The sequence below is a fragment of the Clostridium sp. OM02-18AC genome (genome assembly GCF_003481825.1).
Classification (GTDB): Bacteria; Bacillota; Clostridia; order Lachnospirales; family Lachnospiraceae; genus Brotaphodocola.
Map to the genome: position 1 here is coordinate 56,529 of NZ_QULW01000016.1, position 43,479 is coordinate 100,007.

Annotated in this window: 39 protein-coding genes, 1 tRNA gene and 4 pseudogenes; 33 read left to right on the forward strand and 11 right to left on the reverse strand. The window is 47.7% G+C overall.

Annotation, left to right across the window (positions count from 1 at the left end; all coding sequences use genetic code 11):
• The 4 genes and pseudogenes from DXB18_RS11740 to DXB18_RS11755 all read left to right on the forward strand — a co-directional run.
• Nucleotides 1-463: pseudogene (locus tag DXB18_RS11740) on the forward strand (replication initiator protein A); the annotation flags it as partial.
• A 55-nt stretch (nt 464-518) separates the two neighbouring features.
• Nucleotides 519-1,121: a Type 1 glutamine amidotransferase-like domain-containing protein gene (locus tag DXB18_RS11745; RefSeq protein WP_055271744.1), complete on the forward strand. Its 603-nt coding sequence runs from the start codon at nt 519-521 to the stop codon at nt 1,119-1,121.
• Between the two features lie 54 nt (nt 1,122-1,175).
• Nucleotides 1,176-1,694 (forward strand): ClbS/DfsB family four-helix bundle protein, encoded by a 519-nt coding sequence (locus tag DXB18_RS11750; protein WP_118707985.1) that lies wholly within the window; start codon nt 1,176-1,178, stop codon nt 1,692-1,694.
• A 51-nt stretch (nt 1,695-1,745) separates the two neighbouring features.
• Nucleotides 1,746-2,459, forward strand: a pseudogene (locus DXB18_RS11755) (IS256 family transposase); the annotation flags it as partial.
• 456 nt (nt 2,460-2,915) lie between these two features.
• On the opposite strand, the gene DXB18_RS11760 reads toward DXB18_RS11755, so the two are convergent.
• Together DXB18_RS11760 and DXB18_RS11765 are read right to left on the reverse strand one after the other, a co-directional pair.
• Nucleotides 2,916-3,176, reverse strand: coding sequence for a hypothetical protein (locus DXB18_RS11760; protein ID WP_118707987.1), 261 nt, complete (start codon nt 3,174-3,176; stop codon nt 2,916-2,918).
• Nucleotides 3,177-3,423: 247 nt separating this feature from the next.
• A complete protein-coding gene (locus DXB18_RS11765; RefSeq protein WP_118707989.1) occupies nt 3,424-4,779 on the reverse strand; it encodes an MATE family efflux transporter in 1,356 nt (451 codons plus the stop codon).
• A gap of 258 nt (nt 4,780-5,037) precedes the next feature.
• Between DXB18_RS11765 and DXB18_RS11770 the strand changes: the two genes are divergently transcribed.
• Nucleotides 5,038-5,412 (forward strand): zinc ribbon domain-containing protein, encoded by a 375-nt coding sequence (locus DXB18_RS11770; protein ID WP_118543106.1) that lies wholly within the window; start codon nt 5,038-5,040, stop codon nt 5,410-5,412.
• Between the two features lie 128 nt (nt 5,413-5,540).
• Here DXB18_RS11770 and DXB18_RS11775 read toward each other — a convergent pair.
• A pseudogene (locus DXB18_RS11775) lies at nt 5,541-5,874 on the reverse strand (C-terminal helicase domain-containing protein); the annotation flags it as partial.
• Between the two features lie 27 nt (nt 5,875-5,901).
• On the opposite strand from DXB18_RS11775, the gene DXB18_RS11780 reads away from it, so the two are divergent.
• The 3 genes from DXB18_RS11780 to DXB18_RS11790 all read left to right on the forward strand — a co-directional run bounded on the left by DXB18_RS11780 (nt 5,902) and on the right by DXB18_RS11790 (nt 7,529).
• A complete protein-coding gene (locus tag DXB18_RS11780) occupies nt 5,902-6,132 on the forward strand; it encodes a hypothetical protein (protein WP_147354187.1) in 231 nt (76 codons plus the stop codon).
• Between the two features lie 13 nt (nt 6,133-6,145).
• The gene (locus DXB18_RS11785) at nt 6,146-6,619 is read left to right on the forward strand and encodes a MaoC/PaaZ C-terminal domain-containing protein (protein WP_118707991.1); all 474 of its coding nucleotides are present in this window, start codon (nt 6,146-6,148) and stop codon (nt 6,617-6,619) included.
• A 76-nt stretch (nt 6,620-6,695) separates the two neighbouring features.
• On the forward strand, nt 6,696-7,529 hold the full coding sequence (locus tag DXB18_RS11790; RefSeq protein WP_118707993.1) for an AMP-binding protein: 834 nt from the start codon (nt 6,696-6,698) through the stop codon (nt 7,527-7,529).
• Nucleotides 7,530-7,678: 149 nt separating this feature from the next.
• Here DXB18_RS11790 and DXB18_RS11795 read toward each other — a convergent pair whose 3' ends face one another.
• Complete coding sequence (locus tag DXB18_RS11795) at nt 7,679-8,329, reverse strand: DUF6198 family protein (protein ID WP_118543110.1); 651 nt, start codon at nt 8,327-8,329, stop codon at nt 7,679-7,681.
• A 275-nt stretch (nt 8,330-8,604) separates the two neighbouring features.
• On the opposite strand from DXB18_RS11795, the gene DXB18_RS11800 reads away from it, so the two are divergent.
• The 3 genes from DXB18_RS11800 to DXB18_RS11810 all read left to right on the forward strand — a co-directional run bounded on the left by DXB18_RS11800 (nt 8,605) and on the right by DXB18_RS11810 (nt 12,830).
• Nucleotides 8,605-10,797 carry an ATP-binding protein gene (locus DXB18_RS11800; RefSeq protein WP_118543111.1) on the forward strand — a complete coding sequence of 731 codons (2,193 nt, stop codon included), beginning with the start codon at nt 8,605-8,607 and terminating at the stop codon, nt 10,795-10,797.
• A 15-nt stretch (nt 10,798-10,812) separates the two neighbouring features.
• Entirely contained in the window at nt 10,813-12,105 is a 1,293-nt protein-coding gene (locus DXB18_RS11805; protein ID WP_118707995.1) for an ABC transporter substrate-binding protein, read from the forward strand.
• A gap of 137 nt (nt 12,106-12,242) precedes the next feature.
• The gene (locus tag DXB18_RS11810) at nt 12,243-12,830 is read left to right on the forward strand and encodes a cytidylate kinase-like family protein (protein WP_118543114.1); all 588 of its coding nucleotides are present in this window, start codon (nt 12,243-12,245) and stop codon (nt 12,828-12,830) included.
• A gap of 282 nt (nt 12,831-13,112) precedes the next feature.
• Here the strand turns inward: DXB18_RS11810 and DXB18_RS11815 are convergent, their stop codons facing one another.
• The 5 genes and pseudogenes from DXB18_RS11815 to DXB18_RS11835 all read right to left on the reverse strand — a co-directional run bounded on the left by DXB18_RS11815 (nt 13,113) and on the right by DXB18_RS11835 (nt 17,255).
• The gene (locus tag DXB18_RS11815; RefSeq protein WP_118543115.1) at nt 13,113-13,652 is read right to left on the reverse strand and encodes a hypothetical protein; all 540 of its coding nucleotides are present in this window, start codon (nt 13,650-13,652) and stop codon (nt 13,113-13,115) included.
• A gap of 379 nt (nt 13,653-14,031) precedes the next feature.
• Nucleotides 14,032-14,298, reverse strand: a pseudogene (locus tag DXB18_RS16215) (aldo/keto reductase); the annotation flags it as partial.
• A 74-nt stretch (nt 14,299-14,372) separates the two neighbouring features.
• Nucleotides 14,373-15,263: a LysR family transcriptional regulator gene (locus DXB18_RS11825; protein WP_118543117.1), complete on the reverse strand. Its 891-nt coding sequence runs from the start codon at nt 15,261-15,263 to the stop codon at nt 14,373-14,375.
• Between the two features lie 77 nt (nt 15,264-15,340).
• A complete protein-coding gene (locus tag DXB18_RS11830) occupies nt 15,341-16,534 on the reverse strand; it encodes an alanyl-tRNA editing protein (protein WP_243103394.1) in 1,194 nt (397 codons plus the stop codon).
• Nucleotides 16,535-16,565: 31 nt separating this feature from the next.
• Complete coding sequence (locus tag DXB18_RS11835) at nt 16,566-17,255, reverse strand: Crp/Fnr family transcriptional regulator (RefSeq protein ID WP_118707997.1); 690 nt, start codon at nt 17,253-17,255, stop codon at nt 16,566-16,568.
• A gap of 136 nt (nt 17,256-17,391) precedes the next feature.
• Between DXB18_RS11835 and DXB18_RS11840 the strand changes: the two genes are divergently transcribed.
• The 7 genes from DXB18_RS11840 to DXB18_RS11865 all read left to right on the forward strand — a co-directional run bounded on the left by DXB18_RS11840 (nt 17,392) and on the right by DXB18_RS11865 (nt 22,769).
• Nucleotides 17,392-18,282 carry a 4Fe-4S binding protein gene (locus DXB18_RS11840; RefSeq protein WP_118707999.1) on the forward strand — a complete coding sequence of 297 codons (891 nt, stop codon included), beginning with the start codon at nt 17,392-17,394 and terminating at the stop codon, nt 18,280-18,282.
• Between the two features lie 221 nt (nt 18,283-18,503).
• Nucleotides 18,504-19,139 carry a tRNA (guanosine(46)-N7)-methyltransferase TrmB gene (gene trmB, locus DXB18_RS11845; protein ID WP_118543120.1) on the forward strand — a complete coding sequence of 212 codons (636 nt, stop codon included), beginning with the start codon at nt 18,504-18,506 and terminating at the stop codon, nt 19,137-19,139.
• 271 nt (nt 19,140-19,410) lie between these two features.
• Nucleotides 19,411-19,548 (forward strand): hypothetical protein, encoded by a 138-nt coding sequence (locus DXB18_RS16220; protein WP_154106737.1) that lies wholly within the window; start codon nt 19,411-19,413, stop codon nt 19,546-19,548.
• 8 nt (nt 19,549-19,556) lie between these two features.
• Nucleotides 19,557-19,973: a thioredoxin gene (gene trxA / locus DXB18_RS11850; protein ID WP_347560075.1), complete on the forward strand. Its 417-nt coding sequence runs from the start codon at nt 19,557-19,559 to the stop codon at nt 19,971-19,973.
• A 143-nt stretch (nt 19,974-20,116) separates the two neighbouring features.
• Nucleotides 20,117-20,189 (forward strand) — tRNA-Lys (locus DXB18_RS11855).
• 108 nt (nt 20,190-20,297) lie between these two features.
• On the forward strand, nt 20,298-21,002 hold the full coding sequence (locus DXB18_RS11860) for a TIGR01906 family membrane protein (protein ID WP_118543121.1): 705 nt from the start codon (nt 20,298-20,300) through the stop codon (nt 21,000-21,002).
• A gap of 108 nt (nt 21,003-21,110) precedes the next feature.
• Nucleotides 21,111-22,769, forward strand: coding sequence for a D-alanyl-D-alanine carboxypeptidase family protein (locus DXB18_RS11865; RefSeq protein ID WP_118708001.1), 1,659 nt, complete (start codon nt 21,111-21,113; stop codon nt 22,767-22,769).
• 48 nt (nt 22,770-22,817) lie between these two features.
• On the opposite strand, the gene DXB18_RS11870 is transcribed toward DXB18_RS11865, so the two are convergent.
• Nucleotides 22,818-23,813, reverse strand: a complete 996-nt coding sequence (locus DXB18_RS11870) for a 3'-5' exonuclease (protein ID WP_118708003.1) — start codon at nt 23,811-23,813, stop codon at nt 22,818-22,820.
• A 267-nt stretch (nt 23,814-24,080) separates the two neighbouring features.
• Here DXB18_RS11870 and DXB18_RS11875 point away from each other — a divergent pair, with 267 nt between their 5' ends.
• The 12 genes from DXB18_RS11875 to DXB18_RS11930 all read left to right on the forward strand — a co-directional run bounded on the left by DXB18_RS11875 (nt 24,081) and on the right by DXB18_RS11930 (nt 38,323).
• Nucleotides 24,081-25,043 (forward strand): SH3 domain-containing protein, encoded by a 963-nt coding sequence (locus DXB18_RS11875; RefSeq protein ID WP_118708005.1) that lies wholly within the window; start codon nt 24,081-24,083, stop codon nt 25,041-25,043.
• A 192-nt stretch (nt 25,044-25,235) separates the two neighbouring features.
• Entirely contained in the window at nt 25,236-25,580 is a 345-nt protein-coding gene (locus DXB18_RS11880; RefSeq protein ID WP_147354188.1) for an ATPase, read from the forward strand.
• Nucleotides 25,581-25,584: 4 nt separating this feature from the next.
• The gene (locus tag DXB18_RS11885; RefSeq protein ID WP_118543126.1) at nt 25,585-26,628 is read left to right on the forward strand and encodes a V-type ATPase subunit; all 1,044 of its coding nucleotides are present in this window, start codon (nt 25,585-25,587) and stop codon (nt 26,626-26,628) included.
• Between the two features lie 99 nt (nt 26,629-26,727).
• Nucleotides 26,728-28,782, forward strand: a complete 2,055-nt coding sequence (locus DXB18_RS11890) for a V-type ATPase 116kDa subunit family protein (RefSeq protein ID WP_118708031.1) — start codon at nt 26,728-26,730, stop codon at nt 28,780-28,782.
• A gap of 119 nt (nt 28,783-28,901) precedes the next feature.
• Entirely contained in the window at nt 28,902-29,333 is a 432-nt protein-coding gene (locus DXB18_RS11895) for an ATP synthase subunit C (protein ID WP_118543127.1), read from the forward strand.
• A gap of 1 nt (nt 29,334) precedes the next feature.
• Nucleotides 29,335-29,643 carry a V-type ATP synthase subunit F gene (locus DXB18_RS11900; RefSeq protein ID WP_118543128.1) on the forward strand — a complete coding sequence of 103 codons (309 nt, stop codon included), beginning with the start codon at nt 29,335-29,337 and terminating at the stop codon, nt 29,641-29,643.
• Between the two features lie 22 nt (nt 29,644-29,665).
• Nucleotides 29,666-30,271, forward strand: coding sequence for a V-type ATP synthase subunit E (locus DXB18_RS11905; RefSeq protein WP_118708007.1), 606 nt, complete (start codon nt 29,666-29,668; stop codon nt 30,269-30,271).
• Entirely contained in the window at nt 30,264-32,030 is a 1,767-nt protein-coding gene (locus tag DXB18_RS11910; protein ID WP_118543130.1) for a V-type ATP synthase subunit A, read from the forward strand. Before DXB18_RS11905 ends, DXB18_RS11910 begins: the two co-directional genes overlap by 8 nt.
• 12 nt (nt 32,031-32,042) lie before the next feature.
• A complete protein-coding gene (locus DXB18_RS11915; RefSeq protein ID WP_118708009.1) occupies nt 32,043-33,572 on the forward strand; it encodes a V-type ATP synthase subunit B in 1,530 nt (509 codons plus the stop codon).
• A gap of 12 nt (nt 33,573-33,584) precedes the next feature.
• The gene (locus tag DXB18_RS11920; protein ID WP_118708011.1) at nt 33,585-34,202 is read left to right on the forward strand and encodes a V-type ATP synthase subunit D; all 618 of its coding nucleotides are present in this window, start codon (nt 33,585-33,587) and stop codon (nt 34,200-34,202) included.
• Between the two features lie 147 nt (nt 34,203-34,349).
• On the forward strand, nt 34,350-35,912 hold the full coding sequence (locus DXB18_RS11925; protein WP_347560886.1) for a peptidoglycan-binding protein: 1,563 nt from the start codon (nt 34,350-34,352) through the stop codon (nt 35,910-35,912).
• 701 nt (nt 35,913-36,613) lie between these two features.
• Nucleotides 36,614-38,323: a carbon starvation CstA family protein gene (locus tag DXB18_RS11930; RefSeq protein ID WP_118708013.1), complete on the forward strand. Its 1,710-nt coding sequence runs from the start codon at nt 36,614-36,616 to the stop codon at nt 38,321-38,323.
• Between the two features lie 153 nt (nt 38,324-38,476).
• Here the strand turns inward: DXB18_RS11930 and DXB18_RS11935 are convergent, their stop codons facing one another.
• Complete coding sequence (locus DXB18_RS11935) at nt 38,477-39,475, reverse strand: LysR family transcriptional regulator (RefSeq protein WP_118708015.1); 999 nt, start codon at nt 39,473-39,475, stop codon at nt 38,477-38,479.
• Between the two features lie 231 nt (nt 39,476-39,706).
• Between DXB18_RS11935 and DXB18_RS11940 the strand changes: the two genes are divergently transcribed.
• The 3 genes from DXB18_RS11940 to DXB18_RS11950 are packed head-to-tail and all read left to right on the forward strand — an operon-like array spanning nt 39,707 to nt 43,329.
• On the forward strand, nt 39,707-40,783 hold the full coding sequence (locus DXB18_RS11940; RefSeq protein WP_118708017.1) for a mandelate racemase/muconate lactonizing enzyme family protein: 1,077 nt from the start codon (nt 39,707-39,709) through the stop codon (nt 40,781-40,783).
• Nucleotides 40,784-40,793: 10 nt separating this feature from the next.
• Complete coding sequence (locus tag DXB18_RS11945) at nt 40,794-41,969, forward strand: mandelate racemase/muconate lactonizing enzyme family protein (RefSeq protein ID WP_118708019.1); 1,176 nt, start codon at nt 40,794-40,796, stop codon at nt 41,967-41,969.
• A gap of 40 nt (nt 41,970-42,009) precedes the next feature.
• Complete coding sequence (locus tag DXB18_RS11950; protein WP_182430562.1) at nt 42,010-43,329, forward strand: SLC13 family permease; 1,320 nt, start codon at nt 42,010-42,012, stop codon at nt 43,327-43,329.
• Nucleotides 43,330-43,479: the final 150 nt, after the last annotated feature.

A 43,479-nucleotide genomic window follows, 5' to 3' on the forward strand; every position in this document is an offset into this window, starting at 1 on the left:
GTATATCATTTTTACAATCGACGAAGCGAAGATGGCTCTGAACTGTGCTGAACAAAAGGCTGTCAAGCTGCTCAGTGAACTTGAGAAGAAAGCAGGATTGATTGAACGCAAGCGCCAGGGTCTGGGAAAACCTAACCTGATCTATGTGAAGAACTTTATCTCTGCTGTGGATTCACAACTCTTGAATTGTGAAAATCACAATTCTGGAACAATGGAAATCACAACTCAAGAACTTCCAAAATCACAATGTAATAATACTGATAAAAATAATACTGAATTTAATGATACTGATTCTATCTTTCCTTCCGGAAATGGTGGAATGATGGACGAGAATGACCGGTATCAAGAATACTTTGATTATTTCTCGGATCAGCTCAGTATGGATTTGTTGAAGAAGGATTACCCTTACGATTCCGAAATGTTGCCTTTACATATAGAAATAGCTTTTCAAAAACCAGTGTGATATAATTTGTAGCATAGACAAAGTGTCAAATCGGTATTTATAAAGGAGAATATTGATGAAACTATTTTTATGTTCGCACTTTTCAAGTGTGGGAAGTCTGATAAAGGAAGAAATTGAAAATAAGAAAGTCGCATTTATTCCAACAGCTTCACTGCGTGAAGGCTACACCGGTTATGTCGGCTCGGCTCGAAAATTATTCAAAAAGTTGGGAGCAATCGTAACTGAAATTGATATTTCAACGGAGGCTTATTCAACGATACAGTCTGTTTTTGAAGAAGCAGATGTGATATATTTTACCGGCGGAAATTCTTTCTTTCTTATGGACCAGCTCCGTAAAACGGGAACTGATGGGCTACTGAAAAAGGAATTGGCAAATGGAAAATTGATGATCGGCGAGTCGGCAGGCGCAATTATATGCGCTCCAAGCATCCAATATATCGAGCAAATGGATGAAAAGCCAGAGGACTACTCACAAGAAGATGATGCAGGGCTTGATTTGATTGATTTCTATGTTCTTCCGCATTATCTTACAGCACCATTTAAGAAAGTTACCGAGAAAATAATGACTGAGTTTTCGGATTTGAATCTATGCCCGATTAACAACCGTCAGGGAATTGTAATTGATGGTGAAGGTTCAAAGGTTATTTGCAAAGACTAATTTGAAAATTCCTGTTTTTGAAACTGGAAAATCGGAAGCTGAGGAGATAGACTATTGAGAACATATGAGAATAAAGACGAGCTTAAAAACGAGATAAATAAAAGCTTTGCAAAATATATTTCAGAATTTAATGATATTCCGGAGCATTTAAAAGATAAGAGAATTGATGAGATCGATCGAACTCCGGCAGAAAATCTTGCTTATCAGGTTGGCTGGACAACTCTTGTTATTAAATGGGAATCAGACGAAAGAAAGGGTATTCCTGTTAAAACTCCTTCGGATAATTTTAAGTGGAATCAGCTTGGCGAATTATATCAATGGTTCACAGATACATATGCTCAGCTGTCACTGCAAGAATTGAAAGACAGATTGAATGAGAATATCAACTCTATTTATGCAATGATTGATTCTCTGAGTGAGGAAGAATTATTTAAACCACATATAAGAAAATGGGCTGACGAAGCAACTAAAACAGCTGTCTGGGAAGTATACAAATTCATACATGTTAATACAGTTGCTCCGTTCGGAACCTTTAGAACCAAGATTAGAAAATGGAAAAAGATTGCACTATAACTTCAAGTTTGTAGAACTAAAACAGAATACAGTTCTTTACATAGCAGTCATGCTATCCACTATCATGTCCGAAGTGAAGGACGCATTGTAAAACGTGCAGTCTACATTGCTCTTGGCATCGATATTAACGGAAAAAAGGACGTTCTTGGTATGTATGTTGGAGAAAACGAAAGTGCCAAGTTCTGGCTCTCCATCATGAATGGACTAAAGAACCGCGGAGTTGAAGATATTCTGATAGCATGTGTGGATGGACTAAATGGATTTCCACAGGCAATTGAAGCTGTTTATCCAAAAACAGAAATCCAGCAGTGTATTATTCATCAGATCCGTAATTCAACGAAGTTTGTTTCCTACAAAGACATCAAAAAGCTGATGGCTGATCTGAAGCTTGTATATGCGGCTCCAACGGAAGAAGCAGCTTTAAATGAGTTAGAATTGTTTAAAGATAAATGGGATTCCAAGTACCCGAAAATCTATAAATCCTGGCATGATAACTGGGCAACCCTGTCCACATACTTCAAATATCCGGAGGCAGTAAGACGTCTAATTTACACCACAAATGCCATTGAAGGATTCAATCGTCAGCTTCGGAAAGTGACCAAAAGCAAGACCGTTTTTCCGTCAGATGACAGCCTTTTGAAAATGCTGTATCTGGCAACTATGGATATCACGAAAAAATGGACCGGACATAGGCAGGACTGGGGGCAGATCCACTCCCAGCTTGAAATCTATTTTGAAGAGCGTCTGATCGGACACAACCTGTAAAACCAGCTTGTTTTGGGCAGGTCTTATTGACATGCCCAAAAACTCCTGTATAATGCAGATATGGGCAGAATCCGGAAAATCGGCTCTGCCCATTTGTAACTATTCACAAATCTTATATCAGTTTTTAGCGTTTACACAAAACTTGAAACGGTCTCGTTATTTTTTGATCAATAGGTATGTGGGCTAGCCGTCTATCGACAGTGCCCTTTTCTATAACCATAATATTACGCATCAATAAAAATGTCAAAAATTTTCTTCGCACAGGTTTTCTATATTTCCCCTGACTTAGAAGAACACATCTTTACAACGATTTATACCGCAAACGAGCGCCTCCTAAGCGTTAGTGGTGGGTGTTGTTCGATTTTCGCTAGAAATAGTTTGTTTGATGGGACTATCGCACTAAACATCTATTTAGTGCGACAGTCCCAGGCAACTCTTATGGAGAGGCGGCGTTGTTTACATCACTGGCAAAGAAGATAAAATGACAATGAGTGAAATGTGATACGACATGAAGAGTGACATAAAAGAGAGTTCTCCGGTATTTCTCATTTTCTTCATACTTTCGTATTTGGAAAATGCGCCGACTTCAATCTGCTGTACGCCGGCATCTGCCAACATCTCCAGGATTGTAAGCTTGTCTTCGACACGGATAATCCTGTCAGCACTTTGAAATCCGTCTCGGGTTACGTCTTCGCAGATACAAACTTTTTCTGCCATCAGACCACTCACCTCCTTGTTGTTTTTCTTGTTCCTTTAAGGTATAATCATCATAATATGGATGAAAAAATTATCAAATAGCCTGTTTTTATCCTGAATATAACTAATTAGTAATCCAGCTGAAGACATCGCTGTTTCATATCGGGCTGGCGACGCCGATGTCGTCTGCGCTGCAGCTGATTTTGTGTGTGGGATTTATGATGTGGCTGAATAAGAAAAGAGGAGGTGCCAGTGGCACCTCCGATGATTAATTTTCTCCGAACAGAATCTTCAATTTTTTCAGGCAGTGGAAGAATGCTGGAAGCAAAAACGCATCTGCAAAGATCCACGCAAGTGGGCTGGCGAAGCACGCCGGAAGGAACCCGAATACCGGAACCAGGCAGAAGCCGACGAGTGACCGTGCAGCCATCTCGCAGACTCCGGCCAGGATCGCAAACGTGGAAAATCCCATTCCCTGGATCGTGAAGCGGACGACGTTGACAAAGGTCAGCGGGATATAGAACATACTGTTTGCGGCCAGGAACGTGGCTACCCTGCCGATAATCTCGGTCTGCCCTGCGTCCATGAAGAGAAGCGCAATGTATTTGCCGCCGAAAAGCAGGACCACAAATGCGATCAGGGAATAGATGATCCCGATCAGACTTGCAGCTTTCAGTCCTTCTTTTACGCGGTCCAGCTTTTTGGCACCGACATTCTGGCCTGCGTAGGTTGCCATGGTACCGCCGAGTGCGTCAAACGGACAGCAGAAGAACATGCTGACCTTGCTTCCGGTGGAAACTGCTGCCACGGCCATGGAGCCAAGCGAGTTTACCGCGGTCTGGAGCACAACGCTTCCGATCGCCGTGATGGAATACTGGAGCCCCATCGGGATTCCCATGCCGCAGAGGACGCGGAGCATGTGGCTGTCCGGTCTCCATTCCTCCTGTTTCATATGCAGGATCGGATAATGCCGAATCATGTAGATCAGGCAGAGCACTGCGGAAATTCCCTGGGAGATGACGGTAGCCAGTGCCGGTCCGCGGACTCCCATGCCGAGCACAAGGATCGTAAAGAAATCCAGGGCGATGTTCATGAGGGAGGAAAGCAGCAGGAAATAGACCGGTGTTTTGCTGTCTCCCAGGCTCCGGATGATGCCTGCGAGCATGTTGTAAAGATAGGTGACAGGAATTCCGAGGAAAATCACGAAAATGTAATCGTAAGCCCCCTGGATGATATCTTCCGGCGTGTTCATCCACTGCAAAATGTTCATGCAGAGGATACCGACAATGGTTGTCATGACTGCGGCGAAGACTGCGGACAGCCAGCCGGAGTTGGCTACGAATTTCCGCATCCCGTTATAGTCTCCGGCACCGAATTTTTGGGCTACCGGGATTGCAAAGCCGCTGCATGCGCCAGTACAGAAGCCGATGATCATAAAGTTGATGGAGCTTGTTGAGCCGACCGCTGCCAGGGCTGATATGCCCAGGCATTTGCCAACAATGATGGTGTCGACCATGTTGTAAAATTGCTGGAAAAGGAACCCGAAAAGCATCGGGATCGCAAAGCTTAGGATCAGCTTCATCGGGGATCCGACAGTCAGGTCCTTGATGTCATTCTTTTGCATAATATCTCCTTGTGTATATTCGTTCGGAAAGTTTCCTGTGATTTATGAGGAATCTCAAATCGGATGTATTATAAAACAAGGTAAAAGAAAAGTACATAGGGCAATTGCAAAAAAATCGGATGTCAGGTAAGCCATGAATCGTGAGCGGTTTGCGCAACGAGCGAACAGTAACGAAACCGGAACATAAAATGAGGTTGCATTTGTGTAAAGAGAACAGCTATAATGATTACACTATAAATTAAGAAAAGAAGTGACACTATGTTTTTTATGATGGGAATTACCGATGGAAGAAAGCAGCTTGATTTTACGCAGACCGTCATCTGCAGTGTATGCGGCAAGTATGGGCGGTACCAGGTCTTTATGACGTATACGGTGTTGTCGTTATTTTTTATCCCATGCTTGAAGTGGAACCGGCACTATTATGTGCAGATGAGCTGCTGCAATACGCTGTATGAGCTTGATCCGGAAATCGGAAAGGCGATTGCGCGTGGGGAACAGGTGGAGATTCTGCCGCAGCATTTGACGATGGTGCAGCAGGGAACCAGTGGATATGGACACCGGCATTGCGATCATTGCGGTTATGAGACAACAGAAGATTTTGAGTATTGCCCGAAGTGCGGGAACCGGTTTTAGAAAAATATGGGCGTCAGATCCGAAAAAGTGGATCTGACGTCTTTTTTGATTGTGAAGCATCCCAAAGCAATTGTTAATGAGTTAATGACAGTAGTTACAGGTCAGCCTATTTCTCAAATTCACCGATCCTACAGCAGCTTCAAAATCTCATCCCGGTCGATCAGGATGCTGCTGATTCCCTCTCCGGAGAGAATCTCTTCGGCCAGGTCCTGCTTACTCTTATGAAGATTCTGGATCTGCTCTTCGATGGTGTGTTCCGCGATCAGTTCGTAAACGGTTACGGTGTTTTCCTGGCCGATGCGGTGCGCACGGTCGGTTGCCTGGTTCTGGGCTGCCACCGTTCCACCACGGATCGTAGTGGATGACGATGTCAGCAGCAGTCAGGTTCAGGCCGGTTCCGCCGGCTTTTAAGGAGATGCAGAATACCGGGACATCGTTTGTGGCGAAGCTTTCAACTAACTGCATGGGCTGGATTGCCAGACGCTCTGGGTGGATGGAAGCTATATTGGACTACTGGATCAGCAGATGAGCTTCTTAAAACCGGTATACGTGGGAGATACGATTTATCTCACGATGACTCCGACTGCAAAGCGTTTATCAAGAAAACCAGGACGTGGAATTATAACATATCGTATTTCTGTCTTTAATCAGAAGGAAGAAATGGTTATGGATGGAACCTGGGTTATTTTGATGGCGACTGACCGTGAACATATGGAATAAGGAGAAGATACTTATGGCGATGAAAGATTATGTATTTCCTGGGAAAACCTATGATGAATGGAATGTAGGAGACGAATTTATCACTGGAGCACGAACGATTACAGAAGCAGATATTGTAAATTTTGCAGGTTTATCTGGTGATTGGAGCGCTACCAATACCAATGATGTTTACGGAAAGAGTACGATTTATGGTTCAAGAATTGCATATGGAAATGTAACATTTATTGTTAGTACAGGTTTGCTGGCACAGACGAGAATGTTTGAAGGTACGGCAACAGCGCTGCTTGATATGAAAATCAGTTATCAGGAGCCGGTAAGATTTGAGGATACTATTTACTGCAAGTTAGTCGTAGAGGAAAAACGTCCAAGTAAAACGCCTGGTAGAGGCGTGGTTACGTTCCGTGTATATGTTTATAACCAGAGTGATGAACAGGTAGCAGAGGAACGTCTTGTTTTTCTGATTTCTTCTGAAAAAGCAAGTTTGTAAAAAATCAATTTTTGAGCTTCGCTGTCTGAGAATCTTTCATCAGGCAGCGGAGTTCATTTTATATGGAGAATATCATATGGAATTGATAGAAAAAACGATTGGGCAGTATTTGGAGGAAGAGGCAAGAAATAAAGAAAATCATATGGCAATAGAAGAGAACGCATGGAGCTGCACCTATGCACAGTTAAATCAGATTGCTGAGACACTTGCGTTTGAGATGGAAAGTTTGGATATAAAAAGGGGAACGCATGTAGGAATCTGGAGCGAAAACAGTGCGGCCTGGGTATTTGTTTTTTTGGCTTTAATGAAGAGAGGGGCCATTCCGGTACTTTTGAATACCTGTTACAAAGTGGAAGAGATTCGGAAAGTTCTGGACTATTCAGATGTGGAGATCTTATATTATGGGACTGGCTACAAGGATTGTGTCTATGCAGACATGATTGCAGATTTGCATAAAAAATTACCAAGAATTAGATATTTTATTTCAATGAATAAAATGAATGACAGAGCGTGGATAGAAAACCATGAATTAGGGAGCTGCAGTTCGTTTTCAGCAATGAGGGAATTGGTGAATCCGGGGGACACAGCATGCATTATCTTTACGTCTGGAACAACCAGTATGCCGAAAGGTGTCATGCTAAGTCACTATAGTATTGTGAATAATGCGAGGGCCGTGGCCATGGCTATGCACTGGAATGCAACAGATAAAATGTGTATTACGGTACCATTGTTTCATTGCTTTGGAATTACTGCTAGAATTGTTGCTTGTCTGGTCAGCGGTATGTGTATGCATATTATTCCGTATTTTCATACGCTTCACGTGTGGGAGGCTATAGAAAACAGTCATTGCAGTGTGTTAAATGGAGTGCCGAGCATGTTTTTGGCACTGATCCGCAAGCAGGAAAATTGATATAAAACAGTTAAAAAAGCTTGTGCAGGAACGGATTTGCATGGGAAAAAAGTAAATATTAGGCAGGAAATATGCAGTGGGGATATTTCCTGCCATTTTTTTGTTGCCATACATCTGAAATGAGTTGTCAGTGCAAAATCTCTTTTCATTTATTGCCCAGCCAGCCCACGGATCTTTTCAATCCCCAGCAGATGCCGGTTCACAAAGGAGATCATTGGCCCGATAAGGATGGCAGATACAATGGTGCCAAGTCCGACGCCGTTTAAGCGCTGGAAGAAAAGGAATGACAGTACGATCGCAATGATGATCAACGTAACATCAAACCGGATCTTGACCTTACCGAATTCGATGCCGGATACGCGGGAGATTGCATGGACAATGCCCTCACCCGGAACCTTGATGACATCAGGAGCGACTTCTACGCTGATCCCGATGGCAAGGATCGCGCAGCCAATCAGTAGGCTTAAGATGCGCAGTGGCAGTGTCTGCGGGTTCAGCCATGCCAGCACGAGCATGCTGATATCAATAAAGAAGCTGAACAGAATGTTGGCCAGAACCTGCAGAAACTGGATCGGGTGAAAATCCTTTTTCAGGATCGCGATCTGCATGACAATGAAGATCATATTAAACAGGAACGTGGTCTGCCCGAAGGTCAGCATGGTGAATTTTAGGCTTAAAACATAAGGAATACTGGAAATCTGGGAGGTGCCCAGGGCGCTTTTGGTGATGAAGGCAACGCCAAAAGAGTTGATGATCAGCCCCAGAATAAAGAAAAAATAGCGTTTGGCAAGTGTTGGCATGGAAAAAGTCCTCCTTTGTAAATTTTTTTGCAGGTTTTTGATAAATTTTGTTTATTGCTGTTACGTTATTATTAAGGATACTACGATTTTATACTTGAAACAATGAACGCATTTACTTTTTTGTGTGGTGGTGTTACTATTTATATTAGGGAATTCTACGTTTTTGGGGGGAGAATTTGGGTTGTGCATGAGTGAACAGCAATGAAGATAGATTTGGCAGCAGATTCTGCCAGACGCATATGCACAACCAAAAATACGGCTAAGGGGGAAGGAGCATGGCATTGTATACCAAGCATACAGAAAAATTGTATAAAGCAGCCTTATGGGCTGGAAATATCGTGCTCATGCTCGTTGCAGTCGCTGTCTCCCTGATCTATGCGTATCATGTCCGCACTTCGCAGATCGAAGTAAAACAGGCGGATTTTATTTCCACGGTAGAATCCATGAAATCCGTTTCCCAGAATTATCTGGACAGTGAGCGGGGCTATGTGGAAAACTGGGCATTCTACATCAACGACCGGCAGATGACGCGGGAAGAGGCATTGGACTTTTTGCGGTCTATCAACACCAATCCGGGGCGGTATGTTCATATTGTAGATATGGAAAATTTTGATGCCTGGTCGGCAAGCTATCCGGCTGGTCATGATGAGATCGATACTTATCACAGATTCCAGGGCGAGTTAAAGGACTGGGAGCAGCTCATGCTGGATGCCATGTGGGAGATGTACAATGGCACAGCGCCGAAGTTTACGGTGGTCGGGCGGTATCAGCTGGATGAAACGGTTTCACCGGCAGTCAGTGTCGGGGCACGGATCACGCTGCAGACGGAAGATGGGACGAAAGATTTTCTGCTGCTGCGGGCCATTCCGACAAATGTACTGCAAAAGACCTGGGTATTTCCGGCAGAATACCAGTCTGCCGAGGTCGGGATCATGACAACAAAAGGCGGTTATGTGATTCAGTCTCCATCCATGAAATCAATTTCGTTTCCGGAATATATTCGGGGCTATAATTTCCAGGATGATTACAACAAGGTGGACAGTTTCCAAAAAGAACTGGAAAGCACCGATCATGGTGTACTCTGCTATAAAAATTTCAGGAATGAGGACTGTCTGTGGTATTATTCGTCCTTTGGTGGCAATTCCAATCTGGATATCCTTGGTGTGATCCGGTTGGATGAGCTGCAGCCGGAGAATGGCACCTGGCTGATCGTAGTCCTGATCTGTGGAACGCTGGCGGCACTGGTGCTTCTGGACGGACTTTATCTGCGTCAGGTAAACCAGCGTCTTCGCAGGACTGCAAAGCTGGCGCAGGAGGCCAGTGAGGCAAAGACTCAGTTTCTTTCTTCCATGTCCCACGATATCCGGACTCCGATGAATGCGGTACTTGGCATGATGTCGATCGCGAAAAGCCATGTGCAGGATCCGGAGTATGTGACGCAGTGTCTGGATAAAGCGATGACATCTGGAAAACGCCTGCTGACCCTGATCAACGATGTCCTTGATATCTCAAAGATCGAGAGCGGTCAGTTTGTGCTGACTCCTTCGGAGGTCTTGGTGGAGAAATTTTTTAAAGAGCTGGACGATATGCTGGCGCTGCAGATCCGGGAGAAAAATCTGCATTTTACCATTCAGAAAGATGCGCTGCCGCATCCGGTTGTTCTGGCCGATCCAATCCGGCTTAATCAGATATATATGAACCTTCTGTCAAATGCTGTGAAATATACCCCGGATGGCGGCAGCATTACCATGCGTTTTGGGGAAGAGCCGGCAGAGGCGGATAAGAAGCTGACTTGCCTGGTCTTTTGTGTATCCGATACGGGAATCGGCATGACACCGGAATATCAGGACCGGATGTATCAGTCTTTTTCGCGTGAGATCAATACCCAGGTAAACCGGACTTTGGGATCTGGTCTGGGACTGGCGATTGTGCGTCAGATGGTTGATCTGATGGGCGGTACGATCACCTGCGAGAGTGAGGTTGAGAAGGGAACGACCTTTACGGTTCGACTGAATCTGCCAATTGTAGATCAGCAGCCTGTGACAAAGCAGGAGGGACATCTGGAAGATGATGATGTAAGAGGTCTTCATCTGCTGGTTGCAGAGGACAACGAGTTAAACTGGGAAGTGATTGAGATACTTTTGGAAGAATTCGGGGTTACCTGTGAGCGGGTGGAAAACGGAAGGCTCTGTATCGAGCAGCTTTTGGCAAATCCTGCAGGAACGTATGATGCAGTTCTGATGGACGTACAGATGCCGGAAATGAATGGTCTGGAGGCCAGCCAGCGGATCCGGAACTTAGACGAGGCCGCCCTTCGGAATATTCCGGTGATCGCCATGACGGCAGATGCCTTTGCGGAGGATGTACAGGCCTGCATCTCCAGTGGAATGAATGGCCATATGGCAAAGCCGATCGATACTATCGTGCTTTTGAATTATCTGAAAAAGATAAAAAATAAAATGTTTTAATGGGAGCGTTACGATATGAAAAGTTTTACACACGGTATGGTGACTGCGGCACTGGCAGCATCATTGCTGTTGTCTGGATGTTCGGCAAAGAAAGAACCGGAAACGGGATTTACACCGAGAATGGATAAGGATGCAAAAATCCAGCTGGATATGATTGGTTATTTTGGGAATTTTGAGGCGTTGGATCAGGTCATGAGCGATTTTAACCGCTTTTATCCGAATATCACGTATACCTACCAGCAGGTAGGCGGGAGTAATGAGGTGGCATATTTGCAGGCAAATCCCAACGTTGATGTTATTATGACTTCCAGTGAATTATTAACTCCAAAGGATAGTGCACTTGCAAAATATTGCGTGAATCTGTCGGAGGCAGATGTTGATTTCAGTGCAATAGACCCGCAGATGCTTTCTGCATCCTGTATTGACGGCAGGCAGCTTGCCATTCCCATGGGACAAAATATTTACGGGATGATCGTGAATACATCCCTTCTGGAAAAAGAAGGTCTGGCACTTCCCCAAAATAGAGAGGAATTTCTGGATGTGCTTTCTGCGTTAAAGAAAAAAGGATACAATCCTGTTCAGGGACCAACTGCAAAGGTGTATGCGGAGCTGGTGGCAAATCAGATCTTTTCTGGTCTCTGTGACGGGCAGCCACTGAATAAGGCATTGCAGGAGGGAGACCGGGCAGCAGCCGAAGCGGCTGTTATGCCAGCCGTGGAGCTTGTGGATGAAATTCTTGCGGGCGGTTATACAGATCCTGCGGTCAATGACAGTTACCCGAAGGATAATTATGACCAGGCAATCCTCCGTTTCCTGGAGGGGGATGTGCCATTCTGGGTATGCAATACCGAAAAGGTCGGTGGAATGAAAAAACGGGAATCCAAATCCGAAGCATTCCAGAAGGAACCTTTTTCTTACACGTTTATTTACCCGCCGACCGGAGAGAACGGGGCATACGTTTACCGTGAACCGTGGTGTGGATTTGCGGTGAACAAGGACGGCAGCCATTTGGATTATGCAATGGAGTTCATTCGTTTCCTTTCCACGGAGGAGGAAATCAACAAGATGGCAAACATCAAAGGAGTTCCGTCTGTGGCAAAGAACAGCAGCATCACTGAGAATTATAAACAGGTCCTGGATGCAGAGTTCATTAAGGATGGCAGTGTAAACCTGGGCGAGGTTACGCCGAATATCGTCGAGGCGTGGTATTCCTGTATGACAGGATATGCGGCAGGGGAGTATGTTTCTGCAAAGGATGCGGTAACCGAATTTCTGGATGTATGTGACCGGGATATGGGGCAGGAGTAAAAATACGGAAAAAGCCCTTTGACTTTTTGAAAAACAGGCAATATAATAGGTGGCGAACGAGTAGCAATAACTGCGTAAATCCAGTTTTTGCTGCTCGTTCTTTTTATTTATGGAAAAAGAAAGGAACAGGAAATACTATGGCAAAACGAATCATTACGATCAGCAGGGAATTTGGCAGCGGCGGTCGTTTTATCGGCGAAGAAGTGGCGAAGAAACTGGGAATCGCATACTATGATAAGGATATTATCGGCAAGATTGCGGAGCATGCCGGATTATCCCCGGAATATGTTCTGGAAAGCAGCGAATTATCCCCAAGAAAAGGCCTGTTTGCGTATGCGTTTAGCGGGCGTGACGCAACCGGGAAATCCATGGGGGATATTGTTTATGAGGCACAGAGGAAGGTGATTTTAGATATTGCAGAGAAAGAATCCTGTGTCATCATTGGCCGGAATGCGGACTTTATATTAAAGGGCCGGAGTGATGTATTGAATGTTTTTATTCATGGAAATATGCCGGAGAAAACAGAGCGGATCAGCCGTCTGTACCATGTGACAGAGGCGGAAGCTGTGAAGATGATGGAAGATATCGATAAGCGGCGCCGGACAAATTACAACTTTTATACCGAGCAGAAATGGGGAATGGCAAGCAATTATGCGCTGGCATTGAACAGTTCAGAGCTTGGATATGAGCACTGCGAAAGCATGATCATAGAGTGTGCAAAGTGAGTGTGAGAAACAAAAAATCACTTACATTTTTGAAAAAAACAGGGAATAATTAAGGTACAAATCCAAGTACAATTTACATGAAAAACGAGATCGTTTCATTCAAATTTACTGAGTGAACGGTCTCGTTTTTTCATTCTTATGCATACTGAAAAAGTATTTTCGTGCGCAGTATAAGATTGTGTCCGAGGTGACAAATGAGGATGGTTCGATCGTGATCGAGATCAAAAAGCAGTATAATTCTACGCCGGTGGGGGATTATCTGAAGTAACAATTTATTTATTTTTACCATGCAATCTGCAGAATAATCTGAAGCGCGTAGCATGCAAAAGCCAGCAATACAGTTGGTACAATAAATTTTAATCCTTTCACAAACTCATCACAGCGGCGGTGAAGTTTCACCAGATTTCCATTCACGGTTTCCCGGTACAATGCGATCAGGCGAAGCCTTGCCGCCTCTTCTTCCATTTCTTCGAAATGTTCTTTCCGCATGATATCCGGGTCCATTCGGGTAATCTGCTCGGGCTGCAACAGACGCATGAAAAATACCAGGACAAAAGCATATGCACCCATCACGCCAATGCAGGTTAAAATATATAATACAGAGACAAAAAGCTGCAGTCCATCCTGAGGCTTTTCCAGTTGGGAAAGTCCATTAAACAAGCCAATAATAAATACAAAAAAGAATCCGCAGAATGTAATGGTGATATAGACTTTATTATCCAGTTTGTTGCTGCGGTCAAACTGGTTTTCATATTCGGTAGTCAGGCTGGTTAATTCCAGTTGGCTTCCGGTTGCAGGATTTTGAGTTGTCGTGTTTGGCATATGTTAGTCATCTCCATTCTTGAATTTTTTCTTGATTTTTCATATAGAGGATTTATAATAACTATAAAAGAAAGCAGCCACTCCTGTCATGAGTGCTTTCCTTTTTTAGTATATCATGCGAACATTTGTTTCACAATCATATTATAAACAATATTGGCTAACAATGAACGAGGGGCGAAAGCTCCTGCAGCCGCCATGCATGGTGGCTGCAGGAACTTTCGCCCCTTTGATACTTACTGTGTGATATTGTTTATTCAGCCAATAGCTTCGCAGTAACCTCATCAAGGTGTTCGCGAATCGCGATATGCTGCGGGCAGACTGCTTCGCACTTACCGCATTTGATGCACTGGTCAGCGCGTTTGCGGCCGTGACTGTCTACCAGCCAGTTCCACAGATCAAAACGGTCGAAGAACTCTGTGCGGCTTTCTCCGAGGTTGTGGAGCAGGTAAAAATCAAAATAGCCTGCTCCGGTCTGCTTTAAAGAGGTTTCGAACTGTGCGTGAGCCTCCTCTTTTGTCTTGCAGTTGATCCATGCGGCATTCTTGGTAGCGAGCTGGAAGCTTTCACGCGGATAGCGCTCTACCAGAGCCTGGCGGATGGCATCCTCAGAGCCTGCGTAAGCCCATGCGGTATCGAAATAGGTAAATCAATTATATTCTACAACCCGAAGTTGACTTTACGTCAAGGATTTTTTGATAATCTGTCTTCAATATCACCTTTTCAAGTTGCAAGCTGGATAAATAATTCAGATGTTTCTGAACTCCTGTTGGTTTTGTGGCAGCCTAGATAAACGATTTGGGAAACTGGCAGCGGCAGCGCCTGATAATCCACACTTTTGCAGGCACGACACCATGCATGGGTGAGATATACTCCCTCGTTTTGTGCAACGAGGTCTAAAATTGTGGATAAGTTGGCCGCTGACCGGATTTTTGGTGCAAAACCAAGTTTATTGAAAAAGTGGTAGAGATTCTGGATTTTCCAGGTAGATACATCGTGTTCTGGTAATAAAAAGGATGAGTCCTGGAAACAGGAAATATCTGTCGACTCTGGGCAGGATGCGGCATAAAGGAGCACCTGGGAAATTTCAGCAAATGGCTGTATAGACAGCGGATTTTCATCGGTAAAAAGTTTCCCGCTATCAGAAAACCGGCTCCAGACTGGTGGCGCTGCGGTCAGAATTAGATCGCAGCGTCCCTGCTCCAGTATTTCTGGTAGTTCTGATTCTGGATAACAGGTAAACTCCAGATGTACTGGTGTGAATATAGAAGCTGCAGCATCAAGAAAACGGGTACGAAAATGAGACGGATCGACATCATCCGGATAAGCAATCCGAATGATGCTGATTCCGTCTTTTTTCTGCGCGTTCAGCTTATTTTTTAACAGATCAAGCTGAAAACGACACTGCTGAAAGTAGTCGTGATAAGCCTGGCCAGCCGGGGTCAGGGAAAGTGTGCGGCCGGAGCGGGTAAAAAGGCTGCAGCCAAGTTCTTCTTCTAACTGCCGGATCTGTTTGCTGATCGCGGGCTGACTCACCGAAAGAACCTGGGCGGCTTCCGTGAAGCTGCCGTGTTTTACGATGGTGAGGAAGTATTGTATTTCCAGACTGTTCATGATTTCTCCTTTGCAGATGGCAGATTAGCCGTTTTCGTGCTTGCGCTGGTGCGGATGTTGGTGCTGCTGCAGATTTGTTACTTCTTTTCTATATAATTCCGTATAGTCTCTTCTGATGCGTTGACGGTTCCCTGCACCATCTCTCCCTTGCCGCCGCCTTTTCCTCCAAGTGTTTCATGGAAGGTCTTAGAGAAGGCCTTCAAGTCTACGGATTCGCTTCCGAGAATATAGCGGTAACCGTCTTCGTCATTTCCCAAAAAGATGCTGCAGATGCCCTGGCATTTGCTTTTTCCCTCGTCTACAAACCGGCGAGCCACGTTTTTGTCCACATCTTTTTCAAAAACGAGATAGTTTTCCATATGCTCTGGGAGATTTTCCAGAATCTGCTCCATGGCACGGCTCTGCGTCTGGATCAGTTTTTCTTTCCAGGATTTTGCTTCGTCCTGAAGCCGTTTTACGGCCTGGGCGCTTCCTTCGGGCTTTGCGGACAGCATGCGGGAGATTTCGCGGATGTTACTTTCTTTCATGCGGTAATCTTTTAAGGCGCGGAAGCCGCATACCATGGTCACACGGGTGCCGCCTTTGTATTTGATTGCGTCGATCAGGCGGATGATTCCAATCTCTCCGGTGCGCTTTACATGCGGTGCGCAGCAGGCGCAGACATCGTAGCCAGGAATTTCAACAATACGTACCTGACCGGTCAGCTCTTTTTTGCTGCGGTACTCCAGCTGGTCCAGTTCTTCTCTGGACGGGTAGGTGACCAGAATCGGAAGATTTTTTACAACGGCTTCGTTTGCTTCCAGCTCGACGTTCTGTAATTCTTCTTCGGTGAATGTCCCGTTAAAGTCCATAGTGACCAGTTCCTGTCCGAGATGGAAACCTACGTTGTCATATCCGAATGTACGGTGCACGATACCGGAGACGATGTGCTCTCCGGTGTGCTGCTGCATTTGGGAGAAGCGCTCGGGGTAGTCGATGCGACCTTCCACTTCGGTTCCCGCATCCAGTGGCTGATCGGTATAGTGGATGATCTGCCCCTCCTTTTCCTGGACATCCAGTACCTTTGCGGTTCCTAAAATTCCGGTGTCGGCGTACTGGCCGCCGCCTTCCGGGAAAAATACGGTCTGGTCAAGAATGACCTCATAGCAGTTCTTTTTTTCGTTTCTTTCGCAGGAGATTACGGTTGCGAGACAGCTGTCCTGATGGCTGTCTTTATAATATAATTTGGTTGTTTCCATAGTCGGTGTTACCGGTCCTTTCTTTGCTGTCATGGTATCTTTCTCATCTTAGAAAATGTTTTTGTCATTTCTTTTGGTTTGGGGATGGTTCGTCTGTATCTGTTTTTAATGCAAACTGGTTTTTCCAGAAATCCAGCAGTCCTTCTTTTTTCATTTTACTAAGCTCTGCCGACAGGGCGCTGCGGTCGACCTCCAGGTAATCTGCAAGCTGCTGGCGGTTGAAGGGAATGGAAAAATTCCGGCTTCCTTCCCTGGCTGCCTGGGCGGAAAAATAGGAGATCAGGCGTCCGCGGATCGATTTTGGAGATGTATGCATGATGCGTTCGGACAATCCGAGATTTTTTCTTGCGGATGCCATGAGCAGATTCCGGATCAGCTGGCTGTGGTGGCTGCAGGTGGTCTGACAGGTGGTCAGTACCCGCCCGATGTCCAGAAACAGAATGTCGGAGTCCTGGTCCGCGACGACATTGACCATGAGCGGTTCGCCGGGAACACAGGCGTAGGTTTCCGCAAAGATCTGTCCCGGTCCGGCATGACCGAAGATACTCCGGTTCCCCAAAAGGTCATCCCGTTCGATGGTCACGCTGCCGGAGAGGACGATTCCGAGGTCCTTCACCAGATCGCCCATATATAAAATGATTTCGCCCTTCTGGAAATGTTTTTCCCTTGCGTAAAAACATTTCATCATTTCGTTTACCTGTTCTGGGGTGCTGCCGCGAAACAGGATGGTCTGTGCGAGGAACTGATTATCCATGGCATTTCCTTTCTTCTCGAAAATGTTGTTTTAACAACATCTTTATGAGACTCATTATAGTATAATCTGCCTGTACAAGCAAGAAAACAACAAAAAGAATATTCACATATCGATTTTTTATTAGGAGGAAGAGAACATGGTTCGAAGAGTGATTCATATTGACCAGGAGAAATGCAACGGCTGCGGTATCTGTGCCAATGCCTGCCACGAGGGAGCAATCGGGATTGTAGATGGAAAGGCACAGCTTTTGCGCGATGATTACTGCGATGGACTTGGCGACTGTCTGCCGACCTGCCCGACCGGAGCGATCACTTTTGTAGAGCGTGAGGCAGCTGCCTACGATGAGGCTGCGGTGAAAGCGCATATGGAACGCCGCAAGCAGGAGCAGGCTGCCACTCAGGCATCAGACACACACAGCAGCGCTGTTCAGGAAGCATCTGCATCTACCGGTTGTCCGGGAAGCCGCGCACGTCAGATCGTTCATGAGGAGACTCCGGCATTTACCGGATGTCCGGGAAGCCGCGCGCGTCAGATCGTGCATGAGGAAACCCCGGCATTCACCGGATGTCCGGGAAGCCGTTCGCAGCAGATCGACCACGCGGAGGAAGCAGCAGAGGCAGCGCAGAATGAGGCAGCAGCACCATGTTCCATGCAGTCCCAGCTGACAAACTGGCCGGTACAGATCAAGCTGGCGCCGGTGCGTGCACCTTACTTTAATCATGCACGCCTGCTCATTGCAGCTGACTGTACCGCTTATGCGTATGCAAATTTTCACCAGGAATTCTTAAAAGGCAAGGTGGCTCTGATCGGCTGTCCGAAGCTGGATGATGTGGATTACAGTGAAAAACTGACCGAGATCATCCGCAACAACGATATCCAGAGTGTCACCATTGTCCGCATGGAGGTTCCTTGCTGCGGCGGTCTGCAGCATGCAGCTATGACGGCGCTGCAGAACAGCGGAAAGTTCATTCCGTGGCAGGTTGTTACGATTTCTATCGACGGAAAGATTTTGGACCAGGCATTCTAAGCAGGTCGCTTTATGGCTGACACTGTGAGAAACGTCTCATTTTAATGAAATTTTTTGGCTCGTTTCCCGGAGTTAACTGTGGCGGCTTTTCCTTGCAAACTGTCTGGTGCAATGATAGAATGAGAGCAGATACGGAGCAGTTATAAGTTATAGGCGAGAGAAAACGTTATGACTGTTTTCAGAAACGTATCACCAGTAACAGATAAACGGAGGAAAAAATTATGAGATTACGCCACATCCGGGGCGCAGAGGAAGCCATTACGAGCAGTCCTTTCGTCATTCAGGAGCCGAAAGAGCATCGTGGCCATTTTAATGAGTTGTTTGGCAATGCAAATCCGATCGAGATCGAGGTTGGAATGGGAAAAGGCAAATTCATCATGGAGCTGGCGCAGAAACATCCGGAGACGAATTTCATCGGCATTGAGCGTTATTCCAGCGTGTTGCTGCGGGCGCTTCAGAAACGGGAAGAGCTGGAGATTCCCAATATATATTTCATGTGTGTGGACGCAAAAGAGCTGGGCGAGATTTTTGCGCCCGGGGAAGTCGAAAAGATTTACTTAAACTTCTCGGATCCGTGGCCAAAGGACCGTCACGCAAAGCGCCGCCTGACTTCACCGGATTTCATGAAGGTGTATGACCAGGTTCTTGCAAAGGACGGCCGTGTGGAATTCAAGACGGATAACCAGGATCTGTTCACCTATTCTCTGGAGGCAATTCCGGAGGCAGGATGGCAAATCGAGGCATTTACCCGAGACCTTCATCACAGCGATATGGCTGAGGGCAATGTCATGACCGAGTATGAGACCAAGTTTTCTGCAATGGGGAATCCCATCTGCAAGCTGATCGCAAGCCGCTAGGCGATGCTGACCGTTGCTGGCATATTGGCGGTCAGGAAATGCCGTGTGCGGCGGAATCAAAAGCGGGCGGACCAAAGCAGAATCTGCAGGATGCAGACATCTGCGATAAAAATGAGATGCCGTCAGGACCGGATATGTGAGTGAATAAGTCAGATCTGCATATACTATCGGTAAAGAAATGCTGCTGTTCATGGGCAGGAATTTCCTGAGTGGAAAATCCCGCTGCTAAGTGCGTCTGCCGCGAACGGCAGCATAGAAATCGGTGATGCATATGTCAATCAAGAAAAAACTGGTCCGCTGTCTGCGCAGTGCTACCTGCGATAAGGAAGCCTTAAACCGCCGCATTTTAAAATGGCGCAAGTGTTTCAAAGAGGTGGAAAAGGAGCTGAACCGCTGCAAGAAATGCTGACATGCGATATGCAGACGAAAACCTGGATATTGCAGCAGTACAGATGGCAGGAGTCAGATAGCATCCGAGACAGATACACAGGGAAACATATAGCGGAAGAAAAGGAGGAACTATACTATATGGAAAGAAAATTTACATCTGAGAATTTTGAAGCTGAGGTATTAAAATCAGAAAAGCCGGTTTTGGTAGATTTTTATGCAGACTGGTGTGGTCCGTGTAAGATGATGGCACCGGCAGTTGAGGAACTGGCAAACGAGCAGGACGATGTGATCGTCGGAAAGCTGAATGTGGACTTCGCTCCGGAGCTTGCCCGTACTTACAAAGTATTCTCGATTCCTACCCTGATTCTGTTTAAAAATGGAGAAGCCGTGGAAAAACGCGTTGGCGTCCAGAGTAAGACAGAGCTGGAAATGCTGATAAAATAAGGCTTTTTGCCCCATCAAAAGTCGACCGGAAAAAAATTGAAAAAAATTTAAAAAAAGTGTTGACTTTTGGTGGGACTTAGGATAGAATAATGAACGTGCCGCTGAGACAGCAACAAACAAGCGGGACAGAAAAAATTAAATAAGCGCCTTTAGCTCAGTTGGTAGAGCAGTAGACTCTTAATCTATTTGTCCAGGGTTCGAGTCCCTGAAGGCGCATTATAAAGGCACTGATTTTGCAGACAGAGAGCTGCGGGGTCGGTGTTTTTTGCTATATAGATTTTGCGGCAGCATTAGAACTGAAATTCAGAAAGGGGATACATTCCAATGAAAATCCTGCACAATCTGCTTGGTATTTTATGTGGCTTTGCGCTGATGATCATCTTACTGATCACTTCGATTGAAGCGGTTACTTACTGGACTCCGGGTTATTACGAAAAAGAATATGCGAAATATGGTGTTTTGCAGGATGTTCATATGGAAATGAATGATCTTTTGGATGTTACGGACCAGATGATGGCATATCTGCGTGGAAACCGGGAAGATCTTCATGTCCCGACTGTGGTGGACGGGCAGCCCCGTGAATTCTTCAACGACCGGGAAATTGCCCATATGGAGGATGTGAGAGGATTGTTTTTGGGTGGACTTGCTCTTCGCCGGATCAGTATTGGGTTGATCGTAGTCTGTGTGGTCCTGCTGTTTGCACGGAAAGCAGATGTGCGCCGGGTGCTGCCGAAAATGATCTGCGCAGGATCAGCCTTGTTTTTTGCAGTGCTGGCGATCCTTGCTGCAATCATATCCACAGATTTCAATAAATATTTTATCATCTTCCATCATATCTTTTTCAATAATGACTTATGGCTGCTGAATCCGGATACGGATCTTCTGATCAATATTGTTCCGGAGCCATTCTTTATGGACACGGCCGCGCGCATTGCCGTAACTTATGGAGTATCTGTTCTTGCAGTATTTGCAATTTGTCTCATTATCCTTTATTATAATGATAGAAGGGGTAAAAAAACGAAAATCTGATGCAGGTTTGCCTGTGAATTGGTTTTCGATCGCATGCCCTAAGATCATAAGAATATCGCCGGACAAGGAAAACCCATCCTTGCCCGGCTTTTTGGGAGATAAAACAGAATGAAACGAATACTGACTCTATTGCTATGCCTGACTTTGCTCACCGGCATCTCTGTTTCACCGGCACTGGCGGCTCCAGACTGGCCGTCGAATGTTTCGGTGGAAGCGGAAGGCGCCATTCTTATGGATGCCCGTTCCGGAGCCGTTCTTTATGGAAAAAACTTACATGCAGTGTATTATCCGGCCAGCATCACCAAGATCCTGACTGCCCTGATCGTCATTGAGCACTGCAACCTGGATGATGTAGTGACCTTTTCCCATGATGCGATCTACAGTGTGGAGCAGGGAAGCAGCAGTGCGGGAATGGACGTAGGCGACAAGATGACGGTGCGGGATTGTCTGTATGCCATGTTGCTGAAATCGGCGAATGAGGTTGCCAACGCACTGGCAGAGCATACTGCCGGTTCTATCAAAAATTTTGCAGTTTTGATGAATGCCAAGGCAAAGGAACTGGGATGTCAGGAGAGTCATTTTAACAATCCGAGCGGACTGAACGACCCGCAGCACTATACCTCGGCTTATGACATGGCGCTGATCGCGCAGGCCGCTTTTCAAAATGAGACGTTTGTCACCATTGATTCCAGTCTTTATTACGATCTGCCGCCGACCAGACACAATCCGGACGGATTCCGGGTGTATCCGGGACATCGTATGTTAAAGAAAAATGCGCCGCAGTATTATGCAGGCGTGATCGGCGGCAAAACTGGTTATACCACGCTGGCTGGAAATACATTGGTAACGTGTGCGGAAAAAAACGGAATGAAGCTGATCACGGTGATCTTAAATGGTCATCAGACGCATTACAGTGATACCAAAGCCCTGTTGGATTTTGGATTTGCCAATTTTCAGTCAGTGAACATTGCGGATGCGGACAGCACGTATTCCTCAATCTCAAATGACATGACCATTGCCGGACTTCCGGCGGCAGACTTGTCTGTGCTGCATATGCAGAAAGAATGCTATGTGACACTGCCGAAAACGGCAGATATTTCGGAAGCCCAGTCTTCGATCCGTTATGATCTGCCGGAGTCTGCCCCGTCTGCAGCGGTGGCCCGCATTTCCTATCAGTATAATGACCGTCAGATTGGGGCAAGTTATCTGCTGCACAAGGAGACCGCGGAGGAAACAGAACCGGCCGTTGCAAGCGTTCAGGCAGAAACGAATACGGAAACAGAAACCGGAGTGGCAGAGGAAAGCAATGCATCTGTGGGAGCAGGAAGCCGTCAGAGCGCACAGACGGAAAGCGGATTAGAGGCAGAGACTTCGTTTGATCAGGATCCGCTTGCACTTGCCGAAACGGATCCGCTGGCATCTTCCGAAGCCGAAGAAAAGCAAAGTCCTTTTGGAAAGCGCAAGACCGGGTTCCATCTGAACATTCCTCCGGCATTCTGGATCATTGTTGGAGCAGCTGCGGTGGCTGCGATCATTGGTTCCGGACTCCTCACGGCAAAATACCGGATCGAGAAAAGGGAAGAGGAAGAGCGCTCCGCGCGCTATGAGCGCCGCAAGCAGCGTCTGCAGGATATTGGCATGACGACCTCGGAATTTGACATGATGCTTCAGCAGAAACGTTCCGATTCCGCGTTAAAGCAGACGAAAGAAAAACACAGACCGAAAAAACATAAATCATTTCTGGACGATCCGAAGAAGCATTATTAAACTGGTTTCATGGTCCACAATAAAAAACTTCCGTAATCTGAGAATAGATCACGGAAGTTTTTTTGTGCGTTTTTGTTTTCGTTTTGCTCGGTTTCGTTCTGCACGTTTTTTACGGACATCTTCTTTTCGCTGCAGGATCGCCTGTGCGCCTTCTTCGTCCGTCAGCTTTAAGGTTTTTACTACGAATACCGATTCGTCCTCTACTTTTTTCATGCGGATCTTGCCTTTGAGGAATCCATGTTCCGGACAGAGCGCCAGGGCAAAATAGGTTTTCTGGTTTGGTGTAAACCAGCGGACTTTTTTGCGCAGCATACGGCCGCAGCGGTAGCACATCATCTCGGTGACGTTCTTGCTTGCCATGGCTTCTTCTTTGGTGTCAAAGACCCGGGAAACATATTTGGAGTAGCCGGGAAAGGTTATGCGGATTTCTTCTTTCCTATTAGAAGGAAGGCGGTAATAATCGACGGACAAAAATGGCAGAATCGTCTCTGGTCCTGGCGTGTTTCCAAGCATGGTGAGCAGTTTCCCCGTGTAGTAAGCGTCGTCTAAGGCCCGGTGAAAGGGACGCGCTTCCATAAGCTGTTGTTCTTCTACGGCAGAGTCCAGGGAAATTCTTGCGTTGTCGCGGCAGAAAAGCCCGTAAAGCTTTTGTACGTCATAATAAAAAAGTGGTTTCGGAAAAGGATTTTCCATGTGGTAAAAATCCATATTCCGCTGCAGTTCTAACAGATCCATGTTTCCCCAGGTACAGAATACAGCATCCTCCCCACACCAGGAAAGAAACTCCGCAGCGGCATCCGGAAACAGGTCGCCATCTTTTTGCAATTCCTTCATATTCATATGGGTCACTTCGGAGATTGCGTGATGCATCTGTGTGTAGACCTGCGGGCGGATGAGCCGGTGGAATTCGTCAGTCATCTGAAATGCTTCATTCAGTTTTACAGCCCCGATTTCGATAATTTCAAAGGGGAAATGCGGAATGGATTTTTCTTTTCCATTTGCGCTCTGATTCCATTCTAAGTCAAATACAATGTAGTTCTTCATAATGGAATTATTATAGCATACCCGCTGCAGTTTGCCTAGGGCGGGAATTTGCTGCTGTTTGCGTAATGCATGAACAGGAATGAACAGAATGCTTCTGTTTGCGTCTTGCAGGAACTTACAGTTTCCTTACAATACGAAAAACAATGCTTTTTTGCATGCGCAATTTTGCCGGATATAGTATAATTGTAGTAAATGTTATGTTATGGTGCCGGGCACGTATGCGTGCACAGGAACGAAAAATAACGGTGTACAAAGGAGGGATTCTTTATGGCAGGTGGAAACAGCAGCTGGGAGAAGATTCAGCAGGGCGTGAACGATACAGAACGGCTGATTGTCCAGAGAGAGTACAATGCTTCTATGATGAAAGCACGTCAGACTCTGGAATTTATGGTAAAAAATCTGGCAGATCAGGCGGGCATCCTGGATGAGAGCGATTTAAAAAACATGATTGATGCGCTTTATGAAAACCGCTGGATCTCCAAGACCACGTGTGAGAACTATCACAAGATCCGGATGATCGGCAACAAAGCAGCTCATGAGGGCGATGCAAATGCCTACAGCGCGAATCAGGCGTACCACATGCTTTCTCAGGAAATGTACACGTTCGCAGATGAATACCGCAAGACAAGAAAAGGAGCAAAACCGCTCACAAGACCGGTAGTGACGCAGAAATCTTCCAGCCAGTCTTATACTGGCACTACACGAAAGGGTACGGCGGGTACTGGCCGCGCAAATACGGGGAATTCTTCTGGAACAGCACGAAACAGCAAAGGAAACGCAGCTGCCGCAGGCAGAACTTATGCAGGAACACGAAACAGCAGCGCTGCTTCTTCCAGGAGCCGGAGACGTTCGGGAGGCCGGAATGCTTCCTTTTCGTTTTATAATCTGCTGAAGCTTCTGGTACCGGTGCTCTGTATTGTCCTTTTGCTTCTGGTCGTGAAGTTTGTGAAGCCGCAAAGCCAGACAAAGGAAACCGAAGGTCCGACTGCTGTGGAAACCATGGAAACAACGGAAGCTGCGCCAAAAGAGACGGAAAGCACAGGACCGGTTTACCGTACTACGGATGTTTTGAATGTCCGTCCGGAGCCAAGTACTTCTTCGGAGCGGATCGGTCAGCTGAATGCAGGCGTGACCGTGGAATATGTGCGCGCCCACAATGCTGACTGGGCCGTGATCCTCTACAACGGGCAGGAGGCGTATGTGGCAAGCCGGTATCTGCAGGAAGAATAACCATATATTTAACAACATAATTTCTACAGCCTCGCAATGCGATTTCGGCACTTTGACAAAAAAACATCGTTAAAAAAGTGTTATTCTTTCATTTTCACTATGGAGTTTTTGGGGCAAAAGAGTATGATGTTAGCAGAGCGCTTATGACAAATATAATAAAATACCTATAGAATGGATACTTATATATTGAGTATGAGTGCAATCGAAAAGACAAGGAGGAGCAAGATGGATACCGTGATCAAGAGGATATCGGAGATTGAAAAAGCTGCTGTGACCGTCATGGATGATGCCGCTGCACGCAAGAAAGCGTTTGCGGCTGAGATGGAAGAAAAAACAAGGCAGTTCGACCAGACAGCAGATGCCGAGACAGAAAAAAAGGTGCAGGATCTTCGTCAGGAGATGGAAAGCCGGATGAAGTCTGAATTGTCTGAGCAGAAGGCACAGGCTGAGGCGCAGCTTGTACGGATGGAAAAAAATTATGAGCTTCATCATGAAACGTATGTGAAGAAGCTGTTTCAGGAACTAATAAGGGAGTGATCGTATGGGGCTTTTGGCCTACAGCGGGATAACGACAAAGGTGCGGGCAATGGAAAGCCGTTTGCTGACGGAAGAAGAGTTTCGCCAGCTGGCAGAGCAGGAGGATGTCCGCAGCGCGGCAGATTATCTGAAACAGCAGCCAGCGTATGCGGAAGTGTTTGCCGGTCTGGACGATACGAAGCTGCACCGGGGGTATATTGAACAGATCCTGACCCAGTCGGAGTACCGCGATTTTACCAAGCTTTACCGCTTCTCCAGTGTGAAGCAGCGGAAATTCCTGGATCTTTACTTCCGGCATTATGAGGTGGAAGTGATCAAGAAGCTTCTGCGGCATATGCTGGGCGGCAGGGAAGGACAGCCGGATCTGTCGGTGTTCCAGGAGTTTTTTGAGAAGCATTCCAATCTGGATCTCGAAGCACTTTGTAAGGCAAAAAATCTTGCAGAGTTTACCGATGCACTGGGGAAGAGCGCATACGGGGATCTGCTGAGGCAGCTGCTTGATAAGGAACAGAACAGTCTGTTTGACTGTGAGCTGCAGCTGGATCTATTTTATTTTCAGTCTCTCTGGAAAGCGCGGACCAAGATTTTGAGCAAAGCGGAGCGGAAAATCCTGGATGCATGCTATGGAAGCCGCCTGGATATTTTAAATATCCAGTGGATCTTCCGGGCGCGGAGCTTTTACCGGCTTTCCCCGGCGCAGATTTATGCCTTACTGATCCCGGTCCATTACCGGCTGCGTGCAGAGACGGTAAAGCAGTTAGTTGAGGCGGAGGATGATGCGAAGTTTTTTGCCGTATTAAAGGAAACTCCGTATGGAAAACTGGATGCAGGTGATGCCGGACAGGTACCGGATGTCCAGCTTTTGTCGAAACAGATTTTAGACCAGATTTATGGAAAGACCGGGCGCCGCTATCCGCATTCTCCGGCGGTGCTGGATTCGTATCTGTATTTTAAGGAACAGGAGATGCGAAAGATCGTCACGGCGTTAGAGGGAATCCGGTATGGAATTTCCGCGCCGGAGATCATGGGGCTGATAGCAAAACAATAAAGGAACGCAGTGGGAAGCTTTGGGGTGCAATTTCGGAGGGAGTATTTGGAAATTGCGACCGAAAACGGAGCAGAACGCTGCAGACAGGAGGAATTACTTGTGATAGAAAAAATGAAGTTTTTGAGTATCACAGGTCCGAAGGATGATATTGACCGGGTGGTGGAGCAGTATCTCTCAAAATATGAGATCCAGCTGGAAAACGCCCTGTCGGAGCTTAAGACGGTGGCAAGCCTCAGGCCGTATCTGGAGATCAATCCTTACAAAGCGGAGCTGCAGACAGCAGAAACGCTGATGAAGGAGATCGATGGAACGGCTGAGGCAGGTGTGCCAGCAGGAAAGACTGGAAGCGGGGCAGACGCAACCGCAGGAAAGACTGGAACAGCGGCCGGGACTGGTGAAAAACAGAAACAGTCCGGCAAACCGGATCGAATGCTGAAAATCCAGTTAGAGGGAGCCGGACAGATTTCCGTAGAAGATGCCGTTAACACGATCCACAGTCTGGATGAGCAGTTAAAGTCCCTTCGGGCAAAGAAGGAAGCACTGGAGAAGCAGGCATCGGACATGGAGCAGTCCATGGACCGGGTGATCCCGTTTACGGATCTGAATTATGACCTGAAGGACATTTTACATTTTCAGTATATCAAATTCCGGTTTGGACGCATGACGCATGAGTATTACAATAAATTCATGGATTATGTGTACGATACCATCGATACGGTGGTGCACAAATGCCAGGAAGATGCAGAGTATGTGTGGCTGGTGTATTTTGTGCCGGAGCCGCTTTGCGATAAGATCGATGCAATTTACGCATCGCTGCATTTTGAACGGTTTTTCCTGCCGGATGAATATGAGGGAACCCCGGTGGATGCGACCCATGAACTGGAGCATCAGCTTTCCGGAGTCTATGAAGAGATCCGCGGGATCGATGAGCAGTTTCAGAAAGCGCTGGCTGCACAGGCAGACAGCCTCAGAGCCGCTTGCCGGAAGCTGGAAACCTATTCCAGAAATTTCGATGTGCGCCGCCTTGCCGCCTGCACAAAGGATAAGGATCACACGTTTTATATTCTGTGCGGCTGGATGAGCGAGACAGACGCGAAGGCTTTCCGCAAGGAACTGGAAGAGGATGATAAGACCTTCTGTTTCGTGGAGGAAGATCATGGAAACATCATGAGCAAGCCGCCGACCAAGCTAAAGAATCCGAAACTCTTTAAGCCGTTTGAGATGTTCATCCGCATGTATGGACTACCATCGTATGAGGAAATCGACCCGACGGTCATTCTCGGTCTGACTTACTCGTTCTTATTTGGATTTATGTTTGGCGATGCAGGACAGGGCCTGTGCCTGATGCTTGGCGGTTACCTGCTGTACCGGGCAAAGAAGATGAACCTGGCGGCGATCATTTCCTGCTGTGGTTTCTTCTCGACCATTTTCGGATTTTTATTCGGCAGTGTCTTTGGATTTGAGAATATCATACAGCCGCTGTGGCTGCATCCGAAGACAGCGATGACGAACCTTCCGTTTGTTGGAAATTTGAATACCGTGTTTATCGTAGCGATTGCCATGGGCATGGGAATTGTTCTGATGACGATGCTTTTGAACGTCATCAACAGCCTGAGAAGCCATGACACGGAAAAGGCATTTTTTGATACCAACGGCATTGCAGGTATCGTATTCTACGGTGCACTGGCTGTCACGATCATTCTGTACATGAGCGGACATACGCTTCCGGCTACGGCTGTGCTGATCGTGATGTTTGTCCTGCCGCTTCTGGTGATCTTCTTTAAGGAGCCGCTTACGGCACTGGCTGAGAAGCATGCGAAGATCATGCCGGAGGAAAAGGGCATGTTTTTCGTGCAGGGTGTATTTGAATTGTTTGAAGTATGCTTAAGCTATTTTTCCAACACCCTTTCCTTTGTCCGTGTGGGCGCGTTTGCAGTCAGCCATGCAGCGATGATGGAAGTGGTCCTGATGTTAGCCGGTGCCGAGGCGGGAACGCCAAACTGGCTGGTGGTCGTCCTGGGCAACCTCTTCGTGTGTGGCATGGAAGGACTGATCGTTGGCATCCAGGTACTCCGTCTGGAGTATTATGAGCTGTTCAGCCGTTTCTACCGTGGAACCGGGCGGGAGTTTAAGCCGTACGGAAGACAGAATTAGCGGAATTTCCAAAATACCAGGGCTGACAGTACCGGAAAGGACTGAGAGCCGGGACAGCAGAAAACAGACCGCAGATAAAACAACAAAAGATATTCAGAATAAAAAAGGAGAATCAGATCATGACTTTATTAGCAAAAATCACACTGGCAGCAGCATTAATCCTTAGCATTGGAGTTCCGTTTGGCGCGTTTGCGGCAGGAGAGAAGACGAGAGGTCGTTATAAGACCGCCATCGGCGTGAATGTATTTCTGTTTATGGCAACCATTGGCGTGGCTGCGGGACTCATGTTTACTGGTCATGCATTTGCGGCAGAAGAAACTGCCAAGGCAGTCAACAGTGCAGCAGGCTGGGGCTATCTGGCAGCAGCACTTTCCACCGGTATGAGCTGCATCGGCGGCGGTATTGCCGTATCCGCAGCAGCATCTGCCGCACTGGGAGCGATCAGTGAGGACGGCTCCATTCTTGGTAAATCCCTCATCTTCGTTGGTCTTGCCGAAGGTGTCTGCCTGTACGGACTGATCATTTCCTTTATGATCCTTGGTACCCTGTAAGATGAAGATGTATCTGATCAGTGACAACATCGACACCTGGACCGGCATGCGGCTCGCCGGTGTGGAAGGTGCGGTGGTGCACGAAAAAGAGGAATTGAAGGCAGAACTGGATAAGGTCCTGGCCGACAAGACGATCGGAATCGTACTGCTGACAGAAAAATTCGGGCGGGATTTCCCGGAACTGGTCAATGAGGTAAAGTTAAACTATCGCCAGCCACTGTTTGTAGAGATTCCGGACCGTCATGGAACCGGCCGCAAGCCGGACTTTATCACGGCCTACGTCAACGAAGCGATCGGGCTGAAATTATAATGCAAAAAGGAAGGTGACCAATGTGACCACCGAGGAAAAATTACAGCATTTTCTGGACACCTGCATGGAAGATGCCAGGGTTCGCAGCGGACGGATGCTGGATGAATATATGTCCGCACTGGAAAAGACATTTGAGGAACATAAAGCCGATACCCGCAGACGTGAGAAGCTGCAGCTGCAGCAGGAAACGGAGAAGATCGAGCGGGAGATCAACAAACAGCTGGCGGTAGGGCAGATCGATATCCGCCGGATGCTGGGGCAGAAACAGGAAGAATTAAAAGACAAGCTGTTTGTGGAGTTAAAGGATATGCTGGCGCATTACCTGGAGACGCAGGACTACCAGAAGCTTTTGGAGCGCCAGGTGAAACATGCGGTAGAGTTTGCAGGGCAGGATCCGGTGATCATTTACCTGGATCCGGTCGATGAGGATAAAGCAAACCGCCTTGCGCTTCACAATGGAAACGCGGAATTCCGCATCAGCGAGTATTCTTTTACCGGAGGAACCCGGGCGGTAATCCCGTCGCGCCATATCCTCATTGATAATTCCTTCCAGACGAAGCTGGAGGAAGCCAGGGAGAAGTTCCACTTCGACTTAAGCCTGACAGAAGGAGGAAATGGAGATGTCTAAGACGGGTGTGATCTGCGGGATCAACGGCCCGATCGTCCATGTGAAAGGGGACGCGGGCTTTACCATGAATGAGATGGTCTATGTAGGCCATGAGAATCTGGTGGGCGAAGTCATCGGCTTAAAAGCCGGGGATACCATTATCCAGGTTTACGAGGAGACAGCCGGGATCCGTCCGGGTGAGCTGGTAACAGGAACCGGTGCGCCGGTGTCCGTTACCCTGGCACCGGGCATCCTGACCAATATTTTTGATGGAATTGAGCGGCCATTGAGCGAGATCGCGAAAAGTGGCGGCGCGTACATCAGCCGCGGTGTGAATGTCAGCGCGCTGGATAACGAAAAGAAGTGGAAGACCCACATCACCGTGAAAAAAGGTGACCGGGTATACGGGGGCACGATCCTTGCGGAGGTGCCGGAGACTCCGGCAATCCTTCATAAGGTCATGGTGCCGCCGGATAAGGAAGGCTATGTGCTGGATGTGGTGGAAGATGGGGAATACACGATCAATGATCCACTGGTAACGATCCAGCATCTTGACGGAACCGAGGAAAAACTGACGATGACCCAGAAATGGCCGATCCGTGTGGCAAGACCGACGGCGAAGCGTTTCCCGGCAACCCAGCCGCTTGTGACCGGCCAGCGTATCCTGGATACGCTGTTTCCGCTGGCAAAAGGCGGCACGGCGGCAATTCCGGGAGGATTTGGTACCGGAAAGACCATGACCCAGCATCAGATCGCAAAGTGGTCGGATGCGAACATCATCATTTACATTGGCTGTGGTGAGCGCGGAAACGAGATGACACAGGTTCTGGAGGAATTCTCCGAGCTGATCGACCCGAAGACCGGAAATCCGCTGATGGACCGCACTACCCTGATCGCGAACACGTCCAATATGCCGGTGGCAGCCCGTGAGGCGAGCCTGTATTCTGGTCTGACGCTGGCAGAGTATTACCGGGATATGGGCTATCATGTTGCGATCATGGCGGATTCCACCTCCCGTTGGGCAGAGGCTCTGCGTGAGCTTTCCGGACGTCTGGAGGAGATGCCGGCGGAGGAAGGCTTCCCGGCTTATCTGGCATCGAAGCTGTCTGCCTTTTATGAGCGTGCCGGTATGATGCAGAATTTAAACGGAACCGAGGGAAGTGTGACCATCATCGGTGCGGTATCGCCGCAGGGCGGTGATTTCTCCGAGCCGGTAACGCAGAATACCAAGCGTTTCGTGCGCTGCTTCTGGGGGCTGGACAAGAGCCTGGCTTACGCGAGACATTTCCCTGCCATTTCCTGGCTGACCAGTTATTCTGAGTACTTAAACGATCTCGGTCCGTGGTACACGGAGCATGTCGATAAAAAGTTTGTGGACTACCGCAACCAGATCGTTTATCTGCTGTCCCAGGAGAGCAGTCTGATGGAGATCGTGAAGCTGATCGGCGGCGATGTCCTGCCGGACGACCAGAAGCTGATCCTGGAGATCGCCAAGGTGATCCGCGTGGGCTTTCTGCAGCAGAATGCCTTCCACAAGGACGATACCTGCGTCCCGATGGAGAAGCAGTTTAAGATGATGGAGATCATTCTGTATCTGTACCGGAAGTCCCGTTCGCTGATCTCGATGGGCATGCCGATGTCGGTACTGAAAGAAGATCCAATCTTTGACCAGGTCATTGCCATCAAGTACGATGTACCGAATGACAACCTGGCAATGCTGGATGATTATAAAAAGAAGATTGATGCCTTTTATGACGGCGTCATCGAGCGGAATGCATAGGAGGGCTGTGACATGGCAATTGAATATTTAGGTTTGAGTGCGATCAACGGCCCCATGGTAGTGTTAGAGGGTGTTTCCGGTGCGGCTTACGACGAGATCGTGGAGATGACGGTCGACGGAAACAAACGGAAGCTGGGTCGTATCATTGAAGTATACGAAGACAAGGCGGTAATCCAGGTTTTTGAGGGAACCGAGGGCATGGGATTGAAAAATGTCCATACCCGCCTGACCGGTCACCCGATGGAGCTCGGTGTTTCGGAGGAAATGCTGGGTCGTACCATGAACGGAATCGGCGTGCCGATCGACGGACTGGGCGAGATCTTGCCAGAAAAGATGCTGGATGTCAACGGAAAGCCGTTAAACCCGGTGACCCGTGAGTACCCGCGTAACTACATCCGTACCGGAATCTCTGCGATTGATGGTCTGATGACCCTGATCCGCGGTCAGAAGCTGCCGATCTTTTCCGGCAACGGACTTCCGCATGACCAGCTGGCGGCGCAGATCGTGCAGCAGGCATCGTTGGGCGATGATTCCGACGAGCAGTTTGCGATCGTTTTTGCGGCCATGGGCGTGAAACACGATGTGGCAGAATTTTTCCGCCGGACGTTTGAGGAGAGCGGGGTTTCCTCCCACGTGGCGATGTTTATGAACCTGGCAAACGACCCGGTGGTCGAGCGTCTGATCACGCCGAAATGTGCGCTGACTTTAGCGGAATATCTGGCATTTGAGAAGAACATGCACATCCTGGTCATTTTGACGGATATGACTTCGTTTGCAGAGGCGATGCGTGAGGTGTCCTCTTCCAAGGGCGAGATCCCGTCCCGAAAAGGCTTCCCGGGCTATCTGTACAGCGAACTGGCAGCGCTTTATGAGCGCGCCGGAATTGTAAAGGGTGTGAACGGATCCGTGACCCAGATCCCGATCCTGACCATGCCGAACGATGACATCACCCACCCGATCCCGGACCTGACCGGTTACATTACGGAAGGTCAGATCGTTCTGGACCGGGAGTTAAACGGTCAGTCGGTTTACCCGCCGATCAACGTGCTGCCGAGCCTGTCTCGTCTGATGAAGGACGGCATCGGCGAAGGCTACACCCGTGCGGATCACCAGGCAGTGGCAAACCAGCTGTTTTCCTGCTATGCCAAGGTGGGCGATGCGAGGGCGCTGGCATCCGTCATCGGCGAAGATGAGCTGTCCCCGCTGGATAAAAAATATCTGGTCTTTGGCCGGGAGTTTGAGCACCGCTTTGTCGGACAGGATCCCCATGACAACCGGAATATCATAACCACCTTGAACATTGGCTGGCAGCTTCTTGGACTTTTGCCAAAAGCGGAGCTCGACCGGATCGATACGAAGATCCTGGATCAGTATTACCGGCCGATGAAGCTGGATGAGAACGGGGATCTGGTGGCTGAGGAAACAGAAAAGAGCGCGGTGGCTTCTGGAAGTGATGGCATGGCAGAGCCAGCTGCAACCGGGCAGGCAAATGGGAATGCATTTGGCACCGGCGCGGCATCGGCCGAAGCAGCGCGGCAGTAAGGGGGAATCTGTATGAATCCGAATACCTTTCCTACCAAGGGCAATTTGATTTTAGCGAAGAATTCCCTTGCCCTGGCGAGCCAGGGTTACGAGCTGATGGATAAAAAGAGGAATATCCTTCTTCGGGAACTGATGGGTCTGATCGACCAGGCAAAGGATATTCAGGCAGAGATCGATACCACGTTTACAGAAGCCTACAGGGCGCTCCAGAAAGCCAATATTGAGCTCGGCATCGGTTTTATCCAGGATATCGCTGCGACGATTCCGGTGGACGATACCATCAAGATCAAGACAAGGAGTATCATGGGAACGGAGATTCCACTGGTACAGCATGAGCCGGTGCCGCTGACACCGGGCTATGCCTTCGCAAGCACCAGTCCGGCGCTCGACGAGGCGCGGATGCATTTTGAGAAAGTGAAGGAGCTGACGGTAAAGCTTTCCATGGTGGAAAATTCCGCTTACCGGCTGGCGTCCAGCATCCGCAAGACCCAGAAGCGGGCCAATGCATTAAAGAATATCACCATACCGACGTACCAGAATCTGGTTACGACCATCGGCAATGCGCTGGAGGAGAAGGACCGTGAGGAGTTCACGAGGCTGAAGGTGATTAAACGTACAAAAACAGGATAAGACTTCACAGAAATTGTGAACTGTGATAAAATATAGGTCAACTGGGGGTTCAAAATAAGAACCCCTTTGACATTTACCACAGGAAGTGAGGTCAGAATTTTGACAACTGGAAATACAAAAAGAAATTGGAAAAGAAAAGTACAGTGCGTGAGTGCGGCGCTTCTCATGGCTGGTCTTCTGGCGGGATGCGGCGCAGCCCAGACGGCAAACCAGGCAGAGAGCGAAACCACCGAGGAAAACCTGGTTCTTATGGAAGAGACCTTGCCGCAGACTGCCGCAGATGAAACAGTCATGGCGCTTTCACCGGATGGTCCGCTGCTTCCGTCTGTAGAGGGCGTGGATGCGGAATACAGTGAACCGATCCCGGATTACCTGCGCATCGGTGAGAAACATCCGATCGTTTTAAAGCTGCAGCAGCGCCTGATGGATTTAGGCTTTATGGATAACGATGAGCCGACCGATTATTATGGTGAGGTAACCCAGAGTGCGGTCAAGATCTACCAGCGTCAGAACCAGCTGGCGCAGGACGGCATCATCGGCCCGGATACCCTGGAGGCGATCCTTTCCCCGGATGCCAAGTATTATGCGGCGCAGAAGGGCGATGAGGGTACCGATATCACCCGGATCCAGAGCCGTCTGTATGAGCTGGGCTATCTGGCAAGCGACAGTCAGGTGACCGGCAGCTTTGGTGACGCGACCGAAGAAGCGGTCATGAAGATGCAGAGTGTCAATGGTCTGGACCAGGATGGTAAAGTCGGCAGAAAGACCATGAACCTTCTTTACAGTGAAGATGTGAAGGCAAACATGCTGGCATACGGCGAGAAGAGTGATCTGGTCCTGGCGGCGCAGAAGCGCTTAAAAGAGCTGGGCTATATGACCACGGAGCCGGACGGCAGCTACGGAAACGATACGATCATTGCGGTAAAACAGTTTCAGTCCCGGAATGACCAGGTTGTGGATGGTTACCTTGGACCGGCAACCCGTGTCGCATTGAACAGCTCGGATGCGGTTCCGAACGGCTTAAGCCTGGGTGATAGCGGCGATAATATCCAGCGTGTCCAGAACCTGTTAAGCAAGTTAGGCTACTTAAAATCTGCAAATGTAACTGGCTATTACGGTGAGGTGACGGAGAATGCAGTCAAGCTGTTCCAGCGCACCAACGGACTGAGTGCGGATGGTACGGTCGGCGTCATGACCATGGCGAAGCTGACTGCAGGGGATGCCAAGAAGGCACCGGCACAGCCGAAGACCAGCACCAGCAAGAACAACAGCAAAAATAATACGACCAGTGGCGGAAGTAAGAAGGGAAGCTCCGGAAGTACTTCGGTTCCGAATACCGGCGGAGCCAGCGGCGGTGCAAGTGCCCTCATTGCAGTGGCAAGCTCCAAGCTTGGCTGCCCGTATGTATGGGGCTCTAAGGGACCGAACTCGTTTGACTGCTCTGGTTTCGTATACTGGTGCTTAAACCAGGTAGGTGTGCGCCAGAGCTACATGACTTCCTCTGGCTGGAGAAATGCCGGAAGATATACCAGAATCAGCAGCTTCTCAAGTCTGCGTGCCGGAGACATCATCGTCGTAAGCGGCCATGTCGGAATCGTGGCAGGCGGCGGAACCGTAATCGATGCTTCCTCCGGTAACGGTAAGGTGGTACACCGTTCCTTAAGCTCCTGGTGGGCAAATAACTTCATCTGTGGATGGAGAATCTTCTAAAATAACAGGAATAACAGGATCGAAAAGCCAGAAATCAGGAAATGGGTTTCTGGCTTTTGTATTGTTCCAAATAAAAAACTTTTGGAAAAAATAATTGACAAATTAAAAAATGGGACTATAATGGCAGTTATTCAAAGCGTTGACATCCCATCAGTCTCTACGAAAATACTGACTGAGGATTGAAACAAACAAATGCGACGAACAGGACAAGGCTTTTTTGCCAGAACCGTTTTCAGAGAGCTTCCGGCCGGTGTGAGGAAGCAGCGGGGCAAAGAGGTTATCCCCTGCAAGCAGCTTGTCTGAAATGCAAACATAGTTTGTGTGTTATGCTTTGTGCAACACATGAGCAGCAACGCTCCGGTGATACCGGACGTTAAGCGAAAGTAAGACGGGACGGAAACCCACCGTTAACCGGGCGCGTATTCCTCCGGACTGAGAGACGGAAGGATATGGTCAGAGTGGCTGGCAGTATGTCAGCAAGGGAAGTGGTAACGCGGAGCGCATCCGGTAATATTGTGGTAACTATGCCTTCGTCTTCCTGCAGAAAAAGTTCTGCGGGGAGACGGAGGCTTTTTTGTTGCGATACATTTACAGGAAAACTGCAGGTGGCTGCTTCTGTGGCTGCGTCGCACATCAGAGATTCATCCGCGGTCTGTTTGCTGATTTCCCGCGTTGCATAGTTTTGAGAGGAGAGAACAATTATGAATACACTTGTTATTGTTTTGATCGCAGCTGTGTGTCTCTTCTGTGGATACACATTTTATGGCCGCTGGCTTGCAAATAAATGGGGCATCGATCCAAAAGCGAAGACCCCGGCTGTTGCTTTAGAAGATGGACAGGATTACGTGCCGACTGACGGCTGGACCGTTTTTGCACATCAGTTTTCCTCTATCGCAGGTGCAGGCCCTGTCACCGGTGCCATTCAGGCAGCAGCATTTGGCTGGGTTCCGGTTCTTCTGTGGGTTATCATCGGAGGCATCTTCTTCGGTGCAGTAACCGACTTTGGCGCCCTGTATGCCAGTGTAAAGAATGAAGGCAAGTCCATGGGCCTTCTGATCGAGAAATACATTGGCAAGACCGGACGGAAGCTGTTCCTTCTGTTTTGCTGGCTCTTTACCCTGATCGTTACCGCTGCTTTCGCTGATATGGTTGCAGGCACCTTCAATGCTTATACCGTAACCGATGGAGTCGCTTCTTTATCTCCGGCAGCACAGACGAATGGTGCAGCAGGTTCCATTTCCCTGATGTTCATCGTGTTCGCTATGGTATTCGGTTTGATGCAGAAACATCTTCACCTGACCGGATGGAAAGAAACACTGGCTGGACTGGCATGTACCGTTGCTGCTTTTGCAGTCGGTATGGCGTTCCCGCTGGTTGCCGGTAAGGACACCTGGTCTTATCTGACCTTTGCTTATATCTTCCTGGCAGCTGTTATGCCGATGTGGCTTCTGATGCAGCCGCGTGATTTTATGACGACCTTTATGTTTGCAGGAATGATCGTCGGTGCCGTTGTCGGTCTGGTGGTTGCACATCCGACCATGAACCTTCCGGCTTACACCGGATTTAAGAATGCCAAAATGGGAGATATGTTCCCGATCCTGTTTGTAACGGTTGCTTGTGGTGCGGTTTCCGGATTCCACAGTCTGGTTTCCTCCGGAACCTCTTCCAAGACAATCTCCAATGAGAAAGATATGCTGAAGGTTGGTTATGGTGCCATGGTATTGGAGAGCCTGCTGGCTGTTCTGGCTCTGTGTGTTGCCGGCGCGGCAGCTGCAGCAGACGGTACCGCAGCAACCGGAACCCCGTTCCAGATCTTTTCTGCAGGCGTTGCCGGATTTCTGGAGATGTTTGGCATCCCGGTTTATGTAGCGCAGTGCTTCATGACCATGTGTGTTTCCGCACTGGCATTGACCAGCCTGGATTCTGTAGCACGTATCGGACGTATGTCCTTCCAGGAGCTGTTCTCCGTTGATGATATGGAGCATGCAGAGAGCTGGAGAAAACTGTTATGCAACAAGTACTTCTCAACCGTCGTAACCTTGGCCTGCGGCTTTATCTTAACCAAGATCGGTTATTCTAACATCTGGCCGCTGTTCGGCAGTGCAAACCAGCTGTTAAGCGCCCTGGTACTGATCACCTTATGTGTATTCTTAAAGGTAACTGGCAGAGAGAACAAGACCCTGTTCCCGCCGCTCATCATCATGCTGTGTGTAACCTTTACTGCCCTGGTTGAGAGAACCATTGCACTGATTCAGGCATTCGGCGCAGGAACTGCAGTCTTTATGGTAGAAGGATTACAGCTCATCATTGCAATCCTACTGATGGTTCTGGGTGTCATCATTGTGTATACATCCGGGAAAGAGTTGTTTGAAAAGAAAAATGTAAAGAATACACAAGTAAAACATGCGTAGAAGCTGCATCCATGATCCACAGACAAGATTACACCAGATATTATGAATAAATTTACGAAATAAAAAAGTCCAGAGAACGATAACGGTAAAGTGTCGTTTTCTGGACTTTTTTGGTGTGCGCTCGGCGGCGCATGTTTCTAATGGGAGAACAGACTAACCATTTCGGCTACTCTGTTTTTTGTAAGTCGTTGGAAATGGTACAACATTTGTATATGGCTGCTGGGGAATTACATCCTTTTTCAATATATTCACGGTTTCCTGAATCAGTGGAAGAAGTTCGGTTTCTTTTCGCCAGGCAACGGCGCAGAAGCGTGATTGGGGCAAATCGGGCAATACACAATAATCCAGATTCTGACGCTCCTGCACAGAAAGGGAGACGAGAATTGCGGCTGAAATGAGTTGTATGCCAAGTCCTTCTTTGGTCAGCATCAGCCCGGTTGTCATCATATCTACTACAATGCTGCTTTTTGGCCGGATGCCATAAAAACCAATCATACGCTGGAAATTGCGATACATTCCGTTTGCAGGAGGCGGAGCAATAAATGGAAGATTTTGCAGTTTTTCCGGGTTTAACAGATAGGGATTGTCTGGTGAATTCTGTGCCTGTTCTTCTTCTGGTACCAATCTGTATTTCTTGTGAGCTACCAGTATAATTCGTTCTGTTGAAACCGATTCTATAACCAATGGAATTTCACCGCTTGGAATTTCTGTAAGAGAGCCAAGCGCCAGATCAATGGAATGCTTTTCAAGCAGGCGCTGCAGATGACGTTCTGCTCCAAGCGAAACAACGAAATTCATGTCGGGATGCCGTTCGGATAAAATTCGCAGCAGGGATGGAAGCCAGTAATGACCCCGTACGCGTGCAGCACCAATGCGGAATGTCTGCGCAGGATCCTGAACACTTCTCAGTTCTCCGCGTAAAATCTGTTCTTCTTCAGAAATTTCTGTCATTTTTTCAATATATCGTCGACCAGCAGGTGTGATGGCAATGGGGGTCTTTTTCCGGTCAAAAAGTTTTACGCCCAGGCTTTCTTCCAGGCGGTTCAGATACATCGTCAGTGTTGGCTGGGAAATGTATAATTTCTTTGCGGCACGTGTCAGATTCTGCTCTTCAGCAATGGCTAATACATAGTCCAGTTTCTCGTATAGCATATAATCCCTCCAATTTGTAAGTATTGCATAAATTGCCAAATCCGGTTTTGGTAATATTACCGTTGATGCAAGTGCAATATAAAATTATTTTATAATCTGCTCAAAAAAACGGTATTAGACACCTTCTGTATCCTGTATTATGATAGATTTGTAACAAAAAAGCAAGAGAAATATAAATAATTTTGATTTCTCGATGAAACTAAATGGTTATATGGAGAAGGGAGCGTAATTATGAAAATTACAGATGTGCGTGTGGAACATTATCGCTGGCCTAAGGAAAAACCGATTGCCAATGGAAAACATACCTACACACACAATGACCTGAATCTGCTGGTGATTGACACGGACGAAGGAATCACCGGGTATGGATGCAGCTGGGCGATTGAATTTGCTGAGAGTATGGGGAAAGCCATCATTGGTATGGACCCTCTTTGCAATGAACAGATTTTCGCAAAGACGTACGTACCTAAGTTTATTGGGCGCCGCGGAACCAGCGCAAAAACAGTATCTGCTATTGATATGGCTGTCTGGGATATCAAGGCAAAAGCAGCAAATCTTCCGCTGTACAAGCTTCTTGGAGGTGCCAGAGACCGGGTTGACTGCTATGTAGCAGGCGGTTATTACGCGCCGGGAAAAGGAATTAAGGAACTTCAGAAAGAAATGGAAGAATACTTAAGCTGGGGGATTCACGCGGTCAAAATGAAAGTCGGTGCTATGAGCATGCGTGAGGATGCAGCCCGTGTGAAAGCGGTTCGAGAAGTGATTGGTGAAGACACCGTACTGATGTTGGATGCGAACTGTGCCTACCGTTTCTTTGAGGCTATCGAGTTTGGCAAAATGGTTGAGGAGTATTGCCCTTATTGGTTTGAAGAGCCGGTGGATGCAGATGATTATGATGGATACCGCAAGGTTGCCGCAAAGTGCAATATTCCGATTGCCGGAGGTGAAAATGAAATTACCCGCTTTGGATTCCGCGATCTGTTAAATACTCAGGCAGTAAGCGTGTTAAATCCAGATGCAGCCAGCCTCGGCGGTGTTACCGAGTTTATGAAGGTGGCAGCTATGGCTGATGCAAACGGAATTGTTATGAGCCCTCATGGTCAGCAGCAGATTCATGTGCATCTGGACTGCGCGGTTCCGAATGTGAATTTTGCAGAATTTTATCCGCCGCAGTACGATGCAAAAGTATATGAAGCATTTAAAAATCCGGTCATCTTTAACGCAGATGGTACAGTAAGTCCTTCTGAGGCTCCGGGTGTAGGATTGGATATCAACCGGGCGGTACTGGCAGATTTCCGGATCAAGTGAGGTGGTTTCGATGAAGATTACAGATTTTAAGGTATTACGCGCCAATCGCGCTGTTTATTGCAAAATATATACCGATGAAGGAATTACGGGACTTGGTGAGAGCGGCGCATGGGGATTCCTGGAAGCTTCTGCTCAGGCAATGAGCATCATGTCGGAGTATTTAATTGGAAAGGATCCACTGGATATTGAGCATCATTGGCAGTATCTTTATCGTTTTTCTCATTTCCGCGGCGCAGCGGTCATGAGAGCCATGTCTGCCATTGATATTGCCCTTTATGATATTGCGGGAAAATATTTTAACGTACCGGTTTATCGCCTGTTAGGCGGAAAATGCCGGGACAAGGTACGCGTCTATAACCATACGGCAGGACGCACCGAAGAAGAACTGATTGCTAACGTGATTAAGAGTGTGGAGCAGGGATATACGGCTTTAGGTCACCTGAATCCGTACCTGGATGAGCCGAGAACGGAGCCATTCAAAGATGGAAATGCCGCTCTGTTATATAAGGCAGAGCATCGTATCGCAAAGGTACGGGAGGCTGTTGGCGAAGAGGTGGATCTTTGCTTAGAACTGCATCGCCGCCTGGAGCCGGGACTTGCGGTTCAGCTGTCAGCAAGGCTGGAACCTTATAACCCGATGTTCTTAGAAGATCCGATCCGACCGGATAATTTTGATGAGATGGGACATGTCGCAGCACAATGCCGCATCCCAATTGCAACGGGGGAACGGATCAACACATATCATGAATTTGAAATGCTTTTAGAGCGTAATGCCTGCAGCTATGTGCGCGCGTCTCTTGGAGTGTGTGGTGGATTTACAGGAGCAAAGAAAATTGCAGCCATTGCCGAAGCGCATCATAAAAGCCTTGTGCCTCACAACCCTTGCAGCCCGGTCATGACGAACGCAGTATTACAGTTTGTGGCAGCAACGGATAATATTGCTATTACGGAGTATCCGAATCCGTTTGCCGCTTCTACGGCAGATCACCTGACTGGCAGTGGTGTGAAACTTCGCCAGTGTGACATGGTGGATCATATTCCGGAATTCAGGGATGGTTACCTTCCAGTTCCGGAAGAACCTGGCATCGGTATTGATGTCATTCCGGATCTGGAAGAAAAATTTCCGTTCCGTCCGCATAAGGTCATGACCCGTCTGAATTGTGACGGATCTATCTGCGACCAGTAATTTGCTATATGTGTCGCTTTTAAAGAAAGGAAAAGAAACTATGAGTACACAGCTTATTATCTGCCTGGTGATTTTTGCGTTGACCTGTATTGGCTATATGACGGGTATCTGGAGCCTTGGAACGGTTGCCATGACTTCCCTCGTCGCGCTGTCCTTAACAGGATGCCTTGCGCCATCTGAGGCCCTTGCCTATTTTTCCAATAATAATGTGATCATGATTGGTGCCATGAGCGTCGTGGCAGCAGGATTTAACCGTACAAAATTCTGTAATGATCTTGCGACTGCCATTTCCAGACTGGCAAAGGGAAATCTTTCGAAAGTTTTGCTTATGTACTGCATCCTCGCAATGCTTCTGTCCCAGATGGTGCAGAGCCCGGTTGTTGTTTTTGGTATTGTTGCTCCGCTCTGCATGGCTTCTGCTGAGAGCCTGGGAATTTCCAAAACCAGAATTGCTTTACCGCTTGGCATTGTTGCTATTGCGACCTGCTGTACCCTGCCTATTGGTACTGGTGCGACACAGGCAGCAGAATTGAACGGATATATCATTTCCTACTATGATAAAATCCCGAATTTTGCAGGTACGATGCCGGAGGTGGGTTTCTTTGATCCGATGAAAGCCCGTCTGCCAATGCTTATTTTCAGCGTCCTTTATTGTGCGTTCATTATGCCTAAGTTTTGTCCGGAGGCTCCATCGGTTGTAACCGAGGAAAGTAGTCAGGAAAAGATTGTAGCCAGAGATGAACTTCCTGCTTTTGCAGAGGTGGCTGGCATTGTAATCTTCTTTGGTGTTGCCCTTACCTTAATGCTTCAGGCCAATGTGCTTAAAATGCTTCAGATCTGGCAGATTTGTATGATTGGTGCTGTCCTGATGATTATTTGTGGTGTTTTAAAACCCAAGGAAGCCCTGCAGTCCATTCCTGTCAGTATGCTGCTTTTGATTGTTGGTGCGCTGGCCATGGCCGGAGCTCTTTCTGCAACTGGTACAGGTGACTTTATCGGTGGTGGTATCGCCAAGATTGTTACGGTTGTAAACAATAATTACATTGTAGGTTTGATTTTCTTTGTGGTTCCGTTTATTCTGACACAGTTTATGTCAAACCGCGGCGCAATGTTGATTTTCATTCCAATCGCCATTGCGACCTGCTACCAGAACGGCGGTGATCCGCGGGGGCTGATCATTCTGATTCAGGCAGGTGCCCTGACTGCGTTTATGACTCCGATGGCGACTGGCGCAGTTCCTTACATGATGGAATACGGCGGATATGATCAGAAAGATCTTTTAAAGAGCGGATGGCTGTTTGCTGTTCTGGGATGTATTATTTGTGTTGGCTGGATTATGACCATCATGCCAGTGTTGTAAGAATTCCGTGTTTCAGAAAGAATAAGAGGACTTATTATGGCAGGAAAGGGAAAACTATCTTGTGAAATTAATGAAAAAACATTAGAAAAAGAAAGGGCGTGTGAAAAAATGAGAAATCATTTTTCACACGCTCTTTTAAACTAAAAAATC

What these genes read in the sequence shown, in the direction of transcription:
- DXB18_RS11745 (WP_055271744.1), top strand. Translation starts at nt 519, where the DNA reads ATGAAACTATTTTTATGTTCGCACTTTTCAAGTGTGGGAAGTCTGATA.
- DXB18_RS11760 (WP_118707987.1), bottom strand. Translation starts at nt 3,176, where the DNA reads ATGGCAGAAAAAGTTTGTATCTGCGAAGACGTAACCCGAGACGGATTT.
- DXB18_RS11765 (WP_118707989.1), bottom strand. Translation starts at nt 4,779, where the DNA reads ATGCAAAAGAATGACATCAAGGACCTGACTGTCGGATCCCCGATGAAG.
- DXB18_RS11770 (WP_118543106.1), top strand. Translation starts at nt 5,038, where the DNA reads ATGTTTTTTATGATGGGAATTACCGATGGAAGAAAGCAGCTTGATTTT.
- DXB18_RS11785 (WP_118707991.1), top strand. Translation starts at nt 6,146, where the DNA reads ATGGCGATGAAAGATTATGTATTTCCTGGGAAAACCTATGATGAATGG.
- DXB18_RS11790 (WP_118707993.1), top strand. Translation starts at nt 6,696, where the DNA reads ATGGAATTGATAGAAAAAACGATTGGGCAGTATTTGGAGGAAGAGGCA.
- DXB18_RS11795 (WP_118543110.1), bottom strand. Translation starts at nt 8,329, where the DNA reads ATGCCAACACTTGCCAAACGCTATTTTTTCTTTATTCTGGGGCTGATC.
- DXB18_RS11800 (WP_118543111.1), top strand. Translation starts at nt 8,605, where the DNA reads ATGGCATTGTATACCAAGCATACAGAAAAATTGTATAAAGCAGCCTTA.
- DXB18_RS11805 (WP_118707995.1), top strand. Translation starts at nt 10,813, where the DNA reads ATGAAAAGTTTTACACACGGTATGGTGACTGCGGCACTGGCAGCATCA.
- DXB18_RS11810 (WP_118543114.1), top strand. Translation starts at nt 12,243, where the DNA reads ATGGCAAAACGAATCATTACGATCAGCAGGGAATTTGGCAGCGGCGGT.
- DXB18_RS11815 (WP_118543115.1), bottom strand. Translation starts at nt 13,652, where the DNA reads ATGCCAAACACGACAACTCAAAATCCTGCAACCGGAAGCCAACTGGAA.
- DXB18_RS11825 (WP_118543117.1), bottom strand. Translation starts at nt 15,263, where the DNA reads ATGAACAGTCTGGAAATACAATACTTCCTCACCATCGTAAAACACGGC.
- DXB18_RS11830 (WP_243103394.1), bottom strand. Translation starts at nt 16,534, where the DNA reads ATGACAGCAAAGAAAGGACCGGTAACACCGACTATGGAAACAACCAAA.
- DXB18_RS11835 (WP_118707997.1), bottom strand. Translation starts at nt 17,255, where the DNA reads ATGGATAATCAGTTCCTCGCACAGACCATCCTGTTTCGCGGCAGCACC.
- DXB18_RS11840 (WP_118707999.1), top strand. Translation starts at nt 17,392, where the DNA reads ATGGTTCGAAGAGTGATTCATATTGACCAGGAGAAATGCAACGGCTGC.
- trmB (WP_118543120.1), top strand. Translation starts at nt 18,504, where the DNA reads ATGAGATTACGCCACATCCGGGGCGCAGAGGAAGCCATTACGAGCAGT.
- DXB18_RS16220 (WP_154106737.1), top strand. Translation starts at nt 19,411, where the DNA reads ATGTCAATCAAGAAAAAACTGGTCCGCTGTCTGCGCAGTGCTACCTGC.
- trxA (WP_347560075.1), top strand. Translation starts at nt 19,557, where the DNA reads ATGCAGACGAAAACCTGGATATTGCAGCAGTACAGATGGCAGGAGTCA.
- DXB18_RS11860 (WP_118543121.1), top strand. Translation starts at nt 20,298, where the DNA reads ATGAAAATCCTGCACAATCTGCTTGGTATTTTATGTGGCTTTGCGCTG.
- DXB18_RS11865 (WP_118708001.1), top strand. Translation starts at nt 21,111, where the DNA reads ATGAAACGAATACTGACTCTATTGCTATGCCTGACTTTGCTCACCGGC.
- DXB18_RS11870 (WP_118708003.1), bottom strand. Translation starts at nt 23,813, where the DNA reads ATGAAGAACTACATTGTATTTGACTTAGAATGGAATCAGAGCGCAAAT.
- DXB18_RS11875 (WP_118708005.1), top strand. Translation starts at nt 24,081, where the DNA reads ATGGCAGGTGGAAACAGCAGCTGGGAGAAGATTCAGCAGGGCGTGAAC.
- DXB18_RS11880 (WP_147354188.1), top strand. Translation starts at nt 25,236, where the DNA reads ATGAGTGCAATCGAAAAGACAAGGAGGAGCAAGATGGATACCGTGATC.
- DXB18_RS11885 (WP_118543126.1), top strand. Translation starts at nt 25,585, where the DNA reads ATGGGGCTTTTGGCCTACAGCGGGATAACGACAAAGGTGCGGGCAATG.
- DXB18_RS11895 (WP_118543127.1), top strand. Translation starts at nt 28,902, where the DNA reads ATGACTTTATTAGCAAAAATCACACTGGCAGCAGCATTAATCCTTAGC.
- DXB18_RS11900 (WP_118543128.1), top strand. Translation starts at nt 29,335, where the DNA reads ATGAAGATGTATCTGATCAGTGACAACATCGACACCTGGACCGGCATG.
- DXB18_RS11910 (WP_118543130.1), top strand. Translation starts at nt 30,264, where the DNA reads ATGTCTAAGACGGGTGTGATCTGCGGGATCAACGGCCCGATCGTCCAT.
- DXB18_RS11915 (WP_118708009.1), top strand. Translation starts at nt 32,043, where the DNA reads ATGGCAATTGAATATTTAGGTTTGAGTGCGATCAACGGCCCCATGGTA.
- DXB18_RS11920 (WP_118708011.1), top strand. Translation starts at nt 33,585, where the DNA reads ATGAATCCGAATACCTTTCCTACCAAGGGCAATTTGATTTTAGCGAAG.
- DXB18_RS11930 (WP_118708013.1), top strand. Translation starts at nt 36,614, where the DNA reads ATGAATACACTTGTTATTGTTTTGATCGCAGCTGTGTGTCTCTTCTGT.
- DXB18_RS11935 (WP_118708015.1), bottom strand. Translation starts at nt 39,475, where the DNA reads ATGCTATACGAGAAACTGGACTATGTATTAGCCATTGCTGAAGAGCAG.
- DXB18_RS11940 (WP_118708017.1), top strand. Translation starts at nt 39,707, where the DNA reads ATGAAAATTACAGATGTGCGTGTGGAACATTATCGCTGGCCTAAGGAA.
- DXB18_RS11945 (WP_118708019.1), top strand. Translation starts at nt 40,794, where the DNA reads ATGAAGATTACAGATTTTAAGGTATTACGCGCCAATCGCGCTGTTTAT.
- DXB18_RS11950 (WP_182430562.1), top strand. Translation starts at nt 42,010, where the DNA reads ATGAGTACACAGCTTATTATCTGCCTGGTGATTTTTGCGTTGACCTGT.